Genomic DNA, 57,105 nt, shown 5'->3' on the forward strand with positions numbered 1-57,105 from the left:
TTGCGTCAATCGATAAACTGCCTACTCACCCCTTGACGGTTCCCCTGAAACCCTGAAGGATATAGGTCAAGAGAGCGCGATCGCGCTGTATCAAAAATAACCATTGGGGAAGGGACAATGACCTCGAATTCCGATATTTCAGGGAAAAAAACTGCAGCCGGCATTTGCGGTATTCTCTTGGGTGCCTTGGGCATTCACAAGTTTGTTCTCGGCTACAACACGGAGGGCTTGATCATGCTACTGGTGAGTCTTTTGACCTGTGGCCTGCTTGCCCCTGTCATAGCCATTATTGGCCTCATTGAGGGCATTATTTACCTGACCAAAAGTGATCAAGAATTTCACAGAACATACATTGCTAACAAAAAAGGCTGGTTTTAGATCCTAGGGCTGGTTCCATCGCAGGCGCATCAGGGGGTCAGCCTATGGCCATCGTTGGCCTGTTAGAATAACATGCGTGGCATTTACCCATCAGCGTCTTCTGGCATATCCATTGCAGCCCAGCAGTGACCTACGAACCCCTGCATCACAAATATCGTCCCCAACGCTTTGCAGATCTAGTGGGTCAAGGGGCGATCGCCACCACGCTTACCCAAGCCCTACTCAAGGAGCGCATTGCCCCTGCCTATCTTTTTTGTGGTCCTCGCGGCACGGGTAAAACCTCTAGTGCCCGTATTTTGGCTAAGTCCCTCAACTGCCTGAGGAGTGCCAAGCCTACCCCCGATCCCTGTGGCCAGTGTGAAGTCTGCCGTCAGGTGGCCAACGGCAACAGCTTAGATGTGATTGAAATTGATGCTGCCAGCCACACGGGGGTGGACAATATCCGCGAACTGATTGAGAAGGCACAATTTGCCCCAGTACAGTGTCGCTACAAAGTTTATGTGATTGACGAATGCCACATGCTCAGTGTGTCGGCCTTCAATGCCCTCCTCAAAACCCTAGAGGAGCCGCCGCCCCATGTGGTCTTTGTCCTTGCCACCACAGATCCGCAGCGAGTCTTGCCAACAATTATTTCCCGCTGTCAGCGGTTTGATTTTCGGCGGATTCCCCTAGGGGAGATGGTTGCCCACCTTCAGCACATTGCCGATAAGGAGCAAATTGACATTGAGCCGCAGGCCTTGACCCTGGTGGCGCAATTGTCCCAAGGGGGACTGCGGGATGCTGAAAGCTTGCTGGATCAGTTGAGCTTATATCCTGAACGGATCACCGTAGAACATGTATGGCAACTGGCTGGGGCAGTACCAGAACAGGATCTGCGGCAATTGCTGGGGGCGATCGCCCGTCGGGATGCGGTGGCGGTTCTTGAGCACACCCGCCAATTACTAGAACGGGGTCGCGATCCGCTGACAATTCTGCAAAATCTGGCCAGTCTCTACCGTGATTTGCTCTTGGCGAAAACCGTCCCTGAACGGCAGGACTTGGTAGCCCTGACAGCAGAAACTTGGCAGGCTTTGATTGCCGTTGCTGAGGGATGGTCCGTTGAGGAGATTCTGCATGCCCAACAACATCTGCGCACCTGTGAAAGCCAAATCAAACAGAGCAGTCAACCCCGTCTCTGGCTGGAAATTAGCATTCTGGGGTTGATGACGGAAACGGCACCCCAATCCAGTGTGCCCAATGTAGCGCCTACTGCCATTCCGAAGCTCACGATTGTCTCGCCCCCTCAGCCTGACCCCCCAGGGATTGCGGCACCCCCCAAGGAGTCAGAGTCACCAGTCAAACATATTCAAATTAAAGACACGAAAGACACGGTTGCTCCAGCTCCTGAACCCAAGCCAACCCCTGAACCGCGGGCAGATCATACCGAACCTGTGTGGGAACAGGCACTACAGGTCTTGCAGCAGATGCAAATGAGCACCTATGCTCTGCTCTCGCAGCATGGTCATCTACGACAAATGAGCGATCGCGAGGTGCACATCGGCATTGTTAATCAAACTTTGTTAAATCTGACAAAGAATAACCAAGCCAAAATTGAAGCCGCCTTTGCCCAAGTTCTAGGCCGCCGCATCAAAGTCGCCTTTGAGATTGCCCCCCTACCCCACAAAACCACGCCTGCGCCAAAAGCCAAGGAGCCGCCGCACTCCGCTGTCGTCGTTCCCTTTCAGCCACGGGAAGAGCCACCGCCACCCCCCATAGAACCAACCTCTACTCCACCCCCGCCCCCTCTCACCACTGCCCCGGATCCTGTGCGTGAATCTGCCGAAAAACTGGCACGATTCTTTAACGGGGTGGTTATTCGCTTACCCGATGAGGGAGAAAGTCCAGACACCCCAATTGCTGAAGCCTCTGAGGAGGATGAGCTTGAGTTTTAAGGGCTGTCGGGGTCTAGGCTTGATCGAGGGATTGCGCAACAGCAAGATGCAATTGAATTTTTGGCTCTGAGTCAAGGGGGGTCTGAAGCTGCGCCTGTAACGCCGCCACTGCCGTCAAAAAGGCTGTCAAATCTAGGCCGCAAAAGTTCGGATCACACTGCTCTAGACGACGCCGCCCTTCCCCCAACAGCAAAATCGCCCCCCGCTGGTTACCCCGACTCAGGTGATAGCAGGCCACGGCAATTTGTAGCAGACCTTGGTAAAACGTGCGCTCAGGTTCACTGGCCTCTAACCAGATGGCTTCGAGGGTGTCATGGCAGGCATAGAATTCGCCGCTGTTGAATTGAGTGATGGCTAGGGCAAGCTCAGGACGCATCATTGATTGGGAAAGCGCAATGGGCGATAATAGTAAAGAATCATGACATTTTTTAACGAATATCGGCAGAGCTTGTGCAAAATCCTCGAACTGTCTCTGATACCAAACGCGCCTTTTATGCAGCTCACACGCGACCGATTCACTCGATCTACCGTCGCTTTATTGAAGAACTGCTGGTCGAAATCCACCTGCTGCGCGTCAATGTAGATTTTCGCTACTCTCCCCTATTTGCCCTTGGGGTCGTGACCGCCTTTGACCAGTTTATGGAGGGGTATCAGCCTGAGGGCGATCGCGCCAGTATTTTTCATGCCCTCTGCGGCGCTGAGGAAATGAACCCGCAACAGCTGCAGGCGGATGCCGCCAGTTGGCAACAGTACCAAGGCCGCCCCTTGAGTCAAATCCTCGATGAACTCAACAGGGGTCAACCCAGTGCCCCCCTCAACAGCCTCAACCACGAGGGCAAATATAGCCGCCTCCATGCGGTAGGACTGTATGCCTTCCTTGAGGAGCTGGCGGGGGATCTGACAACGAATCTCAACGAGACACTGGATCAACTGGCTCCCGTCATTAAGCTGCCGATCGAGAAAGTCAAGCGCGATCTCGAACTCTACCGCAGCAACCTCGACAAAATCAATCAGGCTCGCAGTCTGATGAAAGAACTTGTGGAGCAAGAACGCAAGCGCCGTGCTCAGGAGACCTCTCCCCCACCCGCTGTAGATGCTAGTTCCGATGCACCGGCCTGATCTGCCCCAACTCATTACCCTCGATGCGGTCGGCACCCTCTTTGGCCTACGGGAATCCGTGGGTACCGTTTATGGTCGCTTTGCTGCTGAAGTCGGGGTTCAGGTTGATTCAGCCGCATTAGATGTGGCCTTCTTTAAGGCCTTTAGGGCTACCCCGCCCTGCGCTTTCCCTGATCTTGAGGCTTCACAACGGGCAGAGGCAGAATTGCGGTGGTGGCAAGGGGTTGCGGCAGAGACATTTCGCCGCGCGGGCGTCTTGGATCAATTTGCTGATTTTGATACGTTTTTTGCTCCAGTCTTTGCCTACTATGCCACGGCTGAACCTTGGTCTCTGTATGAGGATGTCTTGCCTGCGTTGAAGGAGTGGCAAGCTCAGGGCATTCCTCTGATGGTGGTGTCGAATTTTGATAGCCGTCTCTATGGGGTGCTAGAGGCCTTGGGGTTAGCCCCTTTTTTCAAGGAGGTGTGGATTTCCAGTGAGGTGGGGGCGGCGAAACCGAATCGGCTGATCTTTGAGCGGGCGGTGACCCCCTATGCGACCTCTCAGGTTTGGCACATTGGTGACAGTTGGGAGGATGATGTCCTCGGTGCCCAAGGTGCTGGTCTGCAAGCGATTTGGCTGCGGCGCGATCGCCCGCTCTTGCCGGATCCAAGTATCAAGGAGACCCGAGCAGTGCCCCAAATTGCTGACCTCACAGCGGCGCAAGTTATACTGAGTGGGAAAGCGTCATAACGGAATCAGCGGTGACAAGCCAAATTTGTATTCTAGGTGGTGGGTTTGGCGGCCTTTATACCGCCCTCCGCCTTGCTCAATTTCCTTGGTCTGCGCCTCCAGAGATCACCCTTGTGGATCAGAGCGATCGCTTTGTCTTTACTCCCCTCCTTTACGAATTAATTACAGGGGAGCTACAGGCGTGGGAAATTGCCCCGCCCTTTGTTGAGTTGCTCAAGGAGACCCCGGTCGTCTTTCATCAGGGAACTGTGAGCGCTGTGGATCTCAAGGAAAAAACGGTGCACTTGACTGAGGGCACCCCGCTCACCTACGACAAACTGGTTCTCGCCTTGGGAGGGGAAACCCCTAAAAACAGCATTCCCGGTGTCGCAGAGTATGCCTTGACCTTCCGAATTCTCAGTGATGCCTACCGTCTTGAAGAAGCGTTGCAACGGCGGGAGCGCTCCGATCGCGATCGCATCCGCGTGGTGGTGGTCGGTGCTGGTCCTAGTGGCGTGGAATTGGCCTGTAAACTAGCGGAGCGCTTGGGCAGCCGCGGGCGCATTCGTTTGGTGGATCGGAACACCGAGATTCTCAAGTCTTCTCCAGAATTTAATCGCAAGGCAGCTCTGCGTGCCCTTGAAGAGCGGGGGGTTTGGATTGATTTAGAAACAACCCCGGTTGCTGTCACTGCGGATCAGATTTCCCTGCAATACAAAGACCGCGTGGATGATCTGCCCGTTGATATTGTCCTATGGACGGTCGGTACAGCCGTTTCACCCGTGATTGCTGCCCTTGATTTGCCCAAAACCTCCACGGGGCGCCTGCAGGTGATGCCCACATTGCAAGTCGTTGATCATCCAGAGATTTTTGGCCTTGGGGATGCCGCGGATGCGGTAGATGAACAGGGACAACCGATTCCCCATACGGCACAGGCGGCTTTTCAACAGGCGGATTATGCGGCTTGGAATCTTTGGGCCAGTCTGAGCGATCGCCCGCTACTGCCCTGTCGTTATTCCCATCTCGGTGAGATGCTCACCCTCGGAACTGATCGCGCCGCCTTGGCAGGGCTAGGACTGACCCTCGATGGCCCTCTGGCCTACTTGGCACGCCGACTGGCCTACCTCTACCGCATGCCCACCTTTGAACATCAACTGAAGGTGGGGCTAAACTGGATGGCGAAACCAATTTTGGATCTGTTGACCGGCACCGTGAACTAGAACGTGTGCGCATCCTTGGCCTAGACCCCGGCCTTGCTACCCTTGGCTATGGCTGTATTGAGGTGCAGAACAACACCTGCCAAGTGTGTGATTTTGGTGTGATTACCACTCCTGCGGATATGCCCGCGGGCGATCGCCTCCAGAGTCTCTACAGCGATCTGCACACGTTAATTCCTGCCCTCCAACCAGATTTAGTGGCTTTGGAGCGCCTCTTTTTCTACAAAATGAGCCATACGATTGTGGTTGCTCAAGCGCGGGGCGTGATTCTTTTAGTCCTGAGTCAACTGCACTGTCCCCTAATGGAATTCACCCCTCCCCAAGTGAAGCAAGCCCTCACCGGCTATGGCAATGCCGCGAAAATAGACGTTCAACAGGCGGTGCAACGGGAACTCAATCTCAGCACGCTGCCCAAGCCCGATGACGCTGCCGATGCCCTAGCGATCGCCCTCACGGCCAGTCGTCACTGCCCCTGCCTCGACACTTGACCAAGCCATTGCCACCGCTTCACTGAGCCATTGGCGGGTTTTGCGATCTAGCAGATCATCCTCGGCGAGTACCCATTCCTGCACCTGTGCCAAACTGTGGCCTTCGGCACGGCAAATCGTAATCACGCCGGCGATCGCTGCCGCCACCACCTCTTCACTGACAGGCTGCTGGCTGAGGGCTGCTATTTCTTCGAGACTCCTTGGAATGGGATAATGCATAGGGCAACAGGGTAATTCTGAGAAACCGTAAACTCTCTTAAACTGTTTAGTACAGTGAAGTTTACGCCAAATCGTGCCGTTGTCAAGCTCCTTAGCGGACTTTTGAAACAAAATGCAAGAACTGTTATACCTTGAGGTGCCCACTCTCGATACCGCAGCGGTGATTCACTGGCTGCACCACACCTTTGAGCCGCGCATTGGCACCATTGCGCCAAAACCGACCGGGGGTTGCTGGCAGGTTCCTGAGGCGCCCACGGAACTGGCCATTTTCCTGTGGAGCTTGCAGCGAACCACATACCTCAAGGTGATGCGCTGGGGAGAGCGGCCTTTCCCTCAGGAGCGTGCCTGTCTCCAACACCTTCAACAGCATTTGCGTTTGGCCTTTCCACTGCAACCTGAGGCGCTTCCCCCTTGGCCGGCTGGCAAGACAATTTTTGAAGCTTTGGCCGATCGCTATCCGCTGACCGTGAAATACTTCCAACACATGCCCCAAGGTGAGGCGGATTTAGAGCGGGTTTATTGGTGGGAGCAACGCTGGCGCCAAGGGGTACAACAGCCCACGCCCCCGGTTCCTGTTTTGCACACTGCAACGACACCCTGTGATCCCCCTCGCTATGACCTAGTTTATGTGGGGGGTGCCTTGGGGGTGATCCACGCAGCAGTGATGGCGCGGTTGGGCTATCGGGTTCTGGTGATCGAGCGGTTGCCCTTTGGCCGCATGAATCGGGAGTGGAATATCTCCCGCATGGAATTTCAGAGTCTGATTGATTTGGGCTTGTTTACGACTGCGGAGTTTGAGAGCCTGATTGCCCGCGAGTACCGCGATGGCTTTAACAAGTTCTTTGATGCCACTAGTCCTCCCCATTGTCGGGCACCCGTACTGCACACCCCGACGGTTCTCAATATTGCCCTTGACTCGGCCAAATTCCTGCATCTGTGCGGTGAGAAACTGCGCCAAGCGGGGGGTGAGATTTGGGATTGGACGGAATTTGAGACAGCCACGATTCATCCCAATGGTGTGGTTCTGCAAACCCAGCACCGCCAAACCCAAGAACAGCGACAGGCGATCGCCCGTGTCCTCATTGATGCGATGGGCACCGCCTCCCCCATTGCCCGTCAACTGAACGGCGGTCGTGCCTATGATAGCGTCTGTCCGACGGTGGGGGCGATCGTCAAGGGCATTGTCCCAGAGGTTTGGGATGGCAACTATGGCGATGTTCTCTTTAGCCACGGCGATATTTCGCGGGGACGGCAACTCATTTGGGAACTGTTTCCGGGAGCGGGGGAAGAGCGCACCATTTATCTCTTTCACTACCACCACATCCGGCCAGAGTTTCCCGGCTCTTTGCTGGAACTGTACGAGGACTTTTTTACCATCCTGCCGGAGTACCGCCGCTGCGATCTCGATCAACTCACTTGGGTCAAACCCACCTTTGGTTACATCCCCGGCTACTTTAGCCACCACCGGGGCGATCGCGCGGTGGCCTTTGATCGCGTCTTGGCCATTGGCGATGCCGCCTCACTCCAGTCTCCCTTGGTGTTTACTGGTTTTGGCTCCCTGGTGCGCAACCTGCCCCGCTTGACGGATCTACTGGACACCGCCCTGCGTCATGACCTTGTGCAAAAGCAATTCCTCAACCAAATTCGCGCTTATCAGAGCAATACAGCGGTGACATGGCTCTTTTCACGGGGAATGATGGTGCCCAGCGATCGCCCCCTGCCCCCAGAGCGCGTCAATGCCACGTTGAACACCTTTTTTGGCATCCTCGCCCAGGAATCCCCCGAATTGGCCGATCGCTTTATCAAAGACCGTGCGGGTTGGCTCCCCTTTAACCGTATGGCACTGCGAGCTGCTTGGCAAAACCCCGGCCTCCTTTGGTGGATCTACGAAATGGTGGGGGTTGGGGATCTGCTGCGCTGGCTGCAAAGCTACCTCAGTTTTAGCTTGGATGCCCTGTACCATGCCCTCTTTGGCTTTTGGCTGCCCCCCTTGGTGCGTCGTTGTCAACCGTGGCTAGAACCCATGGCGCCGCAACTTTGGTTTTGGCTCTTGGTGCAAAGCTATGCCCTGAGCTACTCCGTGGGGCAACCCCGCCTTGAGCGTCCTTTGGCACCGCTGCCAACCCCTAGAGTTGATCAAGCGGTTTCCCCTCGCTAACCTTGGGAACAAAGGTGTTGCGGAGAGAATGACGGTGAATGCAGCAGAGCAGGCAGTGACCGTGCAGATGGCCAGCAAATTGGGGGCGATCGTCCACCTCTTTAAGCAGTGCAATGCGGATCTGCGGGCAGACCTGCACCCTTGGGCCGATGACCCCCATACCCGCAACCTAGTGGATCCCGATTCAATTGACATTGGTTTTCACCTACCGGGCTGGAGTCGCCGCTGGCAAGCCCGCAGTTTGCTTCTGCAAATTCGCCTCTATTGCGATCCAGACTCTCCCCAGCGCCGTGCCATTGGTCTAGACATCGTGGGGTTTAGCTATATGAGTGAGCAGTGGCGGTTCAGTAGTATTGGTCAGGGGGTTTTTAGTGGCAACAATTTGCCTAGCGAAGATCTGCAAAACCAACTGCGCGCCATTAGCCATGAGATTATTGCCCTATTGAACACTTGATTTTGGCCATTGGATCAATCGTCAAAGACCTCCTCAAACACCTCGTGAACATACTTTCCAGCCGTACGCACAACACCCACTCCCACGATTACCGACAACACGAGGGCTAGCCCCACCAACCACTTCTCCCTGAGGAACTGCCAACCCTCCTTTAGGGAAAAGCGATGTCTTGGCGTCAGTGGCTCTAAAATTTCTAGGGCAACTGGATGCTGTAAATACTCTTGGATGCGTTCTAGCTCACCAATGTATAGACGGCGATGTTGGCGATCGAAGAGCAATCCATGCCGGGGCGCCCGTTCCCCTGCCGTCAGTTGATAGGACAACAGGCGGGGTTGTATCTCTGGATGTTGGCAAAATAATTGCCATCCTTGCAGATTTGCTGTGCCCACTGTCTGGCCATCGGTGTAGCAGGGATACCCCAGTTGTGGCTCCCAATACAGACCCAGCCAACGGGATTGTGCAGGCAGCGCTAAAGCACGTTCAAACTGTGCTGGTACTGGAATAGGCAGAACTTCTAAAGTCATCGGTCTATTCCTCTTCCTTGGGATAGCTTTACTATAGGAACGAACTGTCAAGAACTTGATAAGAAATGCAGACTACAGCCCTTTTCTGAAGTATGCGGTCAGCGGCTACCCTAGACTAGTTTCCCCAGTGTTGAGCACGTGTCATTGTTGCCAACAAGACTCTATTAGGCATTAGGTAGGTTCAAAATTGCCTTTTGATCTTGACGACTTCTTGACAATTCCTCCCTACTGTGGGAATTGTTCCGCCTCAGGAACAGTGAACTGAACTTGGAGACTCTACGATGAAAGACTCAATAAAAGTTTTAATGACACTAGGAGTGCTCTCAGCGATCGCCATTGGTGGCAGTGCAATGGCACTGAAAACGCAGCGTCATATTAGCTATGCTCTGGTGGCACAAACAGATCAAAAGGGTGGGTATGACGAGAGCGATCGCTATGAAGCGAAAAATACGGCTGAAGAAATGCAAGAGGAAGCCCAATACCGTAGCCTTGCTAAAATTAGCCCCCAACAAGCTCAACAAATTGCAGAAGCGGCTCAAGGCCAAAAGGCAATACGGGTTGCCCTAGGGGCAGAAAACGGTAGCTTGGTTTATGAAGTGCGCTTTCCCAATGCTGAGGTCAAAGTGGATGCCGGTAATGGGCGTATCCTCAGAACGGAACTAGCGGGTCAAGAGGAAAATGACCTTCATGAAGCTCCCTTGGGTGGCAGTATCCAAGTCCCCAATTCTGATCGTCCATAGCAATAATGGCAACCATCCTTAAGGTTCTCTGAATTTTACTCAAATTACCAAGCTGTCTAGGGTAGATTAACAGGCATAAATATCTACCCTAATTTTTTGCCTAAAGATGGGTTTGTGGTGAAAAGAGTATAGCAACTTCAAGGGGAACGCCAATCCATTAGGAACATGTTTCACGGGTGACTTGAATTAGAGTGGCCGCTGCTTCTTCACGAATGACTCGCGCAGGATGATCCAATAACATTTGCAAGGCTGTGGTTTTCTCAGGAGAGTCAGGTAGCTTTCTTAAGGATCGAACGATTTCCATAGCTTGCCAAACGTCAATGGAGTAGGTTGAAGCACATTCGGCAAGGGGAATGGTCGTTTTGGGATTACTGCGATTGCCAAGGGTAATAATTGAACCGATGCGGGCTTCGGAGTTGGGATGCTTTAGGGCATTGATCAGTCGATCTTCGTAGGAGGGATGCTCCTGTTCCCACTGGTGAATGTTGACACCGCATACAGGACAGATTGAGTCGTCCGCGGCAATCTCCGCAAAACATGCTGGACAAAAATAGGCGTGATCCATCTTTTTATCCCCCAAGGGATACTCCCAATATACGCCCAATCCCAAAAGTGAGACCAGTTGAATGTGTCGTCGGCTGATCATGTGTCACACCAAGCCTGTTAGACTCAAACATAAGATAGTTACATCTTCCGAAGCATTGAAACCCTTCTTTGGCTCCACGGGTGAGTCTGTCATTCACTTTTGTTCGTACCACTGACTACAGTCCTGATATTAGCAATATGGAATACGTAAAGGGGATGTAATCCTCTCTCATAGGGGCTTCCGCAGTTTTGAGCTTGTTCCATATGTGAAAAGGGTTGTATTTCGCTTTAATTTAGCAGTACCAATCATGGTTAACACCCTCTTTTCTTTTATGTTCGGCATATTGACAGCCCTCTTTCCGATTGCGAATCCAATTGGGGCAATTCCTATTTTCTATAGTTTGACTGCTAGAAACACTACGAAATATCGCCTGCGACAAGCACGAAAAATTACCTTTAATGTTTTTGCTGTCTTAGCAATTTTTTTCTTGGTGGGCAAGTTTATTCTCAGCTTTTTTGGAATTTCCCTAGCAGTAGTGCGAATTGCTGGTGGGTTGATTGTGGCACATACAGCTTGGCAGATGGTTGCTCCTCAACCGCGTCTGACCAATCAAGAGCAACTGGAGGCAGTGGACAAAGAAGATATTTCCTTTACACCTATGGCAATGCCCATCATTAGTGGGCCGGGCGCGATTGGTATTGTGATTGGTTTTTCAACCCGCTGCCATCAATGGCCAGAGTATCTTGGTTGTGTTCTGGGAATTACTCTGTTTAGCTTTATCACCTACTTTTGCTTAATTCTAGGGGAGCCTTTGATTAAGGGCTTGGGCACAACAGGCATAGGGGCACTCAATCGGATTTTGGGCTTTTTGATTTTAGCGATCGCGGTGCAGCTCATTGCAGATGGCGTGATCACCTTTATCAAATAAGTTAATGACTGAGGGGGAGCCTGACAGTAAATGAGGTGCCCTGACCCACTTGACTCTTGACATCAATGCTGCCACCGTGGCTCTGGACAACTGCTTGGACAATGGATAGGCCTAACCCTGCTCCTCCATCCACATAGTGACGGGAGGGATCTGCTCGCCAAAAGCGCTCAAAAATTTTACTAAGGTGCTCAGACGCTATACCAATGCCCGTATCAGCGATAGTCACGTGAATATGGTGCATGAGACGCTTGGCAGTCACACTGACTTTGCCCCCTTCAGGAGTGTAGCGCAGCGCATTTTGTAAAAGATTGGTGAAAGCCTGTATGAGAGCCGCCTCATCCCCCCGCAGCAGCAGTTGGGGATCGGTACTAAACTCTAAGCTAATTTGCTGCTGCTGTGCCTGTAGTTTATACAGTTGAATTAATTGCGCTAAGGTCTCTGCGAGGTTGATCGTCCGCATGGCCATCGGTCGTTGACGATCAGTTCTTGCCAGAATCAATAAGTCATCAATGAGGCGGGTCATTTGATCCGTAGCGCTGGCGATCGCCCCTAGGACTTCCCGATCCTCTGGTCGCATTCCTTCATCGTACTTAAGGGCAACTTCAGCATTACTGGAAATGGCCATCAAGGGACTGCGGAGTTCATGGGAGGCATCAGCCGTAAACTGTCGCAACCGCTCAAAACTGGCTTCAATAGGCTGCATGGCTTGGCGATTGAGCCACAGACTACCCATAGCACTGAGGAGGAGTCCTATCATGACCCCTGCCATGAGACCAGTATCCAACTGCCAAACGGTCTCATTAAATTCATCCAATTCTTGACTAATGCGGATGTAGCCAATGATTTCGTTGGTTGCTTGGTGCAAAATTGGCAGTGTGACTAACTGCAAAGGGGGATCATGGGTGTGAATAGCTACTGAAACCTTTGGATTGAGCGGTATGTAGGGAAGTTCTTCGCCCTGTTGCTTGAGAAGTCGGCCGTGGGCATCAAACCACTCTAAGGTTGCTGCTTGCTTCTTTAGCTCATGGGGCAAACCGTGCTCCTCAATCTTGAGCTGACCATTCTCAATATCAGCATTAGCAGCCGCACCTTGGGCAATGGCAATGAGACGATTGGTGAGTTGCTCCCTGAGATTGTGAACAAAGACCACGCGCACAGCGATCGCAAACCCGCCAAGGACGACTGCAAACACGAGGAGATTAAAGAACAGTAAGCGGCGGCGAATATGGGTAAACATTGGGCTAGACGTGGGGGGGCACAAAACGATAGCCAACGCCATAAACCGTTTCAATCAATTCTTGGGGGCAACCTGCTGCCTTCAGCTTATGCCGCAGATTGGTGATGTGGGTTTTGACGGTGCCTTCACCAGCCTCTTGATCGAATGTCCAGAGTTTATCTAGGAGGGCTGTGCGACTAAAGACCTGCCCCGGATACCGCAGAAAATGCTCTAGGAGTAGATATTCCTTGGGGGTCAGAGAGAGCACCGTTTGATCGTACGTCACCACCTGACTCGCCGGATCCAGTTGCAGTGCCCCGTAACATAGCACAGGGGGTTTCAGTTCACGACTGCGGCGTTGCAGTGCCCGAATCCGTGCCGCCAGCTCTTCCAACTTGAAGGGTTTGACAAGGTAATCATCAGCACCTGCATCTAGGCCAATGACTTTATCAGTGGTCGTATCCTTGGCCGTCAACATCAAAATCAGTGCCTGACAACCTACCGCCCGCAACCGTTGACAAAGGGCGATGCCATCTAGGCGTGGTAGCATTAAGTCCAGCAAAATGAGGTCATAGGCAGTTGCTTGGGCATAGTCCCAGCCACTCAGGCCATCCTCAGCAATATCAACAGTGTGGTGTTGATGTCGTAAATCCTTCGCCAAAGGTGCTGCAATGCGGGGGTCATCTTCAACAATGAGAATTTTCATTGCTCTTGCCCTTACTAAATTGGCTAGGCTTAAATTGTATTGTGGCTAAAATCAACCCTCATTGACGAGTGACGACCCTGCGCCTTTTTGTCTATGGCACCCTTAAACCCGGCTATCAACCCCATGAAATCCTCTGTCGGCCTTGGCTGAGTGCCCATCAATCAGCGCTGGTGAGAGGTCGCCTTTATCACCTACCGATGGGGTATCCCGGTCTGACGGCTGAGGAAGGTTGGGTGCAGGGGGAGTTACTGATCTTTCATGATCCACCTCCCAGCGTATTGGCGCGGCTGGATGCCTTTGAAGGCTACCATCCGAACTTGGCTCCCGAAGTAAATGCCTACCATCGCCAACAGGTGCCAGTGTATGACTTGAATCATCAACCTTTGGGCACAGCATGGGCTTATATGATGAGCACTGAGCGGGTGCGGGATGTCAACGGCGAATGGCTGCTAGAGGGGGTGTGGAATCGGCCAACAGACCTACGTGCCTAGACTTGGGTTTTAGCAGTGGTTTTTGCGGGCTTGGCGGAAGCCACATGGAGTTCCTTGAGTTGCTGTGGCTCAACACTGCTGGGGGCACCGGTAAGAAGGCAACGCGCCTGTTGGGTTTTCGGGAAAGCAATGGTGTCGCGAATGGAGTCTTCGCCGGCAAGGAGCATGACTAAGCGATCTAGGCCATAGGCAATACCCCCGTGGGGAGGGGTACCAAATTCAAAGGCCTCGAGAAGGAAGCCAAATTTTTCTTGGGCAGCCGTCTCATCAAGGCCGATGGTTTCAAAAACTTGCCGCTGCAATTCCGGTTGATAAATACGCAGACTGCCGCCGCCCACTTCGTAGCCATTGAAGATCAGATCGTAGGCTTGGGCACGGGCAGTTTTGAGATCCTCAAGGTCGGCGGGATGGGGTGCCGTAAAGGGATGGTGCAAGGCCTCAAGGCGCTTTTCTTCGGCATTCCACTCAAACATGGGGAAATCCACCACCCACACCAGATGGGTTGCCGTCGGATCAATGAGGTCAAATTCACGGGCAATGGTCTGGCGCAGGCGATCAAGGGTTTTATTCACCGTTGCCGTATCCCCTGCCCCAAACAGGAGGAGATGCCCCGGCTCGGCACCCGTGCGCTCTAAGAGCGTGGCTTTCTGCTCTGGGGAGAGGTTATCCTTGATGGCACCAATGGTGTCAATCTCGCCGTTGTCGCGAACGCGGATATAAGCCAGCCCCTTGGCGCCGGCAGTGGTGGCCTCTTGGAAGAGATCGCCGCCGGGTTTAATGCGCACGTTGGAGATGCGGTCGTTACCATTGGGAATCGGCAAAATTTTCACCACGCCCCCTTGGGCGATCGCGCCACTAAAAACTTTGAAACCAGAGTCTTTCAGAATATCGGAGACATCCACCAGTTCAAGGCCATAGCGGGTATCGGGCTTATCGGTGCCATAGCGATCCATGGCCTCTTGGTAACTCAGGCGGGGAAAGGGGCGCGGCAGATCAATGCCCTTCACGGTTTTGAAAATGTGGCAGATGAGTGCTTCGTTGAGATCAATAATTTCATCCTGATCCATGAAGCTCATTTCCATGTCCAGTTGCGTAAATTCTGGCTGGCGATCGGCCCTTAAGTCCTCATCGCGAAAGCAGCGGGCAATTTGGTAATAGCGATCGCACCCCGCCACCATCAACAACTGCTTGAACAATTGCGGCGATTGAGGGAGGGCAAACCATTCTCCCGGATTCACGCGACTGGGCACTAGATAATCGCGAGCCCCCTCCGGCGTCGAGCGGGTGAGAATAGGAGTTTCCACCTCAATAAAGCCCGCCTCATCCTCGAGGAAGCGCCGCATGGCTTGGACAACGCGATGGCGTAACTGCAAATTCCGTGCCATCCGTTCCCGCCGTAGATCAAGATAGCGGTAGCGCAGCCGCACCTCTTCCCGCACTGGCTCATTCTCGGTGCTGGAGATGGCAAAGGGCAGTTGCTGGCGCACCGTATTGAGGACATCAATGTGATCGGCGTAGATCTCGATGTCGCCCGTGGCCAATTTTGGGTTCACCGAATCCGCAGGGCGCTTGCTGACACGGCCAACAATTTTCACCACATACTCACTGCGCAGGCGATCGGCTTGAGCATAGGAGTCGGGAGTGCGCTGGGGATCACTGACAATTTGGACAATGCCGGAGCGATCGCGCAAATCAATAAAGATCACGCCGCCATGATCACGCCGCCGATCCACCCAACCGTAGAGGGTGACGGTTGTTCCGACATCCGTTAGCCGAACATCGCCACAGTAGTGTGTGCGCATAGACCCCAATGATTTGTGAGTATGTTGGTAAAGCCTTACTATTTTAGCGGTTCACCGCCCTACCGTTAGCGGAGCATCCCCAAAGAATCACAGGTTTGCAGGAGGGCTGCACTTTAGAAATCGCAACAGAAGTTTGCAGGACTTCATGTGGATTCCCTAACTTTAGTTGCAGCTTCAGCAGATTGCGCCCCAATTTCCGAGGGGCAACGTATGGTAGTAGATAGGTAAAATCTAAAGAAAACCTTAAAAGGAGGGCAAGTATGACCCCCTCTCTCCTCCGGCAGTTCTGGCACTTTGTTGAGCAAGTACAGGTGGGACGATTGTTGAGTATGGATGATCACGCCCTACAGGGGTGGCTGGTGACGCAGTTTAGTGACGTTTATCCTTTAGAGCATAACCAGCGCTATCATCTGGAACGCTACATTTCCTCGCGTCTCTCGTTAATCCGCGATGTGGCAAGGGAGCAGGTGCTGCAAGCTAGGGTCGACTGCCCCTAGGGAACCGTGAACTGAGTTCAGCCTTCAAAAGGTGAGAGGATAGTCCTAGTTCGTGTTGCCGTGCAGAATATCAGTACGTGCGAATGATCAACGGGTATCAGCGATTATGGCGGTGGGGAGCGATCGCCCTTGTGACCTTCTTGCTAGCCATTCTCTCTCCTTGGCCAAGTGTGGCTCAGCTCGCCGTACCCGGCATCAGTCAAACCGCAGTCACCCCCCCACCTCCCGGTGTTACCCGCATTGGTGAGCTGGAAATTGCCGATGTTCGCTTCGATGGCAGCACCCTTTTTACCATTGCTGCGCCGACGGTGCGCGATCGCACTCATCCCAGTGAGGCCATTCCCGTTGAAGTGCGCGCTGAACTCATTGAGTCAAATCTACGGCGCGTCCTCCATAGTGCTATCCGCCAGCGACGGCGATCGCCCGAACTTGTAAACATTGGTGTGGCTCGCCTCAATAATGTGTTGGTGATCAGTGCCCGCATTGGCCAAGCGGAACGCACCACTCGCCTCCTGACGGTGACAGAGGCCGACAGCGACTACCATCAACTGCCCCCTGAAACCCTTGCCCAGCAGTGGCGAGACATTTTGCAACAGCAGATGAACCGAGCGATTCAGGAACGCACCGACACAGCCCTGATGTCGCAAATTCAGGAGGCTGTCTTGATCTTTATCAAGGTGGGTGCAGGTAGTTTCGTCATTTTAATTGTGCAACGCTTCTTGATCCGCCAACGCAAGCATCTACAAGGGCAACTCGACACAGTGACCACTCAAACGACGGAACCGGAGTGGGTTTTGCCGCTTCTGCCCCATCTGCGGCACCACTTTTTTCTCAAGCAGCGCATCAAGCTCATTAGTCTCGTTCGGTATCTACTGTTGTGGGGACAAGTGGCTTTGTGGCTACTCGGCCTAGCGGCAATTCTACGCCTCTTCCCCATGACCCGCTGGCTGAGTTCCCAAGTCTATGGCTTGCCGATTCTGTGGATGGTGGTCTGGTTTGGCACGGGGCTGCTGAATCAATTTGCTGACTTGGCCTTTGATCGCATTCGTGTTTTCTGGGAGCAAAATAATCTGCTCAAGTTTGCTGATACCCAGCGTAAAACCCTGCGGATTAGTACCACTGTGGAAGTGATGCGCGGCTTTAAGACCGTTGTCATTTATTTGATTCGACTAGTGGTTATCTTGGGTTCCTTAGGGGTACCTGTTTCCTCCATTCTCGCTGTGGGGGGCTTTTTAGCCTTGGCCATTTCCCTAGGGTCACAGAACTTGGTGAAGGACATTATCAATGGTCTGCTCATTGTCTGGGAGGATCAGTACGGCATTGGCGATGTGGTGGAAATTGAACCCTACTCCGGCTTAGTGGAAAATCTCAATTTGCGCATTACTCAGTTGCGCAATGCCGAGGGTCAGCTGATTACAATTCCCAATAGTACGATTACCAAGGTAGCCAACCTGACCCGCACTTGGTCACGGGTTAATCTCGAACTGTGGGTGGATATTGAAACCAATCCCGATCGCCTGTTGTCGTTGCTGAATGACTTGAGTATCCACTTTTACGAAGAACCGGAGTGGCAACTGAAGATGCTGGAGCGGCCAGAAGTTCTAGGAATTGATCAGATTACCGCCAGTGGCTTACTCGTGCGCATTTGGATTAAAACCCAACCGGGACAACAATGGGTCGTGGGGCGGGAGTTTCGGCGGCGGGTGCTCAACCTGATGGCCACAGAGGGGATTGCCGTGGGTCGGCTGCATCAACAGCTGCATTTGGCGCGCGATCGCAACGGCAAAAACGACAACGATGAACATACCTATCCTTCTCCTTTGGAATCTTGATGGCAGGTCAGCGCATTTTGGTCATCGGCGGTGGTGCCGCTGGATTTTTTGGAGCGATCGCCTGTGCGACGGCTAATTCTCGCAATCTCGTCACGATTTTAGAAGCTGGGGCAACGCTGCTGAGCAAAGTCCGCATCTCTGGTGGTGGTCGCTGCAATGTCACCCACCACTGTTTTGATCCAGCGCTATTGGTGCAGCACTATCCCCGTGGTGGCAAGGCCTTGCGGGGTGCCTTTAGTCGCTTCCAACCCCAAGACACGATCGCTTGGTTTGAGGCGCGGGGGGTGAAGTTGAAAACCGAAGCCGATGGGCGAGTCTTTCCCGTCAGTGATGACTCAGGAACCATTATTGACTGTCTGGTGCAAGAAGCAACGGCTCTGGGCATTCGCCTCCGTACCCGCGCAGCAGTGAAGGAGATGGTGAAAGTCGGCAATGAGTTTCAAGTCACGGTTGCTCAGCAGCCTCAACCCCTTGTGGGCGATCGCGTCCTTCTGGCCACCGGCAGTAGTTCCCAAGGCTATCGCTTGGCGGCACAATTGGGACACACCATTATTCCCCCCGTCCCTTCGCTGTTTACGTTTCACATTGATGACCCGCTCTTGCAGGAGCGCTCAGGCCTCAGTGTCGAACCCGTGGAAGCAACCCTCAAACTGTTGCAGCAGCCGCCCTTAACCCAAACCGGTGCTATTCTCGTTACCCATTGGGGCTTGAGTGGCCCTGTGGTCTTGAAACTCTCGGCATGGGGGGCACGTGCCTTAGCGGCGCAGAACTATCGCGGCACCTTGGTGGTGAATTGGCTCCCCCATCTGTCACTGCCGCAGATTCAAGGGGAGTTGGCAGCCTGTCGTAGCCATACCCCGAAGCGAGCGATCGCCCGCCATTGTCCCTTTCCGCTGCCGCGCCGCCTCTGGAGCTACTGGACAACCAGCGTGGGGATTCCGGCTGAGCAAACTTGGGCACACCTCAGTAAAAAACAACTGCTGGCACTGGCGGAGGCCTTGCACCGAGGTACCTTCGCGATCGCTGGCAAGGGCGCCTTCAAAGAGGAGTTTGTCACCTGTGGTGGGGTGGCTCTCAAGGAAGTGGACTTTAGAACCATGGCCAGCCGCTGCTGTGAGGGGCTATTCTTTGCGGGCGAAGTTCTCGATATCGATGGCGTGACGGGGGGCTTTAATCTGCAAAGTGCGTGGACAACGGGCTGGATTGCCGGTCAGGGATTGGCAGAGGGTTCGACGGGCACCGTTTCGGCAGGCGCTTCCACGGCCACACTCTCTTGAGCCGCACCTTGAAGGGCAAGGGGTTCGGTTTCTTTTTGCTTGAGGGTGAGGGGTAGGCGCAGGGGTTGCAGTTCCCGTTGTAGGGCGGGTGCCAAGGGCAACGATTGATCCAAATCCTCAAGGGGACGAGGTACCAACATCACTGCATGGAGTTCACCAATGCGATCGGCTTCTGCCATCCCGGCCTCAAGGGCGATCGCGGTATTGGAGGCCGTGCCGCGAATAATGGCCGTACATAGACCGGCGCCAATGGTTTCGTAGGCCGTTAGGATCACATCTGCCGCCTTGAGCATGGCATCCGCTGCCCCCACCATGGCTGGAAATCCTCGCGTTTCCAATAGGCCAACTGCGTGGCTACTGAGGCGATGGCCGCGACTTTTAGAGGCAATCTGGGCGAGGAGACTGCCAATCGGAAGAATTTTCTCTAGGTTGGGGTCAGGCCGGGGAATGACTAAGGTACTGAGTTCTTGACCAAACTGCTGTGCCCGCTCAGCGCCCTCTTCCACAGCTAGACGCACATCGGCAATTCGCCCGCGCACGATTGCGGTACAGTGGCCACTGCCAATTTTTTCATAGCCCACTAGGAGGACATCGGCGGATTTGAGCATGTGATCGGCAATGCCCACTATCGCCGGAAAGCTCTGGGCTGAAACCAGTCCCAAGGCTAAATCCGTAAAGTCATCCCGTCGCTCCATTAGCGGAAGTCGTCAATCCTGTTCATCGGGTGCATTTCTATCTTAACGGTTGGGTTGCGGAGGGCGCGGATCCCCCAAAAAACCAGATGATCATCTTCATGCCAGCGATCGGCATCTAAAAATGTCTTTAACAGTTCACTGAGAAAGGGGCGATCGCCCCCGGTCACAATCACCGTACCTTGGGGAAACGCCTGAAAAAAGGCGCCCAGATAGGCGTGCAACATGGCGGCAGTACCGTAGTAAAGACCGCTTTCAATCGCTGTGGTAGTAGTGGTTCCCCAACGGGGGGGTGGTTCGGGGGGAAGCGTCACATAGGGTAACGCCGCCGTATAGTCCGCCAGTGCTCGTGCCATTAACCCAACACCCGGGAGAATCACACCGCCCGCAAATTCAGCGCGATCGTTGGCTAGGGTCAGCGTTAATGCAGTTCCCGCATCCACCACACACACTGGTGCCCCATAAACCTGAAGCGCTCCCCAGAGGGCAAGGGCACGGTCAATCCCTAGGCTGGGGTACATCCGAGGAATGGGAATATCCTCGAGGGTGAGGGCGATCGCCGTCGGATAGACTTGGTGCAAGGACACAGCACCAACACTCGCACCCCAGCAGGGGAGGTTGGGATAGTTTTGGGCAGGATTAAAGGCAAATTCCTCAGGGGTGAGGTGCCAAGTGCGGCTGAGGTGTTCACCCGTAAAGAGAGCCCAGTGCTGCCGACTATTGCCAATCATTAGGGCAAACCATTGATTACTCTGTGGGGGCGCCATCCACTTCTTCTGGATCGATGAGATAGAGATGAATATGTTTATACCCCCGCTTAATTTTGAAGGTATCCCCCGGCTTTAGGTTCATGGCTTTGGTATAGGCAGCACCAATGACAATCTGGCCATTTTGGTGCACCTTCACTCGATAGGAGGGCGATCGCCCCCGTCCTGATTGACCATTGACGTCTTTTTCTGATGACTGGACTTCTAGTCCGCCGGCAGCGAGTACCGCTTCGTAAAATTTCCCTAAGTTAACACGCACCTCACCAGATTTTGTGACGCGATAGTAGCCACAGAGCTTTGCGGCTTCTTTACGGGATGCAGAACCCAGTTCACTTAATCGCTGCAAGAGTGCTTTACCAGTTAGGGGCTTTGGTTTTTCCATTCGCTCTATATTTCCTCTGTCAGAACACTATTCAAATGAATAAAGCAACTCAATTGTTCTTTAATCAACAGGTACCTGCACTAGAGAGAAAAAGGGAGCCTGCGAGAATGATCTGACTAGAAATCATTAGATTTAATCAAGTTACCACTTTATTTGAAACACAAAGTATTTTTTTAACAATATGTTAGTTTGAAGCAATCAGTATAATCATATAGTGATACCGAATCTATTTAACAAGAAAAGGAATTTGATGTTAGTTTGTTAAGTTTTATTTATCACTTATTGATTTTTGAGTCAAATTTATCTATAGCATCATGCCTCTCTAAAAATAGGGAAGACATGTCGGCATTGAGTCTGTCAGAGCAGCCCTAGGATAGCAAAAAGGCTGTATAGTGGCTGTACCCTAGCGGATGAGTGACGAATGACCCCTTGGCAAGCGTTGCGGCGCAACCCCTTAGTGATGGTCAGTTTGGGGGTGTTGCTGACGTTGTACCTGCTGGCGATCGCCGCGGATTTTATTGCTCCCTACAGTCCCTATACCTTTCAAGTGGAGGGTGCGCTGCTGCCCCCTACCCGCATTTACTGGCGCACCCCCAACGGTCAGTGGCTTGGCCCCCATGTCTATCCCACCCGCTTGGGGCCTGTGAACTTGGAAACAGGGGAACGTCCTCTGATTGTAGACTGGCAGGAACCGTCGCCGATTCGCCTCTTTGTCAAGGGCAGCCCCTATCGCTTCTTGGAAATTACCCTGCCCCTACCGACTCGCTGGAGTCTCACCAATCCACAAATTGAACCACGTACGATCTTTGCCGGGTTCCCCAGCGATCGCCATCTCTTTGGCACGGTGGGTAAGGGCTATCTGAATCTGTTGGGCACGGATGACCAAGGACGCGATCAGTTCAGTCGGCTGCTCTTTGGTGCCCGCATTAGCCTCAGTATTGGCCTAGTGGGGGTGGCGATCGCCTTCCCGATTGGCATTCTGGTGGGGGCAATTTCTGGCTACTTTGGCGGCTGGCTCGATGCCGTTTTGATGCGGGGCGTTGAGGTGCTGATGACGCTGCCGACCATCTATCTGCTGGTGGCTTTGGCGGCAGTACTCCCCACGGGACTCAGTAGTGGTGAGCGATTTTTGCTAATTACCGTAATCACATCCTTTGTGAGTTGGGCGGGGCTAGCACGGGTGATTCGCGGTCAGGTGCTGGGGATCAAAGAAATGGCCTTTGTCCAAGCGGCGCAGGTAATGGGGGGGCGATCGCTCTATATTATTGTGCGGCACATTATTCCCCAGACAGCAACCTACGTGATGATTGCCGCAACGCTCTCGATTCCCAGCTTTATTGTGGCGGAATCGGTACTCAGTCTCATTGGTCTAGGCATTCAGCAGCCGGATCCCTCTTGGGGCAATATGCTCTCGTTGGCAACGAATGCCTCAATCTTAGTGTTGCAGCCATGGTTAGTCTGGGCACCCGCCACACTGATTGTACTGACGGTGCTGTGTTTCAACATTGTTGGCGATGGCCTGCGGGATGCCCTTGATCCGAGGCAAACCCCAAAATAGCCAAGAGCCTTGGGATACACTAGGGGGAGATTTTGCAGGCTGAAGCTATGAGCGGCGATCGCCAGCCCTATCGAATTCTCGTCATTGATGATGACCCTACTAGCCGACTGCTGCTGCGCAAAACCCTAAAGGATCTGGGCTACCAGGTCTCGGTTGCTAGCCATGGCCGCGAGGGAATCGCGATCGCCACCGCTGAGAAACCCGCCCTGATCATCTGCGACTGGATGATGCCCGAACTGGACGGCCTAGAGGTGTGCCGTCAAATCAAGCAGGATCAGGAACTCTCCCGCAGTTTTTTTGTGCTGCTGACCGCCAAGGGGGAACTGGAGGATCGCATTCAGGGCTTAGATGCTGGTGCGGATGAATTCTTATCCAAGCCCATTGACCCCAATGAACTGCGGGCACGGATTCAGGCGGGTCTGCGCCTTTATCAACTTAACCAAGATCTGCTCAAGCAGAAACAACTCCTTGAGGCGGAACTGCACGAGGCTGCGGATTATGTGCGATCGCTCCTACCGGCTCCCCAAGAAGCCCCCTGCAAAATTAACTACTACTTTTTGCCGTCAAGTCAGTTGGGCGGCGATTGCTTTGACTTTTTTGGGGTGGGCGATCGCTATTTAGTGCTCTACATTCTCGATGTTTCCGGCCATGGCTTGGGGGCGGCTCTGCCTTCGGTCTCCGTCTTGAACCTCCTGCGCAGCACCACGCGAGAGCAAACGAGCGGCACATTTGACTATCTGCACCCTGCCCAAGTCCTCGAAGCCCTCAACAATGGCTTTCAAATGACGGATCAGCACGAGAAGTATTTCACGATTTGGTACGGCGTGTACGATCGCCAAACACGGCAGTTGACCTATGCCAGTGGTGGACACCCGCCGGCACTACTCCTCACCCCTGAGGCTGATGGCTGGCGAGCAACTCTCCTCAAGACACCGGGCATTCCCATTGGCATGTTTGCTGACATGGCCTTTAGCCAAGCCACGATTGAAGTCCCCCCTTCGGCAGTTCTCTACCTCTTTAGTGACGGCATCTATGAGTTTGAAACAACCGACAATCGGGTTTGGGGTCTCGAAGCCTTTAGGGAGTTGCTCATTGCTGCCCACACCCAAGACCCTGTGCCGGCGCTGCCCCAGTTGATTGCCCAAGTGCAGAGCCATGCAGCGCCCGATGCCTTTGGCAGTGATGATGTTTCATTGGTGCAAGTGGCCTTTCCATCGGCTTAACTTTGCATCTGAGATTGCATAATGTGGCCTTTTCTGTGCAATATCCTAAGCAGTGGGAGAGTGAAAATGAGCTATGGGCGGATGGGAGTTTTTACTGCAAAAGGAGGGCGATCGCGCTTGGTTGCCCCTAGAACCACCCTCGGCGGAAGTTTTGGAGGGCAGTTACCGCTTGATGGCGCGCTGTCCGGTTGCCGAAACCTCGGTGGAAGTGCAAATTACCCATCTTTACGATGATCAGGGGGTGCCCAAGCAGCGCTACCAACGCCGCACCCACCGCAGCAGCTCCACAGGACTCATGGGTATTCTGCCCTTTACGTATTTGCAGGCGGGGCGTTGGGAATTTCAATGCCGTGTGGCCCAAGAGGGGGTGCTGGATGCAGAGGTGTTTGCGATCGCCCTTGATGTCCTTGCCCAAAGCGAAGAGTGGGATTTGCCGGCACCAGAAACCTTGCCTGCGGTTCCAGAGCAGCCGGTGAAAGCTGCCGACCCCCCTAAGCCGCAAGCACCCTCCCCTGCTGAGCTGCCCACGACGCTCATTGAGCTGCCCCAAAGTGCCTATACGATCTTTGCCGATGAAACGCTGGTTTTAGAGGGCACAGTTGCCGTTCCCGGTACGGTGGTGATTCGTTTGCGCAATCCCGTCACCCGCGATGTGGTGCAGGAGCACTCAGTGCCCGCGATCGCCCGCGAGGGGAAATGGGGGTTTCATTGTACACTCACCCCCTTGGCCGATTATCCAGTCATGGTGGGGGAAGCCCGCCTCCTGCCCAACCAACCCCTAGAGCACAGCGATCTTCGCCAAGTGCAAGCCTTTATGGTCACGGTGTTACCGGCACCGGAGATGCCTGCCGTCTCTGCGCCCCGCCAACCCGCCCCATCTAAGAGCGAAACACCCGCTGGCCCGCAGTTGCCCATCTTAGGGGATAAGACTCTCGAACCTGTGCCAGTGAGCGGCTTTTCCCTACCGCCCCAACTGAAGCCTGTAAAAGCCCCTGTTGTCGTGGATTTGCCTAGCTTTTGCCAGCCCCTATCTGCCGTTACCGTGCCGCCACCTCGGGATTTGCCCATTGATCGCCAAGAGCGATTTTGGTCGCGATTGCAACAGTTAGCGGAATTAGCGCCCCCCGTTGAACCCACACCGCCAGTATCCACGAATCCTAAGAGTCCCTATCTATTGACCCCCCCCCAGCTCCTGCTGTCACCGGAGCCACTGGTATCGCCGCTGCACCTCAAGGTGAATTTGCCGGCAACACAACGGGGTTGCTCTGTGAAGGTGTGGATCACCAATGGCGAAACAGGAGAGTTAATTGCTGGCCCCCGCTGGCTCGTGGAGTTTGATTTTTATCGCTATGGGGACTACTGGCAAACCGTGCTTCACATTGACGTGCCCGCGAGTGTGCGTTCCATTGCCCTGATGGCGATCGCCATTGACCCCAAAACAGGCGCGGAAAGTCCGACGGTCACCCTGCGGCGACAGCTCCAAGGGGCCTAGCTTTCGGGTTCCGGCTGTGTTTCTGCCCGCTCAAAGGCTGGACAATAGCCCTCTGGTGCCACTTTGAAGTTGTAGAGCGCAGAAGCCTCGTTCCAGCAGCGCTGACCGCGATAAAACTGGCAATTAAAACAGCTCTCCTGATCGGGGGCGATCGGGGTCGATGTTCCACCCAGCACTTCCTTGGGGGTCATGCCGCGAATCAGCAACTGCTCCCCCTGCCATGAGGCAAGGACAAAGCCCGTATCCGCCAACCGTCGCCAGCGTGGATCTGTGGTAATAGAAGCGGGTAGGCGAATCATCGCTTCATCGTTCCACTCACTCACCTCCCCCTCATAGGCCAGTTGCACCAACGAACTCGGCGTCGAAAGCGTCAGTTGGCCAATGGGAAATTGAATCGTTGAGCCACTGGTGGGGGTGTGCAGATGGTAGCGGTTGCTCAATTCATTCAGGCTGGCTAAATCGGCAAGGTAGTTGGGGTCGCCGTGGATAAGCACCACATGCTGCGGGCGAATATTGTGAATCAGTTGCGTCGTTGCAGGGCCATCGGCATGGAGGGAAAGTAAAAACGTATCCACCTCTACATTGGGCAAGCTGGCTAAGGTAGGATCACCGCCCCGAAAAGGCTGACCATAGCGCAGACGTGGATAGAGTACCAGCCAAGGCCGTTTCCCCTGAGCTAGGTAGGGACGCAGGTCTTGATCCTCCTCCACAAGGACAATGGTGGGGGCTGCGCCTCGAATTTGCGCCAAATCGCTTAAGGGCTGCACTTGGGGTTTGACCCGCTGATCCCAAAAGAGGGACTGGTGTTGGGCAAAATTTTGAATGGCCGTGGGTAAATGGGGCAAAACCGTGAGGTAGGCATCACAGCCGCGAGCGATCGCTGGCGTGACCCAAATTTGAATCGGCTGTCCCGTAAAAAGATGATGACTGCGCAGTAGGATGAGAATTTCTTGAGCAGTACCGAGGGGCGGCAGCGGCAGTAGGACATTGTAGCCTTGATCAACCGCCGTGCGGATGCGTTCTGCCAGTTGGTTTTCCTGTTGACGGCGGTGGGGATGACGCGCGGTGCCCAAGCTGGCCTCAATGATCAGCACATCCGGCTGCAATCCTCGCAGATCCGCAAGGGGTAGCCCTTCCGTAAAGCGAGTATGGGACAGGAAAAAATCCCCAGTATAGACCACGCTCAGGGGCGATTGCTCTGGGTTGGGGTCTTGGTAGGTGAGGGCAAAAACAGCAGCCCCCGGTAAATGCCCTGCAGGAAAGAGTTCGGCGGTCAGGCCATCCCCAAACTCAACGGGCGATCGCCAAGGCAAAGCACGACAGAAAGGGGGAACCGTTTCATGCGGCCAATTGAGGGGCAAAAGCTGGGTCGTGACCTCACTGGCATAGATGGGAATATGGGGAAAACGGCGATGGAGTGCCAATAGACTCTGGGCATGATCCGCGTGGGCATGGCTACAGAGCACCAAGTCAAAGGGATGCTGTTCAATTTCATCAAGGGGCAAAACATCAAGGGACGGCACACCACAGTCCAGCAAAATCCGATAGGTGCCAATTCCTAAGCCAATGCACACCCCCTCATCTGCGTGACCCACCCCATAGTTGAGGCACTCGATCATGAATGACGAACAGTCACCCTCCTTGGTTAGCTTTAGTGAGCAGAACCGTTGCCGTGGTAGTTATCGGTGTCGTAGAAGCCATTGCGGGTGCCAAAGACCAAACACAGCAAAATAAACACCGGCGTAATGGCCAGTAGAATGGGTTTCACGTTAATAGCAACGTCCATGGCTGCACTCCTCGCTCTTGTCAACTCAGTCAATGGTGTCTTCTGCTACTCAGTGTATCGTGGATCATTGGGGGGCATGTGCTGATTTTCTCTCCTCAAAGTAACGCAACTGCCGCCAACCCACAAAATTGGCATAGGGCTGGCGATCGCCCATGCATTCTGCCACGTGTTCTAGGGGCGACAGGTGCTTCGGTTCTGCCCCCGCCAAGCGTTGATAAAGCGCCAGATCAGAGGCGGGGTCACTGCGTTGGCCATCCCGCAGATAGTAGGACACCCGTGCACAGCGAGCCACGGACATGTACTTACACTCCTCAAGGCTATATTGCTCGCGCTCACTGGGATCGATATAGGGAAGGTGCCAATCCCCCACCGCCACAGGTGTCGGTTCATGGGTTTCCAGCAAATGCTGAATCAGCTTAGCCAAGGCTTGCATTTCGGGCTGGGCATCGGGGTGGTTGCGCAGGCGCAAAAAATTATCCCACTCCGTGCTACTCACCACCGTTTGCATCCACAGCCACGGCTCCAGCATGCGGTTCACCACCTGCTTGTGAATGCCTAGTTCATGGAGTTGGCGTGCCCCCTCAAGAACCGCGAGGCGGGTTTTCAGCCAAATTTCCTTGGCAGCCTCCTTATGTTCACTTTCTTGGCGCGCCTGCATCCCCCGCTGGTTTTTTCCCCAATGGTAAGGAATGACCGGGTTGTGTTCGACTTGCTCCATCATTTTGGCCACAGGCACCGCTCGCGAACTAGCGGAATTACGGGAAAACACGCGATGGGTGAGCAGTTCACTATGGATAAAACGCGGATACGTCAGTTGCAGCGTCACCAAGCGCACCCCTGCTGGCGAAATTGAATCGGCAATCACACGCCCGTCTTGCATCTTTGTCTCGTCTGAATCTCTGCCTTTTCTAGGCTAGTGCAAGGGGAACACTGTCCGCGCGATTCGCAACCGCAAAGCGCGTCAACCTTGATGCTGTGGCACAGTGGAACTAGACCTGTTGTGGATATACCTTGCCATGTATGCGGTTGTTTCTCCAGCCAAAATTATTCTTCCCCCCGGCAGTGTCCTACGCATGCCCGGTACGTGGCAAGATTACTGTTGCCTCCGCAACAGCCGTGGCGATGGTTCGATTCCCCGCATCAAGTTTCGTCGGGGGGAAATTTTGCTCATGAGTCCCTTACCCCGTCATGGCCGCGAAGCGAATATCGTTGCCGATGTTGTCAAAATTTTGCTGGATAGTGAGGAGCGCAATTACGAAGCCTTTACGCCGATCACCATGGAGATTCCTGAGATGGGTGGCATTGAGCCTGACTATTGCTTCTATATTGACAACTGGACGGCAGCCGTCGGCAAAGACCGTATTGATTGGCAAACCGATCCGCCACCCGACTTGGTGATTGAAATTGATGTCACCACCTATACGGCGGCTGAGGACTACCTTCTTTATCGCGTTCCTGAAGTGTGGCTCTTCAAGTCAACGGGCTTGAGCATTTATGCTCTCGATGGCCAGACCTATGTCCCTCGATCCAAAAGCCGCTATTTTCCAGACATTAACTTAGTAGCGTTGATGAGTGCTGTCCTCGAAGAGGCGGCAACCCAAGGCACAGGGGCTGCGCTGCGACGGTTGCGGCAACGGTTCGCCGGTCAATAGCAAATTGTTAAAGATTTCTTTCTCAGGTGAATGGAGTTTTGTAAGATCATCTAGGTGCTATGTTTTTTCTAGCATTGCCCTTCAAGTTTCGAACTCAATTTATCCACTGAAAATTAAAAAAACTTAATTAATTGGCTGAGTAGTGCGAAACGTTTATGCAAATCACGCATCAAGTTGCTGGTCTTCCCGAGTCTCTCAAGCCATACGTCCAGATTGACCAGTGGGGGACAGTTCCCGTTGTTCTAGGACACGGTTTTGGTACCGATAAAAGCGCTTGGGATTACCTAATGCCTTTCTTCCCTGAGGGCTTCACCTATATTCGCTATGATCTTGCAGGCTGTGGCTCCGACGAAGACACGTTGCGCCGCTACGACCTGCAAAGACACAGTCATTTGTATGGTTATGCTGACGATCTCATTGAATTACTAGATAGCCTTGGTGTCCAATCCTGCATATATGTTGGTCATTCCGTCAGTTGCATGATTGGCGCAATTGCCGCGATCGCCAGACCTGACTTGTTTCGACGACATATCTGGCTCAACCCCTCCCCTTGCTATCTCAAAGATGAGAATTATCCCGGTACCCTCACCCCCGAAGACCTACAGGCCATTTATGACGCCATGGTCACCAACTACCAAACATGGGCTGCGGGTTTTGCTCCCCTGATGTTTGGCCTGACCGAGGATCACCGGCTAGCTGATTTTTCAAAAACCCTCTTTCGATTGCAGCCAAGTGTTGCATTGCGCACACTTCAGGTCATTTTTGATTCTGATACAAGGGCGTTTGTGGGCAAAGTCTTTCAACCCGTGCACCTCATTTTCAATCGTGACGACTTTGTGGTTCCCCAACCTGTGGCACTGTGGCTGCAGGGGAAACTGCCAAATAGTACACTTGATTGGATCGACGCGCGAGGCCATCTTCCCCACATGACTCATCCTGAGGCCGTTGGCTCTTTACTCAAAAAATATATAATCCATTCTGATTAGGGCATGCTCAAAAGTTTGCACGAACACCTCGCCCGCCAACTTCTCCCTACTCCCGATGCCATTACAGCATTTTGTCATCTAGTTGCTAATTGGTCGCAGTCTGAGCTTGTCTTAGCCTTAACAGTCGATGAACATGGCAATCGGGCAGAGATTATCACCACAACCAGCACCAGCCGATTTCCCAACGTCGAAATTATTGCTCCGTGGCCAGATTTGGTTGAGGAGGCTGTCATTGATATCACGCCTTTTCTAAAACTGCCTTCTATCTTTTTCTGCCTTTTGGATAAGGTTGAGCGAATCGTTTATATTCCCTGCGGTGAGCCAGAGCAGTGGCGGCAAGGGTTGCTATTGGTGAATCCCGTAGAGGGGCTGCTGTGCCAACTCGCAGAACAAAAAGGCTACATTGCAGCTCTTTACCGGCAACTGTTGGCTCATCATCGCCAACGGCAAAACAGCTTCATCTTTGAAGTGCAATTCCAAGATATTTTCGACACCGTGCCGCTGGGCTTGGTTTTGATCAAGGGGGATGGCTCTACAGCGATGGTTAATGCCTATGCCAGTCAATGGTTGCAACTGCCAGCCGGAAGCCATCCGGTTCAGATTGTTGCCGAGCACATGAAACAAGCACGCCAGAGATGCGATAACCGCGATGAGTTAACCAGAATTTTTCAAGGGCTGAGTGCCGATGCCAACTTTAGTGCAAAGGGGGAGTGTCTGATGGGCGAGAAAACCTTCCTCATTGATACCCACCCCGTGCGAGGCGACAGTCGGCTAGGGCGTGTGTGGATCGTTTCTGACATCAGTGATATGCGCCAGCGAGAGCAAGCACTTTTGGCCTTGGCTTGGTTGGATCCCTTGACTGGGGCGTTTAATCGCCGCTTTCTCTTGAGTCGGGTTGAGGCTTATCAGTCCCAAGCAGCGACAGGAGACGCGCTGCTAATCGTCATGATTTTCGACATTGATCACTTTAAGCGCATCAACGATACCTATGGGCATGATCAGGGCGATGTGGTTCTGCGCACATTGGCGGCAAGGACAAAGCAGGTGATAGAGGCCTGTAAAGATAGTATTTTGGTTCGCTGGGGAGGCGAAGAATTTGTGCTGTTGTTTTTTGCCACCAATGAAGACCATGCTAAATCCGTTGCCGAGGAACTTTGCGCTGTGGTGAGAAGCCAACCAATTGAACTAGGGGATCAGCAGTTTTTGACTGCAACCATTAGTTTGGGTGGCACGCTTTTTCGACCCGGTGAACAGGTGCTCAGTGACTCGATTCCTCGCGCGGATCAAGCCTTGTATAAGGCGAAACATGGGGGGCGCGATCGCTGGGTTTGGGCATGACACTTTACCCCACTGACTGGGATGAAAGCTCAGAAACGATTTGTTAGAGTAGCGGTGTCTAAAGGATGACTTGTACACCAGTTAAACTTGCATGACCTCCCCACGGTTTAGTTTTAGCGGCTTGGCGGTGACCCGCCACATCGGCACCCTGATGCTGACCCTGACTGTCATTGTGTTGGCGGTCTTTATTCTCATGCGGCTGCAAGTGGATTTGTTGCCGGCGATTACGTACCCGCGCATTGGGGTACGGCTGGATATTCCGGGCGTGGTACCTAGTGTTGCTGTTGAGGAGGTGACCAAGCCCCTTGAGGAAGCCCTGAGTCGCACGGAGGGGGTGGTGCAGGTCTATTCGCAAACCCGCGAAGGTCAAGTCAGTATTGATTTATTTTTTGAACCCGGTGGCGATGTCGATCAAGCCTTAAATGAAGCCACTGCTGCTTTTAACCGTGCCCGCAGTAGGTTGCCGGATATTATTGAGTCGCCGCGCCTCTTTAAGTTTGATCCGTCACAATTGCCGGTCTATGAGTTTGCCCTAACCTCAGAAACCCTCAGTGGCCGTGAGTTACGGGTCTTTGCCGACGAAGATTTGGATCGAGAGCTGAGTGTTGTCCCCGGCGTGGCGGGAGTCGATGTCTCTGGGGGGACAACCGAAGAAGTGCGAATTCTTGTGGATCTGGATCGATTGCAGGCCACGGGGGTGGGGCTAAATCAAGTTTTAACTGCTTTGAGCGATCGCAACCAAGATGTCTCAGGGGGACGCATTCGCGGCCAAACGGCAGAACCCTTAACCCGCACAGTGGGACGGTTTCGCAATGCCGGTGAAATTGAGGAGGTGATGCTGACGGGTGCCAATGGTCAGCGAGTCTATCTGCGGGATGTAGCGCAAGTCATAGATGGCAGTGCCGAGCAACGGGTATTTGTGACCCTCAATGGCCAACCTGCCGTCAAAGTCAGTATTCTTAAGCAGCCGGAAGCCAATACGGTGGAAGTGGCTGATGGTATCAAGCGCCGTTTAGCCGAGTTACAGGCAGCCAATCTCGTGCCCCGCGATGCGCAGATCATTCCTGTCCTTGATGAGTCGGTTTATATCCGCAACTCCCTGAACAATGTGATCACGGCAGGCCTGACGGGAACCCTGTTGGCGGCGATCGCGGTGCTGCTGTTCCTTGGCTCGGTGCGGCAAACCCTGATTATTTTGCTGGCCATTCCCCTGTCAACGATGGCCGCGATGTTGCTGATGGGGCTATTTAACTTCTCCCTCAATGTGTTTAGCTTGGGTGGACTCGCCCTTGGGGTTGGCATCGTTGTGGATAACGCCATTGTGATGTTGGAAACCTTGGCGGATATTGACCCCCACCCCATGAGCCAAGAACAGTACCTTGAGGAGGTAAAACGGCGTAGCCAAGGCATCGAATCAGCGCTTTTGGCCTCTACCCTCACTAACTTGGTCGCTATTTTGCCCTTTTTGTTGCTGGGGGGCTTGATTGCGCTGCTCTTTAATGAGTTGATTCTAACGATTAGTTTTGCGGTTGCCGCATCGCTGCTGGTGGCACTCACGGTCGTGCCGGCCTTGGCCTCCCGCCTTTTGGGGGTGCCGGTGCAAAATCGCCTACGGCAGGTCGCGTTTATTCGCCTTTTTAATGAAAAGTTCCTCTGGCTGACGGGGCGCTATGAATGGGCCTTGGGGCAGGTGCTACGGGCACGCTGGCTGGTGGTGGGGCTGGCGATCGCCCTTCTAGGGGGAGGCAGTTGGCTTTTAGCTCAGCAAATTCCCCAAGAACTGCTGCCGCGCATTAATACGGGTCAAGTCAACCTCATGGCCATTTTTCCACCGGGAACCCCCCTGCCCACCAGTCGGCGGGTCATGGCGGCAGTGGATCAGGTGCTGATGGCACAACCGGGCACAGAGGCCGTCTTTACCACAACGGGGGGTGCCCTCTTTGGCACGAATACAATTGCCAATCCGCTGCGAGCTAATAGCAACATCATTCTACGGCGTGGGGTGAATGTGGATCGCTACATTACAGAAGCAACAAAAGCCCTTGATCAACTTAACCTCCTGGGGGTGCGGCTGCGCTTGAGTCCCGGCCAAGTGCGCGGCATTATTCTCACCAACTCACCTGTACGCGGTGCCGATGTGGATGTGATGCTGCGGGGCAGTGATGAGCAGACCCTCAACCGCTTTGGTCGCCAAGTCCTCCAAGTCCTTGATGAAAAGGCTACATTGGTGCGCTTTCGTCCCGATGTAGATCCTCGCCAGCCAGAAATTGAAATTCTGCCGGATTGGGAGCGCGTCAGTGAACTGGGGCTGAATACCCTCAACCTTGGCCAGACGATTCAAACCGCCTTGGAGGGGTTTGTGCCCACCCGCCTGCAACGGGGCGATCGCCTAGTGGATATTCGTGTCCAACTGGACAGTGAAAGCATTCAAACGCCCGCTGACCTGACAACGATTCCCCTTTTTACCGCCAATAACCGTCCCCTCCGCCTTGGGGATGTCGCTCGCATCGAACCCAGTCAAGCCCCCGGTGAAATCCGCCGCATTAACCAGCAGCAGGTCTTTATGCTAGCGGGCAATCTTGTTGAAGGTGCCAGTCTCAGTGCTGCCCTTGCCCAAGTGAATGACATTCTCAACGATCTGGAGTTTCCGCCGGGGGTGTCCCTAATGCCAAGTACGGCGGCTCAAGCCAATCAGCAATTGCAACAGGCCTTAGTGGTCTTGGGTAGTTTGGCGGCCTTTCTCGTGTTTGTGGTCATGGCGGTACAGTACAATTCGCTGCTTGACCCCCTAGTGATTATGTTTACCATTCCCTTGGCCTTGGCCGGTGGCATTTGGGGCTTGTACCTGACACGGACGGCCATTGGCGCCACGGTCATTGTCGGTGCCATTTTGCTTGTGGGGATTGTCGTCAACAATGCCATCATCATGGTGGAGTTGGCGAATGAGATTTACCGACAGGAGGGCTGTAGCCGTAGCCAAGCCATTCGCAAAGCTGCCCCTGCCCGTCTGCGCCCGATTATGATGACCACGATTACAACGGTGGTGGGGATGTTCCCCTTGGCATTGGGGCTAGGTGAAGGCTCAGAATTTTTGCAGCCCCTTGGCATTGTTGTGTTTTCTGGCTTGGCTGTGGCAACACTGCTCACCCTCTTTCTTATTCCCTGTTTTTATGTGATTCTGCACGGCTTTGAGCGTATCGCCCAGCGCAGTCTTCCTGAGCCATTACCAGCACCAGTCGTTCCCCCCACGAGTCCCTCCCCTGAGGAGCTTCAGGAACGCTAAGCTGTAGGCCAACATTACTGTTTAGAGTGGTAGTGACGCCTCTGCCCAAGTCCTGCCGATGACTGCTGTTGACCCGCTTGCCGTTGGCCAACATACTCTCCTTGAGGTACGCCAACTGAGCGTGTTTTACCGCAATCAACCGCTGCTCAGCAATGTCAGCCTCACGATTCAGCCGCGCCAACTGGTGACCTTGATCGGTGCCTCTGGGTCTGGCAAGAGCCTACTGTTAAGCTGTTTGAACCGCTTGATTGAACTTTTTCCGCATCTCCATGTGACTGGCGAAATTCACTATCGGCAGCACGCCCTCAAGGAGTGGAATGCGTTGCAACTGCGCTGTCGTATGCCGATGATTTTCAGCAGACCGAGTCTCTTTCCAACATCAATCTATGAAAATGTCGCCTTTGGTGCTCGGGTGCATGGCTATCAAGGGGATCTCGATGCCCTTGTGCAATCTTCCTTGGAACAGGTGAATCTGTGGCAAACTCTGAAGAATCATTTGGGCGAGCCGGCACTAGAGCTATCCCTAGAGCAGCAACAACGCCTTTGTCTGGCGCGGGCGATCGCCCTGCAACCGGAGATTCTGTTACTGGATGACCCCTGCAGGGGGCTTGATACTACTGCGACCCGCCGCATGGAGGAGTGTCTGTGCCACCTCAAACAAACCTACACCCTGATCATGGCAACCCATCACCTACGACAAGCAGCGCGGATTTCCGACTGGACAGCCTTTTTAGCCCTGCAAACCAATCCTCAGGGACAGACAGTGGGTCAACTGATTGAGTACGCTCCCACGCGCTTACTTTTTCAAAGGCCACAGCATCCCTTAACCTGCGATTATGTCAGTGGTCGTTTCTAATCATTCTCACTGAGCAGCAGTTTGGCAATGAACCCGTATAGAATTGGGGTGTAAAAGCTAACCTAAATATAGAGGCAGCTAGCTTTTTTAGCTTTACTCTGGGAAGTAGAGAGAAACGATGGGTACCTTAATCTTAGGTTGGTTGGATCGGCAGTGGCATAGGACATCATTTCTATGATGATCTGTTCCGAGTGTTTCCATCCCAATCCCGTTGGTGCTGTTCAATGTGAAGTGTGCTTTTCGCCCATGCCCAGTATGACTCCTTGTCCAAATTGCGGTGCCCCAGTTCAACCAGACGCTAGTTTTTGTGGCCAGTGTGGTTTCAATCTGCGTCGCCTTGCCGTCAGTGCACCCCCAATGCCAGAGGTAATGCAACACACAGCCAGTGCTGCACCAACCGTGGAAGCCGTTGCCCATCAAGGCCGCCTGACAACGCTACCCCCGCCGCCCCCACCACCGGCCCATGTCTTCTCGGTTGAGATTGCCACCATTGAAGCCAAGCTGATTCATGTGCAAACTCGCACAGAACTGCAAATTCCCACAGGGCGTCCCGTCATTCATATTGGCAAGCCCAATGATCGGATTCCCCCCGATATTGATGTGGCTGGCTTTCCCAACTCAGAAATTGTCTCCCGTATCCACGCAGATCTGCGGATTGAGGGGAATGCCCACTATATTGAAGATGTGGGAAGTGCTAATGGAACTTACATTAACAATACTCCCCTTTATCCGGGCAATCGTCACCGCCTGCAATCGGGCGATCGCATTGCCTTAGGCAAGGGAGATTTAGTCACTTTTATCTATGAACGCATCTCCTAGTTCTTTAGAGTGTATTCAGGTACGAAGAGGCGGTTAGACAACGTGATTACATTGACATTACTCCATCCCGTTCAAGCCACCCCAGTCCAAAGCTGGACCTTTGAGAATGAAAATGTCATCCGTATTGGCCGAGCAGTCGATAATCACGTCGTGCTCTATAGCGCGGTGGTGTCGCGTCACCATGTGGAACTCCGTCGTAATGGCTTGCAATGGGAAGTGGTCAATCTTGGCACCAACGGCACCTATTTGGATGGCAAACGTATTCAACAGGCAACCTTGATGGATGGTGGCATCCTGCGTTTGGCTCGCTCTGGACCCAATATTCAAATTCGCCTCGGTTCTGATCAGCGTCCCACCACTCCCAATGTCCGCATGGAAACGGTGCCCGAAGGTCGCTTGGTGGATGTTGAGAAGGGCACCTATTCAGGGGAAGAAGAAGCCATCGGTACAGCCGCCGAACCCACCTCCCGTGCTGAAGAAAGCACCCCCACCACCAGTAGTAGCAGTGCCACCGCCCAAGCGGAGGAAGAGGCTGAGTTTGCGGTGACAGGCCAACTACCGGTTCATTTACTCAGCGAGTGGCGTGCTCCCCCCGATTGCCAGCACAACCATGCCCAAGAGAACGATGTTTTTTGCATTGACTGCGGTGTGCCTCTGCGCGTCTGGAAAACCCTCGGCAACTACCAGATTATTCGTGCCCTTGGTCAAAGCAACATTTATTTGGGCTGGCGCAGTGGCTTAACGGCGGTGATTAAGGGACATAGTCTTGCGGCGTCACGCAACGAAATCCGTGCCTTTCAGCGCCAAGCGCGGCAATTGTGCAAAATCGAGCATCCGGTCTTACCCCAGTTTTGGGAGGCCTTTCAGTGCGGCAGCGATTCCTACTTGGTCTCAGAAATGATCTATGGCCAATCCCTAAAACAGCGGATTCAGGATCAAGGGCCAATGAACGTGATTGAGGTCAGTCGTTGGCTGATTCCTGTGTGTGAATTGCTTGAGGTGCTGCACCAGCAAGCCCCCCCTGTGTTGCATTTACACATTCGTCCCTCCAATCTCATTCATCCCTACGTTAAACGGGAAACAACAGAACTCGTGCTTGTGGGCTGGGGCAAAGCATCCGTCTTAACCTCTGACTCAGGGACATTTATTGGGACAGTGGGCTATTCGGCGCCAGAACAGCAGGAGGGAAAACCCGAACCCGCTTCCGATCTATTTGCCTTGGGGGCAACGATGGTGTACTTGCTCACGGGCTATGAACCAGAAACCTATTTCCGCTGGGGCACCCGTGAATATCGTCTCTATGCCGAGGACATTCCCCATTTGGATCCGCTGATGGTGGATTTAATTAACTGCTTGACCCATCCTGATCCTCGGGAACGCTATCCCAACGCCGCCGAAGTCAAGAAACGCTTGCAGGAAATTGCGACGATTACCCCCGCCGTCTCTTCAAGTGCCTCATAGAACATCAATTTTCACCAAACACTTGCACGCTTCCAGAGGGCATCAACACTAACCGCAGTAAAATCGGGCGATCGCCCCCCAAGGGACTGGCAAGGGGGCTTTGCTGTAAAGGAATTGGGGTGCGATCAATAAAGCGAACGGCTGCACCATTGAGGGGCAGCGCTTGAGCAAGGGTGCCATCGGGGTTGAGCACAATGCGGTATTCCAAACTCGTGTCTAAACTGGCCGGTGGGCGCCAACGGTCTTGAAAATAGGTTTTCACCTCCCGCAGGGTGGTTGCAGGGACGGGGGTGGTTTCGGCTGGAGGGGTGATCATTGGGGCAGGTTCAATACTGGCGGGCGCGCGGCCAGCGGGAGCTTGCACCACCACGTTATTTTGATCAGGGGGTTGCGGGGGAGGTGCCTCTTGGGGAACAGGGGGCGGGGGTGGCACGATCGCTGGGGGCGGCATTTCTGGCGGTGAGGGCAGCGGCACAAGGGTAGATGTTTCAGGGGCAGCTGGCGGCGGGCTAGGTAGGGGAGCCAGTTGTGGGGTTTCCGCAGGTTCTGGCAATTCTGGCAAAGGGGATGGCATCGCTAGGGGAGGCAAGTTAGGTTCCTCACGGGTGGCCTCAGAGGAAGTGACGACCATTGAAGCGGGGGGGATGAGCCAACGTTGGGTAACAAGGGTGAAGGCAGCAACCACACCCACGGCCACCGCTGCACTTTTGGCCCAGATTGGGATTTGAGCAACAATTGATTGGGCGCGCTCCACCAGTTCCGGCAACGGCTCCATCACGGCAGACCAGTCATCAAGAACCGTCACCAAATCGTATAGTTCTGTCAGTTGCAGAAGAATTACCCGCCCATCGGGTAGATGGAGTTCATGTTCGAGGGGCAATCGCGATCGCAGGACAAAGCCCTCTGCGGTTACTTCTGTCGGTGTTTGGTGATGACTCAGGAAAGCCTCAATATACTCGTTGACCAGCGTTTTGAGTTGATAGAGCTGGCGATCGTTGCCCTCAAAGCAGAGTTTTTCTCCGACAGCCAGTGTAAAGTGGAGCGATCGCACCGGCGCACGGCGCCGCTTCTGACTGAAGGGCAAAAATTCAGCAGCAACATCCAATTGGCAGGTGGGTTGAGAGTAGCTGAGGGTGGTACTCATTAGACATCGGAATGGGGAAACAGGGTGGGCAATTCAGGAGCTGGTGCAGGTATTGGTTCAGGTTCCACCAACGATAGTGAGGGGGGCGCGGGAGTAGTGCGTTCTAGCAGGGTGATCCAAAGGCGACGTGCCCCTTGGGGCGTACTGTAAAAGAGCAAATCCACGAGTAAATCTAAGGCCAGTTGTGCCAATTCACGACCATCGCTGCTGTTGTCGGCCATTCGCTCTTGATACAAATTGGTGAAGCGGTCAATGTAATCCCCGAGAATGGGTTCTAAGTGGGGCGGGCGACCTTGACTCGTCTGCTGTTGCCAGCGTTCAATGGCGGTGCGGATGGTTTGCTGGTGTTGCTGCGCTAAGCGGGTGCAGATCAAGGCCAAGGCACGGGCTTCATCCACATCCAATTTGCGTCGCCCATTACGACCTCGCCGCAGGGGACTTGATTGCCGCAGTCGCCATAACCCCACGCGATCGGGCAAATAGGCCTCAAACCCCATGACTTCTGCCAATGCTAGTACCTCTGCCGAACCCACATGAGCCAAGGCTTCGAGACTCAGCAAAATCAGGTCAATTTGTGCCTTGATGGGCAGGGAAGAGGTCATCGTGCCACCTTATGCAGCGGTTAAACCCAACATTGCGCGTAACGTCAATGCCACAAATGTGAGGAGTCCCACCATGAGGCCAATAAGGGCGATCGCGCTCAGCGGACGCTTCAAAAGAGGCACCAATGGCTCAACGACATTCCACACTACGCCCAATAGAACCGTAACAAAATACCGTTGGTAGCGCAGGACATTTTCCCAAAAGCCATCCATTGATTGATGCTCCTAACTTGGTGACGCCAGTGGGCTTGAAATTGCTTTCATGATACTACTCCTGCGGAGACTCTAGGGAAGCACCACCCTTGGCCTATACCATAGGCACATAACTAGACGGCAGCACAAAGCCCTCCCGACTCACAACGGCACGGGTCAGTTCTTGGTAGGTGTGTTGCAACTGCTCTAACAGGCCTAGAGGAATAAGATGAGCACCCTCAAAGGCAGCAATCAACTCGCGGTAGTACCAAAGAACCCCCTCTCGACCCGCCCGAAAACGTGCCCAAACATCACCACCAATGTTGCCATAGTCTCTAAGAATGCACAGTAGGTTGTGCAATTTATCACTGGCGGAGACCAGTTGAGTGTCGCGATCGGCAGTGGTGCCCTGTTGGATGTGTTTGATATAGGCTAGTTTGCGAGTTGCCCAAGGCAATTTTGCATCTCCTTCTAGGGTATTGGCCACTGAATCAGAACAGGCGCGGACAATTGCAGCAACGCGATCGCCATAACGCTCACGAATAGCCTCTAGGGTCAGCAGTCCCCCTTGATCTTCAACAGCATCATGGAGCAAGCTGGCGATCGCCACATCCTCATCGGCACCATACTCAAGGGCGATCATTGATACTGCGACTAAGTGGGAAATATAGGGCACATTTGATCCCTTGCGCGTTTGTTCACGATGCAGAACAGCGGCATACTCCAAAGCATCGAGATAACGTAGAGAGGGCATCTGCTTCACCTCAAGCATCTATTGCTATTGTGCAACAGCTCTTTTCTGAAATGTGGCGTACATAAAGGGGATGCGATTCTCTTCTGTACCAGTTTTCAGAGTTTTGAGTGTCTTTGGCAGCAATACGAACTCGATCAAGACATTGGCCGCAGTTGCCAAGACCCTGATTTCTTTAGCATTTCCTTTTGGAAGAGTCGGGTGGCTTCCCAAGTTATTTTTATCAAAGGGGCGGTGAAACCGTTGATTTATTATCCCCACTGGATTCCAATTACTTGTATGAATGGTAACATTCTGCGATACATTGACCTTGACCCCGCGACTACAGGGACGATCGGGCAGGTGATCGAGGTTTGTGACGAAAACTCTAGCTATGAAGTTCTTGCTAATTCCTTTGAAGAGCTACTCAGTCACGATGCTCAGCAGTTGATCGCAGGCGACTATCAATTCAATCCAGAGTATGAAGAAATCATGCTTCAAACCCCCAAAAATATACTGGAGTGGGAAATGCCAGACTGGCTGGCACGCTTGGCTTAAGGGAGAATCACCATGCACTTGTCATATTTAGATTACATTATAAAGATTTGTTAACAAATTGAATTGCTTATTGTTGTCAAGGATAATTTTGTTGGATGTGCCTCTGAGCGCGCTCCCTGCATAGCGGCTTCCCATGGGCAATGAAGCAAATACGGAACAGAAAATTATCCTACCGTTACTCAAGCAGTGGGGCTATCAGTCTTCTGAGTATCAAGCCAAACCTCGAATTGGAAAGGGCTACCCTGATTTTTTGGTGACCTTACCGATGGCGGGCGATCGCCCCCTGAACTATCTGATCATTGAGGTGAAAACCCCAGTGCAGTCCCGGCTGACGGGTGGCCAGCAATTGAGGTACTACATGGAAGCAGCGCAGGCTGTTTTTGGGTTACTCACCAATGGCCGAGAATACCACCTTTTGTATCAAAATCCCCTTAGAGAACCACTTCAACCGGTGACATGTGCTTCAGGGATCCTCGATAAACAAACCATTCAGAAACTGACTAAAATTTTACACCGCTCTGCAGCCGCTGCTCTAGTGACTGCCTTAACCCAGCAAAGGCTCAAAGTCTATCATTATTTTGAAAAGGCACTTGCAAAGAGTTTTTCTATCTCCTCAACTGCTCCTCAGGAGTCACCCATGATCATTACCGTCTTTAATCACAAGGGGGGCGTTGGCAAAACAACGCTAACCCTCAATCTTGGTGCTGCCTTTGCCACGATGGGTAAGCGAGTTCTCTTGATTGATATTGACCCACAGTCCAACTTAACCATTGGCGTCGGCATTAACCCCCTCAAAGATGTAGAAGAGCAAGGCAAGAAGGATATTGCTGACCTATTGCTAGAGCCAAAGGTTGGCCTAGAAGATGTGGTCTATCAAAGAGCTTGGGGCAACCTACACCTTGACATTGTTCCCGCCCACATTCGCCTAGCTGACAAGGAACCCGCACTCATCAGCACGATTGATATTGATCGGGTATTACAACGAAAACTCAAAAATCATGGCTATGACATTGTGCTGATTGATCCACCACCCGCCTTTGGTAAAGTCAATGCCATTGCTTTGATGGCATCTGATGGGGTACTCATACCGACGCAATTTGCTCCCTACCCTATACGGGCAATAGAGTACGTTCTAGCCCGCCTTGAGGCCATGAGGGATGCCATGGAAACTCCGCCTCGACCCCTTGGAATCGCTGTGAGTATGTATAATCGTACAACATCGGCAGCTAACTATGAGATGAAAGAGAAGTTGTCGAATATTCTTGAAAAAGCAGCCAATGGAAGACAGACCGTGCAAATTCTACCCGAATCAACATGGATTGCACACCGAGTTGTGATGTTGCGAGCCACAGAGTCTCAGCAACCGATATTTAGTAGAAAATTTTATGAAGAATTAAATCGATCAGATAAAGAATCGATTGATGATTTAACGACTTCATTTGAAAATTTAGCTCGCTATCTTTTTACTCAGGCATCATAGAGTATGAGTCACTCCAATCGCATCTCGAAGCACCTCGGCTTACATCAGACACATCAGGGTCAGATTCATATTGATTATCTGACAATCCCAGAGACCTATCCCAAAGACTTATTCTCTGCTTCACCACAACTGATCCGTGAAGACTTAGACAAATATAAAACCAACCTCATCCCCCTCATTATTCGTCCAGTCACTACACCAGAAGGTGAGACAGCGTATGAAGTGGTCTTCGGCAAGGAGATAGTTGAATTTGCCCGTGAATTGGGTATCCATCAATTATGGGCATCAAGAATTGAGCTTGAAGATGAAGAAGTTCTAACCTTCCAAGAAAGATGCAAATCTATCTTGCAAATAAATTCTAAAGATGATGGCTCTTATTCACAAAAATCAGAGAGAAGTAACTTAGTTGATCAAGATTCCCAATCAGCTATGAAATTATTTTCTGAGTTACAGAAGAGCTTAAATGACCAAAATAAGGTTATTGTAAATTTTCTAGAAAAAATTTTCCAAGAATTGGATGATCTGAAAAGAAAATTTAGTGAATTGCAGCAGGATATCTCTAAAGAGACAAAGACTAATCCCAATCCACAAAAACAAAAATCTGTGCGCATCAACTCCTATAAAAGCGCTAAGAATCTTGCCAAGAGTGTTCCGAGGTTAGAGCTTAAAGAAGCTGAAAAAATTATTCAAGAAATTAAACAGGGTAGAAAATTTAAGTCTATTGATGAACTGAAGGCAATCGCACTATCAGGCCGTTGGGATGAAGTTAGCATCTCATTTGGGTAGAGCTTTCTGCAATACAGCCCTTGTAGTTGTTGGATAACCCGCGGAGGCATGCAGGGTCAAACTGTTCGATTGATGAGGTGATTCGCAAGTATTGTGCTGGATGATATCTCATTCTCTATTGGAATAGCTATAAAAGTCGGTTTCATACAGTGTACTCATGGCTGGTGCGCCTCCATCTAGGAATGCAGGCAGGTTATCGCGTTTTTAGGGTGTGCAGTACCTGCTCAATATCAACGATAAAGATCGGGGGTAGCTCCTGATCTTCTTGACTACTGACCATGAGGGAACTGACGTTGTGAATACTCCCCCAGTGGAGATAGTTAGTGGGAATAGGATGAATGGCATCCCGTGGAATGCGCTCAATCACGGGGGGGTCTATGAGGGGCAGGCCAAGCCATTCCCCTGCTAAGCGGGGCTGGAGAATGAGCAAAAATTTTAGCTTCTGGGTTTCTGAGGTTGAGAGGGGATCATCAAAGAGACAGCGGCCAATATCAATGACTAGAATTTCGTGATTTTCATAGGTGACAAGGCCAATCCCCCGCTGGTGGGGATCGCCATGAATAGGCGGTAAAGGAATGACCCGATAGGCCTGTGCCATGGGCACGGCAAACTGCTCTTGACGCACGATAAAGGTCAGGAACTGCTCTAAAACAACGGGTTGGCTTTGGCGGCGACGGCGGCTTTTAAGCATGGCGGATCAACTGATCAAGGGTGGCCAAGAGGTCACTTTCGCGGAAGGGTTTGCTAAAGTAGGCAGCTGCCCCTAGACGTTCTGCCAGTTGGCGATGTTTTTGACCGGTGCGGGAGGTGAGCATCATGACGGGGGTGTTTTGGCACTGGGGAATGCGGCGAATTTGAGTGAGGACACCAAAGCCATCGAGGCGGGGCATTTCAATGTCGCAGATAACAGCGTTGACGTGTAGCCCCCCTTGGAGTTTATCAATGGCTTCCTGACCATCTTTGGCCTGCTCAACCCGATAGCCGGCTTTTTCGAGGGTACTGGCGAGAAAACGCCGCACGTTTACTGAATCATCAACCACAAGGACGGTGTCTTGGCTAGGGGCAACGGGGCTAGCCACAGGGGCATGAGAACTCTCTTGTTCTGCCCAATTAAAGAGGGCAAGGGGATCGAGTAGGGGGACAATGCGGCCATTCCCTAAAATCGTGCAGCCACTAAAACCCTTGGGTAGGGCTAATTCACCTTCGACTTGGCGAATGGTGACTTCCTGCTCGCTCCAATAGCGATCGACCCGCAGGGCAAGGGCACTATCCCCTTGACTGACAATCATCAGGGTTGGTTCGTTAATCGTCGGTGCGCCCTCCATTTCCACGGGACGATAGGGGCGCTGAAAGTGGAAAATCTGGGTGAGGTCAATTACAGGAATGAGATAGCCTTCCCAGTCAATTAGGGTTGAGCCAAGGGTTTCGATGGGCGGGTAGCGATCGGCCAGCACCATTTCCTCGATTTCTTCGGTGGGTACCGCCAAGAGCATGCCAGCGGCCTCCACCAAGAGCACCCGTACCACTGAGAGGGTGTAGGGAATTGTAATTATAAATCGCGTGCCTTGGCCGGGGGTACTGTGGATCTGGATGTCCCCACGAATTTGCCGCAGATTGGTGCGCACTACATCCATGCCAACACCGCGCCCGGAGAGGCTGGTCACCTGTGAGGCCGTTGAAAAGCCCGGCTCAAAAATCAGTTGCCAAAGGTCGCGATCGCTCGCGGTTTCCAACCAGTCGCGGGCTAAGCCCAATCGCCGTGCCGTTTGCCGAATTTTCTCTGGATTTAGGCCTCGGCCATCATCCGCCACAGTAATAACGGTTTGGTTGCCGCGATAGGCCGCCTTTAGGGTAATGGTTCCCGCTGTGGGCTTACCAAGGGCTTGGCGTTCCTCTGCGGGTTCTATTCCGTGATCAAAGGCATTGCGGACAAGGTGCAAGAGGGGATCTGCCAACACACTCAACACCGTGCGGTCAATGAGAACGTGGCTGCCCTCAATCTCTAAGTTGACATTTTTACCATGCTCGCGACTCAATTCGCGGATTAGGCGAGGATAGCGGTTGGCCAGATCCGCAAAGGGGCGCATCCGCACTTGGGTAAACCGAGCTTGAAGTTGCTTGGCGGTGCGGTTGAGATCACGGCCAGTGCGTTCGGTGTCCTCTAGGCTCAATTCCAAATCGCTGGTGATTTCCTGCACTTGGACAATGGTTTCCATCACCTCTTGGGAGAGCAGATGCACATCGGTATAGCGATCGAACTCGAGAACATCGAAGCCATGCTGATTTTGGGGATTAAAGTGATGGGGGGCACTGACACGGTCATACTCTGTGCGCAGACGAAAGTTGGCACGCTCAAGGGCACGCACTTTTTGCTTGAGACCCACTAGCAGATCATGGAGGCGTTCCCGTTGTAAATCCAGACCATTACACTCAATGAGCAATTCCCCGATCAAATCACTCAGTTGATCCAACTGATGCCCCGGCACCCGCACGGTCATTTCCTTGGGTTCTTGGGGCTGGGGAGTTACTGGGGTGGTCTCAGCCTCTGGCGCAGGGGAAGGGGCTGCTGTAGGGGTGGGTGGGGGGGACAATAAATCACCTAAGGAGAAGGTCTCCACTTCAGCACTGGCAAAGTCCTCGACCCCTAATTCTTGATTGAGGTTGGCCAGCGGTAAATCAATAATGGTTTGATCCTCGTCCTCCTCTTCGTCATCGGTTTCCGGGATTTCCAAGCGCGTGGGCAGAGCGTCAAGTTGACCAGTGATCACAAGGGCTTGACAGCGTCGCCATTGCTGCACAATGTGGGCAGCCGCTGCGCTGACATCACAGTTGGGTTGCTCCAGATAGGCACTGACGGAGGCACAAAACTCAGCAAATTGAGGCAGTTCGAGCATTTGTCCGAGGCCTTCCAGTTCTTGGGCGGCGATCGCCAGCTCCTCTCTGAGGCAGGGTTGGCCGGGGGTGTCCAGAACAGTTTCCAAGCGTTGTAGGCAGGCTTCCACCTCGGTTTCAAAGAGAACCACCCGCATCTGCTGGCCATCATCGCCACTGAGGAGCGTCAAATCATCCTCCGCCGTGGGATCGCCCAAGCGTCCGTGCAACTCATTCAAAAGTGGCTCGACTTGGGTGCGCCACCAGCCCTCATTGGGGTTCACGCCTTGGCGATGGAGGGTAATAACTGCTTGCAGTTGATCCACTGCTTTGAGCAGGAGGTGTTGCACCTCGACATCGTCGCAGGGGCGCGATTTCAAGACCTTGAAGAAATCCTCAAGGCGATGCGCCAGTTCACTGAGGGACATAAAGCCCATCATCGCTGCCCCCCCTTTAATGGAGTGAGCCGCCCGCAGTACAGCATCAATCATCCCCGGCTGGTGGGAGAGTTCCAGTATCCCTGCTTCAATCGTTTGCAGGTAGTCCTGAGCCTCCTCGAGGAACTGGAGACGAATCGTTTCCTCAACGCCGGGTTCGGGCATGGTTATCCCTCAGCAGTCACCTTAAAGATGTTGACGGAGTTTTGGAGTTCTTGGGCCATGTCCACGGTGGCTTGCAGCGACTCAGAAATCTCTTTGGATGTGGCCGACATCCCCTCTGAGACCTTGGCAAAATCGCGCATCAACGTGTTCACCGTATTGGCGGTGCGGGCTTGGGAGACAGTAGCTTGGGAAATGGACTGCACCAACTCGTCAATGTGCTGCGACACCTGCACAATTTCTTGGAGATTCTGCTTGGTTACCTCCACAAGGCGGGTGCCTTCAACCACCTGAGCCGTACCTGTTTCCATGGCACTCACCACCTCATGGGTTTCCTGCTGAATTGTTTCTACGATGTGCTCAATTTCGCGAGTTGCCGCTGCCGATCGCGCCGCCAGTTCACCCACCTCTTCGGCAACCACAGCAAAGCCGCGGCCTTCTTCACCGGCACGAGCCGCCTCAATACTGGCATTGATGGCCAAGAGGTTGGTTTGTAGGGCAATTTGGTTAATCAGCGAAATCACCTTGGAAATCTGTTGCGAGGATTCGCCCAAGCGTTTCACCTTTTTGGCGGTTTCGGCCACGGTTTCCCGCAGGTAGAGAATGCTATCAACGGTGGCATCCATCGTTTCACCACTGATGACCGCTCGCTCTGAGGCTTTGCGCGCCACTGCTGCCGCCTCGTTGGCACTGTTGGCCACGGATTCAATCGAGCTGGCCATGGCTTCAACGGCATCTAGCATCCGATTTACTTTCTTGGCTTGCCGCAGCGATTCTTCCGCCAGCTCAGTCATGGCTGTCTCATCCGCCAAGAGGGCGGTGTTCACTTTTTCCGTGGTCGCTTTCACTTGCACCACCACATCCCGCAGACTCTCAATGAGGGAGTTGAAGATGTCGGCAACGGTACCAATTTCATCGGCGGTGATGTCGGCCCGTACCGTCAGATCCCCTTGGGAGGCTGCCTCGACTTCGGTGAGCAGGTTAATCAACTGCATTTGAATGCGTTCCGTACGCTGCTGTTGCTCTTGGGCAAGGCGTTCGGCCTCTTTTTGGGCAGCGGTGGTCTGCTCAAGGAATTTGCTGCGCTCAAGCACCAGTCCGGCTTGGTTGGCCAACTGGAGGAAAGCATCAATTTCGGGCTGCTGCCATTGGCGCGGCTCACTGCACTGGTGGGCAATTAAAAGCGCGACCAATTTTTTCTCCACCAACACGGGAACGACTAAGTTGGCTCGCACCTTCAACGGAGCAAGTTGTTTGAGGTGGCAGTCTGTCAGACCCGCATTGAGAATGTCTGCCGTGGCTTGCACGCGCCCTTTGGTGTAGGCATCAACCCAATTTTGACGGAAGCAGGGATCGTCAATCACCTGTTCGAGGGCTTGGGGCCAGCCGACGGCTACAGACTCGGCAACGACTTTGCCGACATAGTTCTCATCAAATTCATAGAAGATCACGCGATCGCACCCCAAAAGATGGCGCCCCTCATTGACCAGATTATCGAGAATTTGCTGGCGATCGCTCTGCTGGGTTAAATGGAAAATACTATCGCGCAATTGTTGTGCCCGCCGAGCCGCCTGTTGGGCTTCAGTGAGGGACTGTTCTAGCCGTTCAGCCATCTGGTTAATCGTGCGGTTGAGGGTTGCCAGTTCATCATCCCCCTCCACAGGCAGACGGGTTTGGAGATCCCCTTCACCAATTTTCGTCACCGCCTTGGTGGCTCGCAGCAGGGGTTGAATCTCGCGATCGCTGGCATAGATGGCAATTGCTGCCACCACAATGGCCGTGACCCCCACCCCTAACAGGAGGGTCCAAGTGAGGTTTCGCAGCGGTCTGAGCGCATAATCGCGATCCGTATCTAGGACAACCGCGGTAAACGGGTGGTTAGCACGGGCGTAGCTAGCAAACTGAAACTTGCCATCAGAGCGGCGTTGTTCAACCAGCGTGCCCACTGCGAGGTTGGTTTCCCACTGTTGACTGAGTTGGGGAAAGACTTCCGCCAAGGGTCGGCGCTGCAACTCTGGGATAGAGGCAGCCACGATTTTTCCCTGCGACCCTATCAGGTAAAAATTTTCATATTGGTTATGCTGATAGTCTCGCAAGGCCTCTTTAAGGCTACTTTTGGGTACCCGTAACCGCAGCACTGCCGTGATTTGCTGGTTTTGGGGATTGATCAGGGGCATTGCCAGAAACAGCCCGAAAGGACGGCTAGGGGCAGGCAGCGACAGCGTAGGCTCAAGCGTTAAAACCAAGCCCCGAGTTTGGATTGCCAGCTTAAAGTACTCGTGATTTTGGAGAATGTTGTTGGCTAGCTGGTTGCCTGCTGCAGATTGGGCAATGACAGTCCCTTGGCCATCGTTGGCAATGATGGCGGCACTGTCGAAACGAGCAGAGTTCTCAACAAACTCATTCAAAACCCCTTCCAGCTTGCGGCGATTCCGCTGCTGAAGTTCTGCAGTATAGTGCCTGTTTAAGAACAGACTGATAAGCCGTGCATCCCCTTGCCGGTCTTGCAGATACTCATTCAGCGCCCTTGCGGCATCCCCTACCTCCTGTTGTTCGAGTGAGATAACCTGCTCTATGAACTGTTGCCGTACCAGTTGATTGGCCACGAAGCCCACCCCCACCATGGGCAGTGTAGCCAAGACAACAGCATGGGTAATGAATTTTGGACGAAGACCCCAACCCCTGCGCCGTGGCGAAGGAGGCGGCAAGGGTTGTTCAGGGGATTTGCCGTTGGTGGTTGCTTTTTTCTCCTCTAGGGGAGGGAGTTGGTAGTTCAATACCGACGGTGGTAGAGGGGGAATATCAAGGGAGGGTTTGGCAGTGGTCATTGTTGGCACATCCTAACAGCATTAACAGCAGGGCTATCCGACATCAACAGCAAGAACACTTGAGCAAGACCTTTCGGCGATCGCTGCCCCATCAAGGATAAAGAACAACTCCTCTCCTAAGCGACAACAGCCTTTGAGGTAGGGAACCAGCGCCGCACTCACTGTACCCACAGGCGATTGAATGGCTCCCTCAGCAAGACGGACGATCCCCCGTACCTCCTTGAGCGCCAATCCTAGGTATCCCTTGGGGGTGTGCAGCAGCGCGATCGTCAACACCGAAATATCCGCATCCAGTGGCTCCAAGTTGAGCAAGTGGGCTAAATCCAGCACCCAAACAATGCGGTTACGAAAGTTCAGCAGTCCCATCACCACTGCGGCCATATTAGGAATCACCGTGAGCTGTTGCGGTGGGATCACCAACACCTGCTGAATCTCAGTCATCGGCAGCAATGCCGTTAATTGGTCGTGGATAACCAAACGCAAATAGGGCGCCCCTTGGGGGCGATCGCGTAGCGTACTCTTTGGGGAATCGCCCCGCCCTTCACCATGATTCAACCAAGGTGCTGCCCCAAGCATCGCTACACCACCACCGACTTCAGTGCCCGCAGGAGATCCTCACGGCTGAAGGGCTTCGTGACATAGGCATCTGCCCCCTGCTTCATTGCCCAAAGGCGGTCTAGCTCTTGGTTTTTCGACGTGCAGACAACAATGGGGAGCTTTTCTGTTTCCGGATTTTTCTTGAGACTGCGGCAAAGTTCAAATCCGCTCATCCCTGGCATCACCACATCCGTCACCACCACATCGGGCTTGTACTGCGTGACTTTTTCTAGAGCCTCCTTGGCATCGGTGGCTGCAATGACGGTATAGCCCGATTCCTGAAGAAGCGAGGTAATCAGTGCCATTTCCGAGGGGGTATCTTCCACCACTAAAACCGTCGTCATGTCATCTCCCAAATGTCAATTCAAATAATCGATTACTGTCAATATACTGCCCACAGGTTGCCTGTACTACGTCAAGTACTGAAACACCATTTTTAAGAGTTCCGCTTGGGTAAAGGGCTTGGTCATATAGTCCGTCGCTCCCACGAGGCGGGCTTTAGCGCGGTCAACGAGACCCGTGTTACCCGTGACCATAATGATCGGCACTGACTTAAAGCGTTCATGGTTGCGAATGACTTTACAAAACTTATAACCATCAATGTTGGGCATCCCCACGTCCAGCAGGATCAGATCTGGATTGAGGCGCATCACCTCCATCAGGGCTTTTACAGAATCATTGAGGGCAATGACTTCAAAGGCATCATCCGCCAAAAACCGCTTAATTTCATTGAGCATGGTCGGACTATCGTCAATGCAGATGATCCGATAGGTACGGTTTGGCACTTTTGAGGTAAAAAAGCCACTGCCCAAATCGCCACTCTCCTCTGTAACGGTAGGCGTGGTTTCCTGCCACAAACTGGCATCAAAACTGGGCAGCAAATCAAAGGGATGTTGCGGCTCACGAACGACTACGGCTCCTTTATCAATCAAGGGTAAGAGGCTACGCACCAAGGCAATTTCATTTTGGTTCATGAGCACGGCCAAGTGGCGGAAGCTAAACCCCCGCAACATCGACCCCAAGCGTTGCTGCTGCTCTGGGGTTAAATTGAGTTGCGCACCACTAAAGAAGTAGGGGCGCTGAAAAGGCGAGACAATTTTGTGGCCAAGGCTGAGCCACTGCTGAATTCGGGATTTGCACTGCTGAATCAGTCGGGTGGCGTCAAAGCGGCTGACAATTGGCACTTCAACATAGGGCACAAGTTGATGGTGACCGCTCTTGAGATATAAAAACGACTCTAGGACTTCAACGATTAGCCCCTCGACTAGACGGCTAAAGTGCTCTGGGGTAATGATGTCTTGAGTAAGCAACCAGCGCAGACTCTCATATTCATAGATCGGGGTGGGGGTGTTGGCCTGTTCCCATTGCTGTCGGACTTGGACACGTAACTCGCGATCCAAGGCGGAGACGTCCCAGCTCAGTTGCCGCAAATGGCGCTCAAAGCGATCGCCCGGTTCAATCGTGTGGGTAGCATAGACAATACTTCCCTGATCAAAGTAGAGAAACCACTGCTGCCCTTGAACGCTCACCCTGAAGCAACCTGTGCCTCCTGAAGTGCTGAGTTGCTGGAGTAATCGTTCTGGCTGAAGCGTTTCTGTAAACTGTGGTGTTCCCCCGCCACTAAAACCGCGATCTGATGTCATCATATTTAGCCTCCGAGCTGCTACCCCCACCGAAGTTTCGTCCTACTCCGGCAGCAACCAGCGATATTTGACAATAAAACCAATTGAGATGTTTTCCTCTCCTTAAAGTGAGAGATGTGCTTCAGAATACTGGTGTGTTGATTATACTAAGCGGTATCGGCGAAAAAATGAAAGAAAACTTCAGAAAAGTTAATGACCTTCACAAAGGATAGTAGACTACACCCCTTTTCTAAAAAATGACGATGCCTCTGCTTTTTTGCGACTGTTACCAATGACCTCTGCACTCGAAGAAAAACTACGGACAGCGTTCTCGCCAGAACAGGCGCACCTACTGGCGGAAGTAATTCGCGAGGCCTATGACGACTTGGTGAAGGCCAAAGACTTTAACGAACTAAAGGCGATTGTCGCGGATCTGGCGCAAGCCCAGAAGCGCACGGAAGAACGGGTGGATCAACTGACTCTCACTGTTGCAGAACTGGCTCAAGCCCAGAAGCGGACGGAAGAACGGGTGGATCAACTGACTCTCACTGTTGCAGAACTGGCACAAGCCCAGAAGCGCACTGAAGAACGAGTGGATCAACTGGCGGCAGCCCAAGAGCGCACCGAGAGAGCAGTGAAACAACTCGCACGCCAAGTGGGCGGCCTTAGTGAAGCCTTGGGTGGGTCGCTGGAAGACCTTGCCCTTGAGGTGGTGCCCGAGATTCTGGAATATCGCTGGGGCATGGAAATTGAGTTCTGTGACCGCGACACCCTCCCCCTGCGCAATGGGGAGTATGAATTTGATTTAGTGATTCGGGGTCAGGTGGCAGGGCGACCAATCTTGGTACTCGGGGAAGTGAAAAGTAACATCACTGAATCAGAGGTGGAGCGATTTTTAAATCTTGTCGCTCAGGTGGCAGCGCCCGAGGAGGTTCGCCCCCTCTTCTTTGGGTATCGCGTTGAGCGTGCAGCTAAAGCGTTGATTCGCGATCGCAACGCGGTAATGGTCACCACCCGCGGCAAGTACTTTCCCTAGGATGGGAATATGGCTAATCAACACTAGCAATGACCTTTGCACTCGAAGAAAAACTACGGGCAGCGTTCTCGCCAGAACAGGCGCACCTACTGGCGGAAGTGATCCGTGAGGCCTATGACGACTTGGTGAAGGCCAAAGACTTCAACGAACTAAAGGCGATTGTCGCGGATCTGGCGCAAGCCCAGAAGCGCACGGAAGAACGGGTAGAAGAACTCGCGGCAGCCCAGAAACGGACGGAAGAACGGGTAGAAGAACTGGCGGCAGCTCAGAAACGAACAGAGGAACGAGTTGAAGAACTCGCGGCAGCCCAGAAGCGGACGGAAGAACGGCTCGAAGAACTGGCGGCAGCTCAGAAACGAACAGAGGAACGAGTGGATCAACTGGCGGCAGCCCAAGAGCGCACCGAGAGAGCAGTGAAACAACTCGCACGCCAAGTGGGCGGCCTTAGTGAAGCCTTGGGTGGGTCGCTGGAAGACCTCGCCCTTGAGGTGGTGCCCGAGATTCTGGAATATCGCTGGGGCATGGAAATTGAGTTCTGTGACCGCGACACCCTCCCCCTGCGCAATGGGGAGTATGAATTTGATTTAGTGATTCGGGGTCAGGTGGCAGGGCGACCAATCTTGGTACTCGGGGAAGTGAAAAGTAACATCACCGAATCAGAGGTGGAGCGGTTTTTGAATCTAGTGGCTCAAGTGGCAGCGCCCGAGGAGATTCGTCCCCTCTTTTTTGGCTATCGCCTTGAGCGTGCAGCTAAAGCGTTGATTCGCGATCGCGACGCGGTAATGGTCACCACCCGCGGCAAGTACTTTCCCTAGAATGGGAATATGGCTAATCAGCACTAGCAATGACCTCTGCACTCGAAGAAAAACTACGGGCAGCGTTCTCGCCAGAACAAGCGCACCTACTGGCGGAAGTAATTCGCGAGGCCTATGACGACTTGGTGAAGGCCAAAGACTTCAACGAACTAAAGGCGATTGTCGCGGATCTGGCTCAAGCCCAGAAGCGCACGGAAGAACGGGTGGATCAACTGACTGTCACTGTTGCAGAACTCGCTCAAGCGCAGAAGCGGACGGAAGAACGGGTAGAAGAACTGGCGGCAGCTCAGAAGCGCACCGAAGAACGAGTTGAAGAACTCGCACAAGCTCAAAAACGGACAGAAGAACGGCTCGAAGAACTGGCGGCAGCTCAGAAACGAACAGAGGAACGAGTGGATCAACTGGCGGCAGCCCAAGAGCGCACCGAGAGAGCAGTGAAACAACTCGCACGCCAAGTGGGTGGACTCAGTGAAGCCTTGGGTGGGTCGCTGGAAGACCTTGCCCTTGAGGTGGTGCCAGAGATTCTGGAATATCGCTGGGGCATGGAAATTGAGTTCTGTGACCGCGACACCCTCCCCCTGCGCAATGGGGAGTATGAATTTGATTTAGTGATTCGGGGTCAGGTGGCAGGGCGACCAATCTTGGTACTCGGGGAAGTAAAAAGCAACATCACCGAATCAGAGGTGGAGCGGTTTTTGAATCTAGTGGCTCAGGTGGCAGCGCCCGAGGAGGTTCGTCCCCTCTTTTTTGGCTATCGCGTTGAGCGTGCAGCCAAGGCGTTGATTCGCGATCGCAACGCGGTAATGGTCACCACCCGCGGCAAGTACTTTCCCTAGAATGGGAATATGGCTAATCAACACTGACAATGACCTCTGCACTTGAAGAAAAGCTACGGACGGCATTCTCACCAGAACAGGCGCACCTACTGGCGGAAGTAATTCGCGAGGCCTATGACGACTTGGTGAAGGCCAAAGACTTTAACGAACTAAAGGCGATTGTCGCGGATCTGGCGCAAGCCCAGAAGCGCACGGAAGAACGGCTCGAAGAACTCGCGGCAGCTCAGAAGCGGACGGAAGAACGGGTGGATCAACTGACCGTTACCGTTGCAGAACTCGCTCAAGCGCAGAAGCGGACGGAAGAACGGCTCGAAGAACTGGCGGCAGCTCAGAAGCGCACCGAAGAACGAGTGGATCAACTGGCGGCAGCCCAAGAGCGCACCGAGAGAGCAGTGAAACAACTCGCACGCCAAGTGGGCGGCCTTAGTGAAGCCTTGGGTGGGTCGCTGGAAGACCTCGCCCTTGAGGTGGTGCCCGAGATTCTGGAATATCGCTGGGGCATGGAAATTGAGTTCTGTGACCGCGACACCCTCCCCCTGCGCAATGGGGAGTATGAATTTGATTTAGTGATTCGGGGTCAGGTGGCAGGGCGACCAATCTTGGTACTCGGGGAAGTGAAAAGTAACATCACCGAATCAGAGGTGGAGCGATTTTTGAATCTTGTCGCTCAGGTGGAAGCGCCCGAGGAGATTCGCCCCCTCTTCTTTGGCTATCGCGTTGAGCGTGCAGCCAAGGCGTTGATTCGCGATCGCGACGCGGTAATGGTCACCACCCGCGGTAAATACTTCCCGTAAAAAAATCCCCCTCCACAGGGGAGAGGGATCTAGGGTGAGGGCAAATTCACCCGCTCTAGAACGTGAACGTAGTCCGAATCACGCCTTGCAGAATCGGCTGACCAGAAATAACCCCACCCCCATTGGTATTGTTGGGGTTGATAATCGCTGTGAAGATAGGCGTGATGCTGATGTTGTCACTGATGGGGAATTTGTAAAAGGCCTCAATGTTGACCTGATTGGCATTGTTAATGAAAGCAAAACTAGGTGCACTGTTGATAAACGGCGCACCCGCCGCTGCCGCCAGTACTGAACCTGGCACCAACAAGTCTTTGTAGCCAATACCCGCCATAAAGTTATAGGCCATCATGCCAGCGGCAGGGAAACCAAAAATAGAAAACGGTAGGGGCGAAACATTGGGGAAGTAGCCATTGGGAATCCCTGCTACCCCTGCACGGCCAAAGATGCCCAAGCGACCCAGATTGAGCTCAAAGTTGATGCCCCCCGCTTGCGCCTCAATGCCATAGGTTTTGGAGTAGGTACCTTGAAGCTTCACCGCATAACTGTTGCGACCATTGCCAAAGGTGTTGGCATACTCCAACTCCAAGGAAGCTTGGTAGGGATCACCCGCAAACCCACCCCCCGGACTTGGAGGGGCAATGCCAGAATTAGCTCGTCCTGGCTCTGCCGCAAGATACAATGCCCGCACAGTAAAAGGACCTTCATTGGGGTTCCACTGGATAGCAACCCCTGCACCCCCTAGGTAGTTCATGGCGTAGGGCACAATGAAGGGGTTGTTGAGGAAGAAGTAAGTGCCAAAGTCACTAGCAGGAGAGTTCGCCCAGCTATTGGTGTCAATGATATCGCTCGGATAGAACCGTGTCCCTGCAGTAATGGTGATATCTTGGGTGGGCTTAAACGTATAGGCTAGGCGGTATAGCTCCACATTCGGACCAAAGTTCGACCAGTAGTACTGGCTGGGGCTAGCATAAGGAAAAGGTGCTGTGAAAATATCAGTTGTACCCGCTGGAGCTAAAGTTGAACTAGTTTGTAACCCAATACCGTAAGTACTAATGGCATCGCGACCGCCATTGCCCGTAGACAGGGTGGTTTGCAGCAAATCAGTGCCAGTAAAGCTGGTATTCAGGTTCAGCAGAACGCCAGCAATAACAGTCGGATTAGTACGACCAGATGCGAAAGATATGCCTCCAGCAGGACTCCGGGAGCCAAAAATGCTATTACTACTGGGGCGACCACCGTACTGCACCGACATCACCGCCGTACCCGTAAGCTTGGTCGTTGTCGAGAACTGAGTGGCTTCAAGGGCAGCGGTGCGGGCTTCGAGGTTGTCCACGCGACCGCGCAGGGTGGCGAGTTCAGCAGCGAACTCATCCATGAGTCTCTGAAGAGTGGCGAGGTCTTCTTTGGTGGCAAAGCGATCGCTAATCACATCGAGGCAGGCGTTCAATGCTGCTGCCATTTCATAACGGGTGGCGGCACGGTTGCCACGGAAGGTGCCATCAGGATAACCCGCGATACAGCCATACTTTTCAACCAAGGAGGCGAGGGCTTGGTAGGCCCAGTCGGTGGGACGCACGTCAGACAGCTGCGAGACAGAGGTCACCTGCCCCATGGATTCTTCGTTGGCCAGAAGCTGATTGACAGAGGTAATCGTGCTCGAAGCGTCTGCAATGGTGTTGGGGGCAGGCAATGCTTCAGAAACTTGGAGATTTTGTGGTTCAGCAGCAATTAGGTTTTCGAAGTTGGCGGGTTCATTCGCGGTAGCAATGTTAGCCCCTGCGACCACACCCAGTAGGCTCAAGCTACCTGCTAACAGGTACGTCTTTTTCACGATGTTACTCCTCACTCACGAGCGTCTGGGTTCGGCAGAGCGATCAATTCATTCTGCTGTCCCCTAGTACTTAGCTTACACAATATGGCTTAAATGTGTTGCAAGCCGATTATGCAAGTTCTAATAGATCCTAAGTGCTTCCCCTTTGATTTGTCAAATACTTTGTTTTGATTTGTTGACACTGGAATTTTATTCGTCTGGCTGGCGTGGTACG

55 protein-coding genes are annotated in these 57,105 nt (G+C 53.2%); 31 read left to right on the forward strand and 24 right to left on the reverse strand.

Annotation, left to right across the window (positions count from 1 at the left end; all coding sequences use genetic code 11):
- Positions 1-117: 117 nt before the first annotated feature.
- Both RHH53_RS12680 and RHH53_RS12685 read left to right on the forward strand, forming a co-directional pair.
- Complete coding sequence (locus RHH53_RS12680) at positions 118-378, forward strand: TM2 domain-containing protein (RefSeq protein ID WP_206200456.1); 261 nt, start codon at positions 118-120, stop codon at positions 376-378.
- A 125-nt stretch (positions 379-503) separates the two neighbouring features.
- Positions 504-2,309, forward strand: coding sequence for a DNA polymerase III subunit gamma/tau (locus tag RHH53_RS12685; RefSeq protein WP_302678469.1), 1,806 nt, complete (start codon positions 504-506; stop codon positions 2,307-2,309).
- A 13-nt stretch (positions 2,310-2,322) separates the two neighbouring features.
- On the opposite strand, the gene RHH53_RS12690 is transcribed toward RHH53_RS12685, so the two are convergent.
- Positions 2,323-2,688, reverse strand: coding sequence for a DUF309 domain-containing protein (locus RHH53_RS12690; protein WP_206200458.1), 366 nt, complete (start codon positions 2,686-2,688; stop codon positions 2,323-2,325).
- 71 nt (positions 2,689-2,759) lie between these two features.
- On the opposite strand from RHH53_RS12690, the gene psb29 reads away from it, so the two are divergent.
- Genes psb29 through ruvC form a run of 4 tightly spaced genes read left to right on the forward strand, consistent with a single transcriptional unit; the run spans position 2,760 to position 5,845 of the window.
- On the forward strand, positions 2,760-3,428 hold the full coding sequence (psb29, locus tag RHH53_RS12695) for a photosystem II biogenesis protein Psp29 (protein WP_302677349.1): 669 nt from the start codon (positions 2,760-2,762) through the stop codon (positions 3,426-3,428).
- On the forward strand, positions 3,415-4,161 hold the full coding sequence (locus tag RHH53_RS12700) for an HAD family hydrolase (RefSeq protein ID WP_310743870.1): 747 nt from the start codon (positions 3,415-3,417) through the stop codon (positions 4,159-4,161). Before psb29 ends, RHH53_RS12700 begins: the two co-directional genes overlap by 14 nt.
- Positions 4,162-4,172: 11 nt before the next feature.
- Positions 4,173-5,360: an NAD(P)/FAD-dependent oxidoreductase gene (locus RHH53_RS12705; protein ID WP_310438637.1), complete on the forward strand. Its 1,188-nt coding sequence runs from the start codon at positions 4,173-4,175 to the stop codon at positions 5,358-5,360.
- Between the two features lie 5 nt (positions 5,361-5,365).
- Positions 5,366-5,845, forward strand: coding sequence for a crossover junction endodeoxyribonuclease RuvC (gene ruvC, locus RHH53_RS12710; protein ID WP_206200461.1), 480 nt, complete (start codon positions 5,366-5,368; stop codon positions 5,843-5,845).
- On the opposite strand, the gene RHH53_RS12715 is transcribed toward ruvC, so the two are convergent.
- Positions 5,795-6,064, reverse strand: a complete 270-nt coding sequence (locus RHH53_RS12715) for a hypothetical protein (RefSeq protein ID WP_206200462.1) — start codon at positions 6,062-6,064, stop codon at positions 5,795-5,797. The genes ruvC and RHH53_RS12715 overlap by 51 nt on opposite strands.
- A gap of 112 nt (positions 6,065-6,176) precedes the next feature.
- Between RHH53_RS12715 and RHH53_RS12720 the strand changes: the two genes are divergently transcribed.
- Positions 6,177-8,222, forward strand: a complete 2,046-nt coding sequence (locus tag RHH53_RS12720; RefSeq protein WP_310743871.1) for a flavin-dependent dehydrogenase — start codon at positions 6,177-6,179, stop codon at positions 8,220-8,222.
- Positions 8,223-8,250: 28 nt separating this feature from the next.
- Positions 8,251-8,676 (forward strand): hypothetical protein, encoded by a 426-nt coding sequence (locus RHH53_RS12725; RefSeq protein WP_255451674.1) that lies wholly within the window; start codon positions 8,251-8,253, stop codon positions 8,674-8,676.
- Between the two features lie 14 nt (positions 8,677-8,690).
- On the opposite strand, the gene RHH53_RS12730 is transcribed toward RHH53_RS12725, so the two are convergent.
- Positions 8,691-9,200: a hypothetical protein gene (locus tag RHH53_RS12730; RefSeq protein WP_310743872.1), complete on the reverse strand. Its 510-nt coding sequence runs from the start codon at positions 9,198-9,200 to the stop codon at positions 8,691-8,693.
- 281 nt (positions 9,201-9,481) lie between these two features.
- Here RHH53_RS12730 and RHH53_RS12735 point away from each other — a divergent pair, with 281 nt between their 5' ends.
- A complete protein-coding gene (locus RHH53_RS12735) occupies positions 9,482-9,940 on the forward strand; it encodes a PepSY domain-containing protein (protein WP_310743873.1) in 459 nt (152 codons plus the stop codon).
- A 157-nt stretch (positions 9,941-10,097) separates the two neighbouring features.
- Here the strand turns inward: RHH53_RS12735 and RHH53_RS12740 are convergent, their stop codons facing one another.
- Entirely contained in the window at positions 10,098-10,586 is a 489-nt protein-coding gene (locus RHH53_RS12740) for a HEAT repeat domain-containing protein (RefSeq protein WP_310743874.1), read from the reverse strand.
- A gap of 247 nt (positions 10,587-10,833) precedes the next feature.
- Here RHH53_RS12740 and RHH53_RS12745 point away from each other — a divergent pair, with 247 nt between their 5' ends.
- The gene (locus tag RHH53_RS12745) at positions 10,834-11,454 is read left to right on the forward strand and encodes a MarC family protein (RefSeq protein WP_310801148.1); all 621 of its coding nucleotides are present in this window, start codon (positions 10,834-10,836) and stop codon (positions 11,452-11,454) included.
- A 1-nt stretch (position 11,455) separates the two neighbouring features.
- On the opposite strand, the gene RHH53_RS12750 is transcribed toward RHH53_RS12745, so the two are convergent.
- Both RHH53_RS12750 and RHH53_RS12755 read right to left on the reverse strand, forming a co-directional pair.
- A complete protein-coding gene (locus RHH53_RS12750) occupies positions 11,456-12,691 on the reverse strand; it encodes an ATP-binding protein (RefSeq protein WP_310743875.1) in 1,236 nt (411 codons plus the stop codon).
- Between the two features lie 4 nt (positions 12,692-12,695).
- The gene (locus RHH53_RS12755) at positions 12,696-13,376 is read right to left on the reverse strand and encodes a response regulator transcription factor (protein ID WP_310743876.1); all 681 of its coding nucleotides are present in this window, start codon (positions 13,374-13,376) and stop codon (positions 12,696-12,698) included.
- 68 nt (positions 13,377-13,444) lie between these two features.
- Between RHH53_RS12755 and RHH53_RS12760 the strand changes: the two genes are divergently transcribed.
- Entirely contained in the window at positions 13,445-13,867 is a 423-nt protein-coding gene (locus tag RHH53_RS12760; protein ID WP_310743877.1) for a gamma-glutamylcyclotransferase family protein, read from the forward strand.
- On the opposite strand, the gene aspS is transcribed toward RHH53_RS12760, so the two are convergent.
- Positions 13,864-15,669 (reverse strand): aspartate--tRNA ligase, encoded by a 1,806-nt coding sequence (gene aspS / locus RHH53_RS12765; protein WP_310743878.1) that lies wholly within the window; start codon positions 15,667-15,669, stop codon positions 13,864-13,866. The two genes, RHH53_RS12760 and aspS, sit on opposite strands and share 4 nt — an antisense overlap.
- 260 nt (positions 15,670-15,929) lie before the next feature.
- Between aspS and RHH53_RS12770 the strand changes: the two genes are divergently transcribed.
- The 3 genes from RHH53_RS12770 (at position 15,930) to RHH53_RS12780 (ending at position 19,275) form a co-directional block, all read left to right on the forward strand.
- Positions 15,930-16,166 carry a hypothetical protein gene (locus tag RHH53_RS12770; RefSeq protein ID WP_206200467.1) on the forward strand — a complete coding sequence of 79 codons (237 nt, stop codon included), beginning with the start codon at positions 15,930-15,932 and terminating at the stop codon, positions 16,164-16,166.
- A gap of 83 nt (positions 16,167-16,249) precedes the next feature.
- The gene (locus RHH53_RS12775; protein WP_310743879.1) at positions 16,250-17,998 is read left to right on the forward strand and encodes a mechanosensitive ion channel family protein; all 1,749 of its coding nucleotides are present in this window, start codon (positions 16,250-16,252) and stop codon (positions 17,996-17,998) included.
- Positions 17,998-19,275, forward strand: coding sequence for an NAD(P)/FAD-dependent oxidoreductase (locus RHH53_RS12780; protein ID WP_302678472.1), 1,278 nt, complete (start codon positions 17,998-18,000; stop codon positions 19,273-19,275). The genes RHH53_RS12775 and RHH53_RS12780 overlap by 1 nt, the downstream gene beginning before the upstream one ends.
- On the opposite strand, the gene RHH53_RS12785 is transcribed toward RHH53_RS12780, so the two are convergent.
- Genes RHH53_RS12785 through RHH53_RS12795 form a run of 3 tightly spaced genes read right to left on the reverse strand, consistent with a single transcriptional unit; the run spans position 19,209 to position 21,116 of the window.
- A complete protein-coding gene (locus RHH53_RS12785; protein WP_206200469.1) occupies positions 19,209-19,970 on the reverse strand; it encodes a carbon dioxide-concentrating mechanism protein in 762 nt (253 codons plus the stop codon). The genes RHH53_RS12780 and RHH53_RS12785 overlap by 67 nt on opposite strands.
- A complete protein-coding gene (locus tag RHH53_RS12790) occupies positions 19,970-20,734 on the reverse strand; it encodes a pantothenate kinase (RefSeq protein WP_206200470.1) in 765 nt (254 codons plus the stop codon). Before RHH53_RS12790 ends, RHH53_RS12785 begins: the two co-directional genes overlap by 1 nt.
- Positions 20,715-21,116: an AbrB family transcriptional regulator gene (locus tag RHH53_RS12795; protein WP_302677341.1), complete on the reverse strand. Its 402-nt coding sequence runs from the start codon at positions 21,114-21,116 to the stop codon at positions 20,715-20,717. Before RHH53_RS12795 ends, RHH53_RS12790 begins: the two co-directional genes overlap by 20 nt.
- Positions 21,117-21,537: 421 nt before the next feature.
- On the opposite strand from RHH53_RS12795, the gene RHH53_RS12800 reads away from it, so the two are divergent.
- The 3 genes from RHH53_RS12800 to RHH53_RS12810 all read left to right on the forward strand — a co-directional run bounded on the left by RHH53_RS12800 (position 21,538) and on the right by RHH53_RS12810 (position 25,389).
- Positions 21,538-22,674: an ABC transporter permease gene (locus RHH53_RS12800; RefSeq protein WP_302677340.1), complete on the forward strand. Its 1,137-nt coding sequence runs from the start codon at positions 21,538-21,540 to the stop codon at positions 22,672-22,674.
- A gap of 47 nt (positions 22,675-22,721) precedes the next feature.
- On the forward strand, positions 22,722-23,897 hold the full coding sequence (locus RHH53_RS12805; RefSeq protein ID WP_315863382.1) for a SpoIIE family protein phosphatase: 1,176 nt from the start codon (positions 22,722-22,724) through the stop codon (positions 23,895-23,897).
- A 73-nt stretch (positions 23,898-23,970) separates the two neighbouring features.
- The gene (locus RHH53_RS12810) at positions 23,971-25,389 is read left to right on the forward strand and encodes a hypothetical protein (RefSeq protein ID WP_310453800.1); all 1,419 of its coding nucleotides are present in this window, start codon (positions 23,971-23,973) and stop codon (positions 25,387-25,389) included.
- Here RHH53_RS12810 and RHH53_RS12815 read toward each other — a convergent pair.
- The 3 genes from RHH53_RS12815 to RHH53_RS12825 form a co-directional block, all read right to left on the reverse strand.
- A complete protein-coding gene (locus tag RHH53_RS12815) occupies positions 25,386-27,008 on the reverse strand; it encodes an MBL fold metallo-hydrolase (RefSeq protein WP_302678474.1) in 1,623 nt (540 codons plus the stop codon). The genes RHH53_RS12810 and RHH53_RS12815 overlap by 4 nt on opposite strands.
- 32 nt (positions 27,009-27,040) lie before the next feature.
- Complete coding sequence (locus RHH53_RS12820; RefSeq protein ID WP_256468078.1) at positions 27,041-27,175, reverse strand: hypothetical protein; 135 nt, start codon at positions 27,173-27,175, stop codon at positions 27,041-27,043.
- A 64-nt stretch (positions 27,176-27,239) separates the two neighbouring features.
- Entirely contained in the window at positions 27,240-28,055 is an 816-nt protein-coding gene (locus RHH53_RS12825; RefSeq protein WP_302677336.1) for an FAD-dependent thymidylate synthase, read from the reverse strand.
- A gap of 136 nt (positions 28,056-28,191) precedes the next feature.
- Here RHH53_RS12825 and RHH53_RS12830 point away from each other — a divergent pair, with 136 nt between their 5' ends.
- The 7 genes from RHH53_RS12830 (at position 28,192) to RHH53_RS12860 (ending at position 37,570) form a co-directional block, all read left to right on the forward strand.
- Positions 28,192-28,827 carry a Uma2 family endonuclease gene (locus RHH53_RS12830; protein ID WP_302678475.1) on the forward strand — a complete coding sequence of 212 codons (636 nt, stop codon included), beginning with the start codon at positions 28,192-28,194 and terminating at the stop codon, positions 28,825-28,827.
- Between the two features lie 155 nt (positions 28,828-28,982).
- A complete protein-coding gene (locus tag RHH53_RS12835) occupies positions 28,983-29,813 on the forward strand; it encodes an alpha/beta fold hydrolase (RefSeq protein WP_206200477.1) in 831 nt (276 codons plus the stop codon).
- 3 nt (positions 29,814-29,816) lie between these two features.
- A complete protein-coding gene (locus RHH53_RS12840; protein ID WP_302677334.1) occupies positions 29,817-31,151 on the forward strand; it encodes a GGDEF domain-containing protein in 1,335 nt (444 codons plus the stop codon).
- A gap of 91 nt (positions 31,152-31,242) precedes the next feature.
- Positions 31,243-34,434, forward strand: coding sequence for an efflux RND transporter permease subunit (locus RHH53_RS12845; RefSeq protein WP_302678476.1), 3,192 nt, complete (start codon positions 31,243-31,245; stop codon positions 34,432-34,434).
- Between the two features lie 58 nt (positions 34,435-34,492).
- Complete coding sequence (locus tag RHH53_RS12850; protein WP_206200480.1) at positions 34,493-35,290, forward strand: phosphate ABC transporter ATP-binding protein; 798 nt, start codon at positions 34,493-34,495, stop codon at positions 35,288-35,290.
- Between the two features lie 174 nt (positions 35,291-35,464).
- Positions 35,465-36,109 (forward strand): FHA domain-containing protein, encoded by a 645-nt coding sequence (locus RHH53_RS12855; protein WP_206200481.1) that lies wholly within the window; start codon positions 35,465-35,467, stop codon positions 36,107-36,109.
- A 42-nt stretch (positions 36,110-36,151) separates the two neighbouring features.
- Positions 36,152-37,570 (forward strand): protein kinase domain-containing protein, encoded by a 1,419-nt coding sequence (locus tag RHH53_RS12860; protein WP_302678477.1) that lies wholly within the window; start codon positions 36,152-36,154, stop codon positions 37,568-37,570.
- 4 nt (positions 37,571-37,574) lie between these two features.
- Here RHH53_RS12860 and RHH53_RS12865 read toward each other — a convergent pair whose 3' ends face one another.
- The 4 genes from RHH53_RS12865 to RHH53_RS12880 form a co-directional block, all read right to left on the reverse strand.
- Positions 37,575-38,714 carry a DUF4335 domain-containing protein gene (locus RHH53_RS12865; protein ID WP_310438644.1) on the reverse strand — a complete coding sequence of 380 codons (1,140 nt, stop codon included), beginning with the start codon at positions 38,712-38,714 and terminating at the stop codon, positions 37,575-37,577.
- Positions 38,714-39,316, reverse strand: a complete 603-nt coding sequence (locus RHH53_RS12870) for a DUF3038 domain-containing protein (RefSeq protein WP_302677328.1) — start codon at positions 39,314-39,316, stop codon at positions 38,714-38,716. The genes RHH53_RS12865 and RHH53_RS12870 overlap by 1 nt, the downstream gene beginning before the upstream one ends.
- A gap of 9 nt (positions 39,317-39,325) precedes the next feature.
- Entirely contained in the window at positions 39,326-39,529 is a 204-nt protein-coding gene (locus RHH53_RS12875; protein ID WP_149821311.1) for a DUF751 family protein, read from the reverse strand.
- Between the two features lie 94 nt (positions 39,530-39,623).
- Positions 39,624-40,262 carry an HD domain-containing protein gene (locus RHH53_RS12880; RefSeq protein WP_149821309.1) on the reverse strand — a complete coding sequence of 213 codons (639 nt, stop codon included), beginning with the start codon at positions 40,260-40,262 and terminating at the stop codon, positions 39,624-39,626.
- Positions 40,263-40,283: 21 nt separating this feature from the next.
- Here RHH53_RS12880 and RHH53_RS12885 point away from each other — a divergent pair, with 21 nt between their 5' ends.
- The 3 genes from RHH53_RS12885 to RHH53_RS12895 all read left to right on the forward strand — a co-directional run bounded on the left by RHH53_RS12885 (position 40,284) and on the right by RHH53_RS12895 (position 43,062).
- Positions 40,284-40,796 (forward strand): SMI1/KNR4 family protein, encoded by a 513-nt coding sequence (locus RHH53_RS12885; RefSeq protein WP_399375819.1) that lies wholly within the window; start codon positions 40,284-40,286, stop codon positions 40,794-40,796.
- 133 nt (positions 40,797-40,929) lie between these two features.
- Positions 40,930-42,276: an AAA family ATPase gene (locus RHH53_RS12890; protein ID WP_302676864.1), complete on the forward strand. Its 1,347-nt coding sequence runs from the start codon at positions 40,930-40,932 to the stop codon at positions 42,274-42,276.
- Positions 42,277-42,279: 3 nt separating this feature from the next.
- The gene (locus RHH53_RS12895; RefSeq protein ID WP_302676865.1) at positions 42,280-43,062 is read left to right on the forward strand and encodes a hypothetical protein; all 783 of its coding nucleotides are present in this window, start codon (positions 42,280-42,282) and stop codon (positions 43,060-43,062) included.
- A 193-nt stretch (positions 43,063-43,255) separates the two neighbouring features.
- On the opposite strand, the gene RHH53_RS12900 is transcribed toward RHH53_RS12895, so the two are convergent.
- From RHH53_RS12900 to RHH53_RS12925, 6 genes are all read right to left on the reverse strand, one after another.
- Positions 43,256-43,753 carry a chemotaxis protein CheW gene (locus RHH53_RS12900; RefSeq protein ID WP_310438646.1) on the reverse strand — a complete coding sequence of 166 codons (498 nt, stop codon included), beginning with the start codon at positions 43,751-43,753 and terminating at the stop codon, positions 43,256-43,258.
- Positions 43,746-46,535, reverse strand: coding sequence for a hybrid sensor histidine kinase/response regulator (locus RHH53_RS12905; protein ID WP_310438647.1), 2,790 nt, complete (start codon positions 46,533-46,535; stop codon positions 43,746-43,748). Before RHH53_RS12905 ends, RHH53_RS12900 begins: the two co-directional genes overlap by 8 nt.
- Before the next feature lie 2 nt (positions 46,536-46,537).
- Complete coding sequence (locus tag RHH53_RS12910) at positions 46,538-49,360, reverse strand: methyl-accepting chemotaxis protein (RefSeq protein ID WP_310438648.1); 2,823 nt, start codon at positions 49,358-49,360, stop codon at positions 46,538-46,540.
- Positions 49,361-49,393: 33 nt separating this feature from the next.
- Entirely contained in the window at positions 49,394-49,936 is a 543-nt protein-coding gene (locus RHH53_RS12915; RefSeq protein ID WP_310438649.1) for a chemotaxis protein CheW, read from the reverse strand.
- Between the two features lie 2 nt (positions 49,937-49,938).
- A complete protein-coding gene (locus RHH53_RS12920) occupies positions 49,939-50,301 on the reverse strand; it encodes a PleD family two-component system response regulator (RefSeq protein ID WP_206200491.1) in 363 nt (120 codons plus the stop codon).
- Positions 50,302-50,367: 66 nt separating this feature from the next.
- Positions 50,368-51,603: a response regulator gene (locus tag RHH53_RS12925; RefSeq protein WP_310438650.1), complete on the reverse strand. Its 1,236-nt coding sequence runs from the start codon at positions 51,601-51,603 to the stop codon at positions 50,368-50,370.
- 268 nt (positions 51,604-51,871) lie between these two features.
- Between RHH53_RS12925 and RHH53_RS12930 the strand changes: the two genes are divergently transcribed.
- Genes RHH53_RS12930 through RHH53_RS12945 form a run of 4 tightly spaced genes read left to right on the forward strand, consistent with a single transcriptional unit; the run spans position 51,872 to position 55,060 of the window.
- Complete coding sequence (locus tag RHH53_RS12930; RefSeq protein ID WP_310438651.1) at positions 51,872-52,615, forward strand: hypothetical protein; 744 nt, start codon at positions 51,872-51,874, stop codon at positions 52,613-52,615.
- 29 nt (positions 52,616-52,644) lie between these two features.
- Positions 52,645-53,430 (forward strand): hypothetical protein, encoded by a 786-nt coding sequence (locus RHH53_RS12935; RefSeq protein ID WP_310438652.1) that lies wholly within the window; start codon positions 52,645-52,647, stop codon positions 53,428-53,430.
- 29 nt (positions 53,431-53,459) lie between these two features.
- Positions 53,460-54,266 carry a hypothetical protein gene (locus tag RHH53_RS12940; protein WP_310438653.1) on the forward strand — a complete coding sequence of 269 codons (807 nt, stop codon included), beginning with the start codon at positions 53,460-53,462 and terminating at the stop codon, positions 54,264-54,266.
- A 29-nt stretch (positions 54,267-54,295) separates the two neighbouring features.
- Positions 54,296-55,060: a hypothetical protein gene (locus tag RHH53_RS12945; RefSeq protein WP_310743881.1), complete on the forward strand. Its 765-nt coding sequence runs from the start codon at positions 54,296-54,298 to the stop codon at positions 55,058-55,060.
- A gap of 55 nt (positions 55,061-55,115) precedes the next feature.
- Here RHH53_RS12945 and RHH53_RS12950 read toward each other — a convergent pair whose 3' ends face one another.
- Entirely contained in the window at positions 55,116-56,891 is a 1,776-nt protein-coding gene (locus RHH53_RS12950) for an iron uptake porin (protein WP_310438660.1), read from the reverse strand.
- Positions 56,892-57,105: the final 214 nt, after the last annotated feature.

This window comes from Thermosynechococcus sp. PKX82, assembly GCF_031583255.1.
GTDB lineage: Bacteria > Cyanobacteriota > Cyanobacteriia > Thermosynechococcales > Thermosynechococcaceae > Thermosynechococcus.

Bases quoted from the DNA above. Each gene is read 5' to 3' on its own strand.
- RHH53_RS12680 (WP_206200456.1), top strand. From the start codon at position 118: ATGACCTCGAATTCCGATATTTCAGGGAAAAAAACTGCAGCCGGCATT.
- RHH53_RS12690 (WP_206200458.1), bottom strand. From the start codon at position 2,688: ATGATGCGTCCTGAGCTTGCCCTAGCCATCACTCAATTCAACAGCGGC.
- RHH53_RS12700 (WP_310743870.1), top strand. From the start codon at position 3,415: ATGCACCGGCCTGATCTGCCCCAACTCATTACCCTCGATGCGGTCGGC.
- RHH53_RS12715 (WP_206200462.1), bottom strand. From the start codon at position 6,064: ATGCATTATCCCATTCCAAGGAGTCTCGAAGAAATAGCAGCCCTCAGC.
- RHH53_RS12720 (WP_310743871.1), top strand. From the start codon at position 6,177: ATGCAAGAACTGTTATACCTTGAGGTGCCCACTCTCGATACCGCAGCG.
- RHH53_RS12725 (WP_255451674.1), top strand. From the start codon at position 8,251: ATGACGGTGAATGCAGCAGAGCAGGCAGTGACCGTGCAGATGGCCAGC.
- RHH53_RS12730 (WP_310743872.1), bottom strand. From the start codon at position 9,200: ATGACTTTAGAAGTTCTGCCTATTCCAGTACCAGCACAGTTTGAACGT.
- RHH53_RS12735 (WP_310743873.1), top strand. From the start codon at position 9,482: ATGAAAGACTCAATAAAAGTTTTAATGACACTAGGAGTGCTCTCAGCG.
- RHH53_RS12740 (WP_310743874.1), bottom strand. From the start codon at position 10,586: ATGATCAGCCGACGACACATTCAACTGGTCTCACTTTTGGGATTGGGC.
- RHH53_RS12745 (WP_310801148.1), top strand. From the start codon at position 10,834: ATGGTTAACACCCTCTTTTCTTTTATGTTCGGCATATTGACAGCCCTC.
- RHH53_RS12750 (WP_310743875.1), bottom strand. From the start codon at position 12,691: ATGTTTACCCATATTCGCCGCCGCTTACTGTTCTTTAATCTCCTCGTG.
- RHH53_RS12755 (WP_310743876.1), bottom strand. From the start codon at position 13,376: ATGAAAATTCTCATTGTTGAAGATGACCCCCGCATTGCAGCACCTTTG.
- aspS (WP_310743878.1), bottom strand. From the start codon at position 15,669: ATGCGCACACACTACTGTGGCGATGTTCGGCTAACGGATGTCGGAACA.
- RHH53_RS12770 (WP_206200467.1), top strand. From the start codon at position 15,930: ATGACCCCCTCTCTCCTCCGGCAGTTCTGGCACTTTGTTGAGCAAGTA.
- RHH53_RS12775 (WP_310743879.1), top strand. From the start codon at position 16,250: ATGATCAACGGGTATCAGCGATTATGGCGGTGGGGAGCGATCGCCCTT.
- RHH53_RS12780 (WP_302678472.1), top strand. From the start codon at position 17,998: ATGGCAGGTCAGCGCATTTTGGTCATCGGCGGTGGTGCCGCTGGATTT.
- RHH53_RS12785 (WP_206200469.1), bottom strand. From the start codon at position 19,970: ATGGAGCGACGGGATGACTTTACGGATTTAGCCTTGGGACTGGTTTCA.
- RHH53_RS12790 (WP_206200470.1), bottom strand. From the start codon at position 20,734: ATGGCGCCCCCACAGAGTAATCAATGGTTTGCCCTAATGATTGGCAAT.
- RHH53_RS12795 (WP_302677341.1), bottom strand. From the start codon at position 21,116: ATGGAAAAACCAAAGCCCCTAACTGGTAAAGCACTCTTGCAGCGATTA.
- RHH53_RS12800 (WP_302677340.1), top strand. From the start codon at position 21,538: ATGACCCCTTGGCAAGCGTTGCGGCGCAACCCCTTAGTGATGGTCAGT.
- RHH53_RS12805 (WP_315863382.1), top strand. From the start codon at position 22,722: ATGAGCGGCGATCGCCAGCCCTATCGAATTCTCGTCATTGATGATGAC.
- RHH53_RS12810 (WP_310453800.1), top strand. From the start codon at position 23,971: ATGGGCGGATGGGAGTTTTTACTGCAAAAGGAGGGCGATCGCGCTTGG.
- RHH53_RS12815 (WP_302678474.1), bottom strand. From the start codon at position 27,008: ATGATCGAGTGCCTCAACTATGGGGTGGGTCACGCAGATGAGGGGGTG.
- RHH53_RS12820 (WP_256468078.1), bottom strand. From the start codon at position 27,175: ATGGACGTTGCTATTAACGTGAAACCCATTCTACTGGCCATTACGCCG.
- RHH53_RS12825 (WP_302677336.1), bottom strand. From the start codon at position 28,055: ATGCAAGACGGGCGTGTGATTGCCGATTCAATTTCGCCAGCAGGGGTG.
- RHH53_RS12830 (WP_302678475.1), top strand. From the start codon at position 28,192: ATGTATGCGGTTGTTTCTCCAGCCAAAATTATTCTTCCCCCCGGCAGT.
- RHH53_RS12835 (WP_206200477.1), top strand. From the start codon at position 28,983: ATGCAAATCACGCATCAAGTTGCTGGTCTTCCCGAGTCTCTCAAGCCA.
- RHH53_RS12840 (WP_302677334.1), top strand. From the start codon at position 29,817: ATGCTCAAAAGTTTGCACGAACACCTCGCCCGCCAACTTCTCCCTACT.
- RHH53_RS12845 (WP_302678476.1), top strand. From the start codon at position 31,243: ATGACCTCCCCACGGTTTAGTTTTAGCGGCTTGGCGGTGACCCGCCAC.
- RHH53_RS12850 (WP_206200480.1), top strand. From the start codon at position 34,493: ATGACTGCTGTTGACCCGCTTGCCGTTGGCCAACATACTCTCCTTGAG.
- RHH53_RS12855 (WP_206200481.1), top strand. From the start codon at position 35,465: ATGATGATCTGTTCCGAGTGTTTCCATCCCAATCCCGTTGGTGCTGTT.
- RHH53_RS12865 (WP_310438644.1), bottom strand. From the start codon at position 38,714: ATGAGTACCACCCTCAGCTACTCTCAACCCACCTGCCAATTGGATGTT.
- RHH53_RS12870 (WP_302677328.1), bottom strand. From the start codon at position 39,316: ATGACCTCTTCCCTGCCCATCAAGGCACAAATTGACCTGATTTTGCTG.
- RHH53_RS12875 (WP_149821311.1), bottom strand. From the start codon at position 39,529: ATGGATGGCTTTTGGGAAAATGTCCTGCGCTACCAACGGTATTTTGTT.
- RHH53_RS12880 (WP_149821309.1), bottom strand. From the start codon at position 40,262: ATGCCCTCTCTACGTTATCTCGATGCTTTGGAGTATGCCGCTGTTCTG.
- RHH53_RS12890 (WP_302676864.1), top strand. From the start codon at position 40,930: ATGGGCAATGAAGCAAATACGGAACAGAAAATTATCCTACCGTTACTC.
- RHH53_RS12895 (WP_302676865.1), top strand. From the start codon at position 42,280: ATGAGTCACTCCAATCGCATCTCGAAGCACCTCGGCTTACATCAGACA.
- RHH53_RS12900 (WP_310438646.1), bottom strand. From the start codon at position 43,753: ATGCTTAAAAGCCGCCGTCGCCGCCAAAGCCAACCCGTTGTTTTAGAG.
- RHH53_RS12905 (WP_310438647.1), bottom strand. From the start codon at position 46,535: ATGCCCGAACCCGGCGTTGAGGAAACGATTCGTCTCCAGTTCCTCGAG.
- RHH53_RS12910 (WP_310438648.1), bottom strand. From the start codon at position 49,360: ATGACCACTGCCAAACCCTCCCTTGATATTCCCCCTCTACCACCGTCG.
- RHH53_RS12915 (WP_310438649.1), bottom strand. From the start codon at position 49,936: ATGCTTGGGGCAGCACCTTGGTTGAATCATGGTGAAGGGCGGGGCGAT.
- RHH53_RS12920 (WP_206200491.1), bottom strand. From the start codon at position 50,301: ATGACGACGGTTTTAGTGGTGGAAGATACCCCCTCGGAAATGGCACTG.
- RHH53_RS12925 (WP_310438650.1), bottom strand. From the start codon at position 51,603: ATGATGACATCAGATCGCGGTTTTAGTGGCGGGGGAACACCACAGTTT.
- RHH53_RS12930 (WP_310438651.1), top strand. From the start codon at position 51,872: ATGACCTCTGCACTCGAAGAAAAACTACGGACAGCGTTCTCGCCAGAA.
- RHH53_RS12935 (WP_310438652.1), top strand. From the start codon at position 52,645: ATGACCTTTGCACTCGAAGAAAAACTACGGGCAGCGTTCTCGCCAGAA.
- RHH53_RS12940 (WP_310438653.1), top strand. From the start codon at position 53,460: ATGACCTCTGCACTCGAAGAAAAACTACGGGCAGCGTTCTCGCCAGAA.
- RHH53_RS12945 (WP_310743881.1), top strand. From the start codon at position 54,296: ATGACCTCTGCACTTGAAGAAAAGCTACGGACGGCATTCTCACCAGAA.